This is a genomic window from Aeromonas sp. s9 (assembly GCF_040907765.1).
GTDB classification, from domain to species: Bacteria; Pseudomonadota; Gammaproteobacteria; order Enterobacterales; family Aeromonadaceae; genus Aeromonas; species Aeromonas caviae.
Genome location: NZ_JBFOCK010000017.1, coordinates 1 through 44,229, shown reverse-complemented (window position 1 = coordinate 44,229; position 44,229 = coordinate 1). Strand labels below are relative to the sequence as shown.

General features: G+C 63.1%; 39 protein-coding genes, 1 other RNA gene and 2 pseudogenes. 24 read left to right on the top strand and 18 right to left on the bottom strand.

The window, feature by feature from the left end; genetic code table 11:
- The 3 genes and pseudogenes from AB5Y54_RS03505 to AB5Y54_RS03495 form a co-directional block, all read right to left on the bottom strand.
- Positions 1 to 134, bottom strand: a pseudogene (locus tag AB5Y54_RS03505) (IS5/IS1182 family transposase); the annotation flags it as partial.
- Between the two features lie 124 nt (positions 135 to 258).
- Positions 259 to 3,864, bottom strand: coding sequence for a pyruvate:ferredoxin (flavodoxin) oxidoreductase (gene nifJ / locus AB5Y54_RS03500; RefSeq protein WP_368153251.1), 3,606 nt, complete (start codon positions 3,862 to 3,864; stop codon positions 259 to 261).
- Positions 3,861 to 5,507 (bottom strand): NAD(P)-binding protein, encoded by a 1,647-nt coding sequence (locus tag AB5Y54_RS03495; protein ID WP_368153250.1) that lies wholly within the window; start codon positions 5,505 to 5,507, stop codon positions 3,861 to 3,863. Before AB5Y54_RS03495 ends, nifJ begins: the two co-directional genes overlap by 4 nt.
- A 349-nt stretch (positions 5,508 to 5,856) precedes the next feature.
- Here AB5Y54_RS03495 and AB5Y54_RS03490 point away from each other — a divergent pair, with 349 nt between their 5' ends.
- Entirely contained in the window at positions 5,857 to 7,662 is a 1,806-nt protein-coding gene (locus AB5Y54_RS03490; RefSeq protein WP_368153249.1) for an MOSC N-terminal beta barrel domain-containing protein, read from the top strand.
- Positions 7,663 to 7,742: 80 nt separating this feature from the next.
- Here the strand turns inward: AB5Y54_RS03490 and htpX are convergent, their stop codons facing one another.
- The 5 genes from htpX to bioB form a co-directional block, all read right to left on the bottom strand.
- Positions 7,743 to 8,615, bottom strand: coding sequence for a protease HtpX (htpX, locus tag AB5Y54_RS03485; protein ID WP_010674070.1), 873 nt, complete (start codon positions 8,613 to 8,615; stop codon positions 7,743 to 7,745).
- 113 nt (positions 8,616 to 8,728) lie between these two features.
- Positions 8,729 to 9,409, bottom strand: coding sequence for a dethiobiotin synthase (bioD, locus tag AB5Y54_RS03480; protein WP_141116465.1), 681 nt, complete (start codon positions 9,407 to 9,409; stop codon positions 8,729 to 8,731).
- 108 nt (positions 9,410 to 9,517) lie between these two features.
- Positions 9,518 to 10,321: a malonyl-ACP O-methyltransferase BioC gene (bioC, locus tag AB5Y54_RS03475; protein WP_041212694.1), complete on the bottom strand. Its 804-nt coding sequence runs from the start codon at positions 10,319 to 10,321 to the stop codon at positions 9,518 to 9,520.
- Positions 10,311 to 11,507, bottom strand: a complete 1,197-nt coding sequence (gene bioF, locus AB5Y54_RS03470) for an 8-amino-7-oxononanoate synthase (protein WP_368153248.1) — start codon at positions 11,505 to 11,507, stop codon at positions 10,311 to 10,313. The genes bioC and bioF overlap by 11 nt, the downstream gene beginning before the upstream one ends.
- A complete protein-coding gene (bioB, locus tag AB5Y54_RS03465; RefSeq protein ID WP_368153247.1) occupies positions 11,504 to 12,592 on the bottom strand; it encodes a biotin synthase BioB in 1,089 nt (362 codons plus the stop codon). Before bioB ends, bioF begins: the two co-directional genes overlap by 4 nt.
- A 193-nt stretch (positions 12,593 to 12,785) precedes the next feature.
- On the opposite strand from bioB, the gene bioA reads away from it, so the two are divergent.
- Together bioA and AB5Y54_RS03455 are read left to right on the top strand one after the other, a co-directional pair.
- Positions 12,786 to 14,060, top strand: a complete 1,275-nt coding sequence (gene bioA, locus AB5Y54_RS03460) for an adenosylmethionine--8-amino-7-oxononanoate transaminase (protein ID WP_368153246.1) — start codon at positions 12,786 to 12,788, stop codon at positions 14,058 to 14,060.
- Positions 14,061 to 14,195: 135 nt separating this feature from the next.
- Positions 14,196 to 15,017 (top strand): HAMP domain-containing protein, encoded by an 822-nt coding sequence (locus tag AB5Y54_RS03455; protein WP_368153245.1) that lies wholly within the window; start codon positions 14,196 to 14,198, stop codon positions 15,015 to 15,017.
- Here the strand turns inward: AB5Y54_RS03455 and AB5Y54_RS03450 are convergent.
- A complete protein-coding gene (locus AB5Y54_RS03450; protein ID WP_223915971.1) occupies positions 15,005 to 15,379 on the bottom strand; it encodes a hypothetical protein in 375 nt (124 codons plus the stop codon). The genes AB5Y54_RS03455 and AB5Y54_RS03450 overlap by 13 nt on opposite strands.
- A 168-nt stretch (positions 15,380 to 15,547) precedes the next feature.
- Between AB5Y54_RS03450 and asnS the strand changes: the two genes are divergently transcribed.
- The 3 genes from asnS to AB5Y54_RS03435 all read left to right on the top strand — a co-directional run bounded on the left by asnS (position 15,548) and on the right by AB5Y54_RS03435 (position 19,427).
- Complete coding sequence (gene asnS, locus AB5Y54_RS03445) at positions 15,548 to 16,948, top strand: asparagine--tRNA ligase (protein ID WP_039039869.1); 1,401 nt, start codon at positions 15,548 to 15,550, stop codon at positions 16,946 to 16,948.
- 352 nt (positions 16,949 to 17,300) lie between these two features.
- The gene (locus AB5Y54_RS03440; protein WP_039039870.1) at positions 17,301 to 18,644 is read left to right on the top strand and encodes an anaerobic C4-dicarboxylate transporter; all 1,344 of its coding nucleotides are present in this window, start codon (positions 17,301 to 17,303) and stop codon (positions 18,642 to 18,644) included.
- A 126-nt stretch (positions 18,645 to 18,770) separates the two neighbouring features.
- On the top strand, positions 18,771 to 19,427 hold the full coding sequence (locus tag AB5Y54_RS03435) for a hypothetical protein (RefSeq protein WP_368153244.1): 657 nt from the start codon (positions 18,771 to 18,773) through the stop codon (positions 19,425 to 19,427).
- A gap of 70 nt (positions 19,428 to 19,497) precedes the next feature.
- Here AB5Y54_RS03435 and AB5Y54_RS03430 read toward each other — a convergent pair.
- A pseudogene (locus tag AB5Y54_RS03430) lies at positions 19,498 to 20,636 on the bottom strand (M20 family metallopeptidase).
- A gap of 137 nt (positions 20,637 to 20,773) precedes the next feature.
- Positions 20,774 to 22,150: a C4-dicarboxylate transporter DcuC gene (gene dcuC / locus AB5Y54_RS03425; protein WP_183148764.1), complete on the bottom strand. Its 1,377-nt coding sequence runs from the start codon at positions 22,148 to 22,150 to the stop codon at positions 20,774 to 20,776.
- 285 nt (positions 22,151 to 22,435) lie between these two features.
- On the opposite strand from dcuC, the gene AB5Y54_RS03420 reads away from it, so the two are divergent.
- The 7 genes from AB5Y54_RS03420 to AB5Y54_RS03390 all read left to right on the top strand — a co-directional run bounded on the left by AB5Y54_RS03420 (position 22,436) and on the right by AB5Y54_RS03390 (position 28,632).
- A complete protein-coding gene (locus AB5Y54_RS03420) occupies positions 22,436 to 22,750 on the top strand; it encodes a hypothetical protein (RefSeq protein WP_010674057.1) in 315 nt (104 codons plus the stop codon).
- A gap of 375 nt (positions 22,751 to 23,125) precedes the next feature.
- On the top strand, positions 23,126 to 23,476 hold the full coding sequence (locus AB5Y54_RS03415) for an ArsC family reductase (RefSeq protein WP_039039874.1): 351 nt from the start codon (positions 23,126 to 23,128) through the stop codon (positions 23,474 to 23,476).
- 22 nt (positions 23,477 to 23,498) lie between these two features.
- Positions 23,499 to 24,626, top strand: a complete 1,128-nt coding sequence (gene dapE / locus AB5Y54_RS03410; protein WP_368153243.1) for a succinyl-diaminopimelate desuccinylase — start codon at positions 23,499 to 23,501, stop codon at positions 24,624 to 24,626.
- 29 nt (positions 24,627 to 24,655) lie between these two features.
- Positions 24,656 to 25,342, top strand: a complete 687-nt coding sequence (locus AB5Y54_RS03405; protein WP_029314223.1) for a M15 family metallopeptidase — start codon at positions 24,656 to 24,658, stop codon at positions 25,340 to 25,342.
- Entirely contained in the window at positions 25,342 to 25,488 is a 147-nt protein-coding gene (locus AB5Y54_RS03400) for a hypothetical protein (RefSeq protein WP_010674048.1), read from the top strand. The genes AB5Y54_RS03405 and AB5Y54_RS03400 overlap by 1 nt, the downstream gene beginning before the upstream one ends.
- A 267-nt stretch (positions 25,489 to 25,755) precedes the next feature.
- Positions 25,756 to 27,483: a potassium/proton antiporter gene (locus tag AB5Y54_RS03395; RefSeq protein ID WP_041215565.1), complete on the top strand. Its 1,728-nt coding sequence runs from the start codon at positions 25,756 to 25,758 to the stop codon at positions 27,481 to 27,483.
- Between the two features lie 45 nt (positions 27,484 to 27,528).
- A complete protein-coding gene (locus tag AB5Y54_RS03390; RefSeq protein ID WP_368153240.1) occupies positions 27,529 to 28,632 on the top strand; it encodes a beta-N-acetylglucosaminidase domain-containing protein in 1,104 nt (367 codons plus the stop codon).
- A 142-nt stretch (positions 28,633 to 28,774) separates the two neighbouring features.
- Here AB5Y54_RS03390 and AB5Y54_RS03385 read toward each other — a convergent pair whose 3' ends face one another.
- Positions 28,775 to 29,407 (bottom strand): LysE family translocator, encoded by a 633-nt coding sequence (locus AB5Y54_RS03385; protein WP_039039878.1) that lies wholly within the window; start codon positions 29,405 to 29,407, stop codon positions 28,775 to 28,777.
- Positions 29,408 to 29,571: 164 nt separating this feature from the next.
- Between AB5Y54_RS03385 and AB5Y54_RS03380 the strand changes: the two genes are divergently transcribed.
- From AB5Y54_RS03380 to AB5Y54_RS03370, 3 genes are all read left to right on the top strand, one after another.
- The gene (locus AB5Y54_RS03380; RefSeq protein ID WP_368153239.1) at positions 29,572 to 31,194 is read left to right on the top strand and encodes a methyl-accepting chemotaxis protein; all 1,623 of its coding nucleotides are present in this window, start codon (positions 29,572 to 29,574) and stop codon (positions 31,192 to 31,194) included.
- Between the two features lie 178 nt (positions 31,195 to 31,372).
- Positions 31,373 to 31,903 (top strand): DUF1523 family protein, encoded by a 531-nt coding sequence (locus tag AB5Y54_RS03375; RefSeq protein WP_010674042.1) that lies wholly within the window; start codon positions 31,373 to 31,375, stop codon positions 31,901 to 31,903.
- Positions 31,900 to 32,196 (top strand): helix-turn-helix domain-containing protein, encoded by a 297-nt coding sequence (locus tag AB5Y54_RS03370; RefSeq protein ID WP_039039881.1) that lies wholly within the window; start codon positions 31,900 to 31,902, stop codon positions 32,194 to 32,196. The genes AB5Y54_RS03375 and AB5Y54_RS03370 overlap by 4 nt, the downstream gene beginning before the upstream one ends.
- A 97-nt stretch (positions 32,197 to 32,293) precedes the next feature.
- Here AB5Y54_RS03370 and AB5Y54_RS03365 read toward each other — a convergent pair whose 3' ends face one another.
- Together AB5Y54_RS03365 and rihA are read right to left on the bottom strand one after the other, a co-directional pair.
- The gene (locus AB5Y54_RS03365) at positions 32,294 to 32,770 is read right to left on the bottom strand and encodes a hypothetical protein (RefSeq protein ID WP_167824847.1); all 477 of its coding nucleotides are present in this window, start codon (positions 32,768 to 32,770) and stop codon (positions 32,294 to 32,296) included.
- A 29-nt stretch (positions 32,771 to 32,799) separates the two neighbouring features.
- Positions 32,800 to 33,735 (bottom strand): pyrimidine-specific ribonucleoside hydrolase RihA, encoded by a 936-nt coding sequence (gene rihA / locus AB5Y54_RS03360; protein WP_201889836.1) that lies wholly within the window; start codon positions 33,733 to 33,735, stop codon positions 32,800 to 32,802.
- A gap of 161 nt (positions 33,736 to 33,896) precedes the next feature.
- On the opposite strand from rihA, the gene AB5Y54_RS03355 reads away from it, so the two are divergent.
- Positions 33,897 to 34,661, top strand: a complete 765-nt coding sequence (locus AB5Y54_RS03355; RefSeq protein ID WP_368153238.1) for an RluA family pseudouridine synthase — start codon at positions 33,897 to 33,899, stop codon at positions 34,659 to 34,661.
- 121 nt (positions 34,662 to 34,782) lie between these two features.
- On the opposite strand, the gene udp is transcribed toward AB5Y54_RS03355, so the two are convergent.
- Complete coding sequence (udp, locus tag AB5Y54_RS03350; protein WP_010674037.1) at positions 34,783 to 35,538, bottom strand: uridine phosphorylase; 756 nt, start codon at positions 35,536 to 35,538, stop codon at positions 34,783 to 34,785.
- Positions 35,539 to 35,930: 392 nt separating this feature from the next.
- Between udp and yiaY the strand changes: the two genes are divergently transcribed.
- The 3 genes from yiaY (at position 35,931) to AB5Y54_RS03335 (ending at position 38,289) form a co-directional block, all read left to right on the top strand.
- Positions 35,931 to 37,082 (top strand): L-threonine dehydrogenase, encoded by a 1,152-nt coding sequence (gene yiaY, locus AB5Y54_RS03345; protein WP_368153237.1) that lies wholly within the window; start codon positions 35,931 to 35,933, stop codon positions 37,080 to 37,082.
- A 132-nt stretch (positions 37,083 to 37,214) separates the two neighbouring features.
- Positions 37,215 to 37,553 carry an outer membrane protein assembly factor BamE gene (locus tag AB5Y54_RS03340; RefSeq protein WP_029314185.1) on the top strand — a complete coding sequence of 113 codons (339 nt, stop codon included), beginning with the start codon at positions 37,215 to 37,217 and terminating at the stop codon, positions 37,551 to 37,553.
- A 100-nt stretch (positions 37,554 to 37,653) separates the two neighbouring features.
- Positions 37,654 to 38,289, top strand: a complete 636-nt coding sequence (locus AB5Y54_RS03335) for an NAD-dependent epimerase/dehydratase family protein (protein ID WP_202040885.1) — start codon at positions 37,654 to 37,656, stop codon at positions 38,287 to 38,289.
- A 67-nt stretch (positions 38,290 to 38,356) separates the two neighbouring features.
- Here AB5Y54_RS03335 and AB5Y54_RS03330 read toward each other — a convergent pair whose 3' ends face one another.
- Both AB5Y54_RS03330 and AB5Y54_RS03325 read right to left on the bottom strand, forming a co-directional pair.
- Positions 38,357 to 38,713, bottom strand: coding sequence for an RnfH family protein (locus AB5Y54_RS03330; RefSeq protein ID WP_143237303.1), 357 nt, complete (start codon positions 38,711 to 38,713; stop codon positions 38,357 to 38,359).
- Positions 38,706 to 39,140 carry an SRPBCC family protein gene (locus AB5Y54_RS03325; RefSeq protein ID WP_010673974.1) on the bottom strand — a complete coding sequence of 145 codons (435 nt, stop codon included), beginning with the start codon at positions 39,138 to 39,140 and terminating at the stop codon, positions 38,706 to 38,708. The genes AB5Y54_RS03330 and AB5Y54_RS03325 overlap by 8 nt, the downstream gene beginning before the upstream one ends.
- A gap of 248 nt (positions 39,141 to 39,388) precedes the next feature.
- Here AB5Y54_RS03325 and smpB point away from each other — a divergent pair, with 248 nt between their 5' ends.
- From smpB to AB5Y54_RS03305, 4 genes are all read left to right on the top strand, one after another.
- Positions 39,389 to 39,877, top strand: a complete 489-nt coding sequence (gene smpB, locus AB5Y54_RS03320) for an SsrA-binding protein SmpB (RefSeq protein ID WP_010673973.1) — start codon at positions 39,389 to 39,391, stop codon at positions 39,875 to 39,877.
- 122 nt (positions 39,878 to 39,999) lie between these two features.
- Positions 40,000 to 40,359: a transfer-messenger RNA gene (gene ssrA / locus AB5Y54_RS03315) on the top strand.
- 73 nt (positions 40,360 to 40,432) lie between these two features.
- On the top strand, positions 40,433 to 42,169 hold the full coding sequence (locus tag AB5Y54_RS03310) for a tyrosine-type recombinase/integrase (protein ID WP_368153235.1): 1,737 nt from the start codon (positions 40,433 to 40,435) through the stop codon (positions 42,167 to 42,169).
- A complete protein-coding gene (locus AB5Y54_RS03305; protein WP_368153233.1) occupies positions 42,166 to 42,522 on the top strand; it encodes a hypothetical protein in 357 nt (118 codons plus the stop codon). The genes AB5Y54_RS03310 and AB5Y54_RS03305 overlap by 4 nt, the downstream gene beginning before the upstream one ends.
- Before the next feature lie 553 nt (positions 42,523 to 43,075).
- Here AB5Y54_RS03305 and AB5Y54_RS03300 read toward each other — a convergent pair.
- Positions 43,076 to 44,113 carry an IS630-like element ISAeme16 family transposase gene (locus tag AB5Y54_RS03300; RefSeq protein WP_041206064.1) on the bottom strand — a complete coding sequence of 346 codons (1,038 nt, stop codon included), beginning with the start codon at positions 44,111 to 44,113 and terminating at the stop codon, positions 43,076 to 43,078.
- Positions 44,114 to 44,229 lie beyond the last annotated feature (116 nt).

Genomic DNA, 44,229 nt, shown 5'->3' with positions numbered 1-44,229 from the left:
TAAAACGGCTCGATGACTTCCACCATGTTTTGCCATGGCAGGATCTGCTCCATGCGGGACAAGAAAATCTCTTTTCTGGTCTGACGGCGCTTACTGCTGAATTCACTGTCGGCGAAGGTGAGCTGATGACTCATGATGAACCCTTTTTCATGGCTCCAGATGACAAACATGATCTCATATCAGGGACTTGTTCGCACCTTCCCTAAACAGAGAAGCGGGCCAATGGTCCGCTTCTCTGTACAGAATTAGCTCCTATCATCACACCGGCGGATGAAAATGGCTGGCTTCGCGGGTGGCCATCTCCTCGTAGGTGGCCCACTTCTGCCACGCCACTTGTTGCGCCACCTGCATCAGCCGCTGTGCCTCCTGTGGATGGCTCTGGGCCAGCACCCGATAACGGGTCTCCTGCTGCCGATATTCGGCAAGGGGGATGGAGGGGCGCAGGCTGTCGAGGCTGAAGGGGTTCTGCCCGGCGCTGCGCAGTATCGGGTTGTAGCGCATCAGCGGCCAGTGGCCCGAATCGACCGCACGCTTCTGTTGGGCCAATCCCTGCTCCATGTCGATACCGTGGGCGATGCAGTGGCTGTAGGCGATGATAAGGGACGGGCCCGGATAGGCTTCGGCCTCACGCAACGCTTGTAGCGCCTGCTGCGGGTTGGCACCAAAGGCGATGCGGGCAACATAGACGTTGCCGTAGGAGATGGCCTGCAACGCCACATCCTTCTTGGCCAGGGTCTTGCCCCCCGCCGCGAACTTGGCGACGGCCCCGAGCGGGGTCGATTTCGACATCTGACCGCCGGTGTTGGAGTAGACCTCGGTATCCATCACCAGCACGTTCACGTCGCGCCCGGAGGCGAGCACATGGTCGAGCCCCGCCGAGCCGATGTCATAGGCCCAGCCATCGCCGCCCACTATCCAGACCGAGCGCCGCACCAGCTGATCAATCAAGGAGAGCAGCTCGCGGGCCTTGCCGGATTTTACCTCCTCCAACCGCTCGCGCACTTGCGCCACCCGGGTGCGCTGGGCACGGATCTCCGACTCCAGCCGCTGCGGGGCGCTAATCAGGGTATCGACCAGCTCTGCGCCCAGCTCCCCCTTCATCGCTTCAAGGGCTGCCACCGCCTGACCGTGGTGCTGATCGGCGGTGAGACGAAAACCAAAGCCAAACTCGGCGTTGTCCTCAAACAATGAGTTCGACCAGGCCGGCCCCTTCCCTTCGCCGTTCTTGGCCCAGGGGGTAGTCGGCAGGTTGCCGCCATAGATGGAGGAGCAACCGGTGGCGTTGGCCACCAACATGCGATCCCCAAACAGCTGGGTCAGCAACTTGAGGTACGGGGTCTCGCCACAGCCGGCGCAGGCACCGGAGAACTCGAACAGGGGCTCGAGGAACTGCGCACCGCGCACGGTGGAGAAATCCACCCGCTCGCGGGCAGGCCACGGCAGGCTCTCAAACCAGCGCAGCGCCTGTTTCTGGCCAGCCAGATGCGGCGCCTTGTCCATCATGGCGATGGCGCGCTCGCCTTCATGGCTTTCTCCTTCTGCACTCTCGCCTTGATGGCGGGCATCCGCTCCGGCCCGCACCGGACAGGCCTGCACGCACTGGCCGCAGCCGGTGCAATCCTCCGGATAGAGCTGCAAGGTGTAGCGGCTGTCGGGGAAGCCCCTGGCGGTGACGGGCACCGACTGCGCTGCCTCGGGGGCGGTCGCCAGCCAGTCCTGATGGTAGAACTTGGCCCGCAGCGCCCCATGGGGGCAAACAAAGACGCAGTTGCCGCACTGGATGCAGATATCCGAATGCCAGATGGGGATCTCGCGGGCGATATCCCGCTTCTCGAAGCGGCTGGTGGCAGTGGGGTAAGTGCCATCCACCGGCAGCATGGAGACGGGGATCAGATCGCCACGCCCCGCCAGCATCGGGCCTGTGACCCGCTGGACAAACTCGCTGCCGCCGGGAGCCAACGGCAGCGGATAGTCGCTGATCTGCTCCTCACCGGCCGGGATGACCACCTGATGGAGGTGGGCCAGGGTGTCGTCCACCGCCGCGAAGTTGCGCTCGACCACTTCGGGCCCCTTGCGGGCATAGCTCTTCTCGATGCTCTCCTTGATCAGCGCAATCGCCTCATCCCGCGGCAAGATGCCAGCCAGCGCGAAGAAACAGGTCTGCATAATGGTGTTGATGCGATTGCCCATGCCGTTGCGCTCGGCCACCCGATCCCCATCGATGCAGTAGAGGCGGATATTGAGGGCGCGGATGCGGGCACGCAGCCGCTCGGGCAGCTCGGCCCAGACCCGCTCAGGCTCATAGGGAGCATTGAGCAGCAGGGTCGCCCCTTCGGCGGCGTGCTCCAGCAGATCGACCGACAGGGCGAAGCCCCACTGGTGGCAGCCGATAAAGCTCGCCTGCTCGATAAGCCAGGGGGCGTCGATGGGCTCGGGGCCAAAGCGCAGGTGGGAGACGGTACGCGAACCCGACTTCTTGGAGTCGTAGACGAAGTAGCCCTGGGCGTGGAACCCCTCCAGTTCACCGATGATCTTGATGCTGTTCTTGTTGGCGCCCACCGTGCCATCGGCACCAAGGCCGAAGAAGAGCGCCCGTACCCGACTGGCGGGCTCCAGATCGCCGATGGGGTGCCATGCCAGACTGAGGCCCGACACATCGTCCACAATCCCCACGGTAAAGCGGGGGCGCGGCGCATCGGATGCCAGCTCCTCGAATACCGCCGCGCACATGGCGGGGGTGAACTCCTTGGAAGAGAGGCCATAGCGACCGCCGCTCAGCCAGGGCAGCCGCTTGATAAGGCCGCGCTGCAAACCGTCGATCAGCGCGCTCTGCACATCCAGCAGCAGCGGCTCGCCCCCTGCCCCCGGCTCCTTGGTGCGATCCAGCACCGCCATGCGGCGCACGCTCGCGGGCAGCGCATCGAGCAGCGCCTGTACCGGGAAGGGGCGATAGAGGCGAATGACCAGCACCCCGGTCTTGCGATCCTGCCGGTTGAGCCAATCCACGGTGGTGCGGGCGGTGGCCGCCCCCGAGCCCATCAGCACGATGACGTCGGTGGCATCGGGCGCGCCGTGGTACTCCACCAGCTGGTAGTGGCGGCCGGTCAGCTCACCGAGGCTCTCCATGCACTGCTGCACCCGCGCCGGCACCGCCTCGTAGAAGGGGTTGACGCTCTCGCGGGACTGGAAATAGGTATCCGGGTTCTGGGCGGTGCCGCGCATCACCGGATGATCCGGGTTGAGCGCCCGGGCACGGTGGGCCCGTACCCAGTCGTTGTCGATAAGGGCGCGAATTTCATCCTTGTGCAGCGCGGTGATCTTGTTCACCTCGTGGGAGGTACGGAACCCGTCGAAGAAGTGGATAAAGGGCACCCGGCACTGCAGGGTGACGCTGTGAGCGACCAAGGCCAGGTCCTGCGCCTCCTGCACCGAGCCGGAGGCGAGCATGGCAAAGCCGGTGCTGCGCGCCGCCATCACATCCTGATGGTCGCCAAAGATCGACAGCCCCTGCGCCGCGAGCGAACGGGCCGCCACATGGAACACCGCCGAGGTCAATTCACCGGCGATCTTGTACATGTTGGGCAGCATCAGCATCAGTCCCTGACTGGCGGTGAAGGTGGTGGCGAGCGCCCCCGCCTGCAGGGCGCCGTGTACCGTGCCAGCCGCCCCCCCTTCACTCTGCATCTCCACCACCGTGGGGATGTTGCCCCACAGGTTGGTCTGCCCCTGTGCCGCCCAGGCATCGGCCAGTTCGGCCATGGTCGAGCTCGGGGTGATGGGATAGATGGCACACACTTCGCTCAGCTGATACGCCACCCGGGCCGCGGCTTCGTTGCCGTCGACCATGATCAGTTCATGTTTCATTGGGACTCCTCCGGTTGGCGCAGCTCGATGGCGTGACAAGGGCATTGGTCATGGCAGGCACCGCAGCCAGTGCAGCGCTCGGCATCCACCAGATACCCCAGACCCGGCCCCAGCTTGGCGATGGCCTGCTCGGGGCAGCTGCCATAGCAGCCGTCGCACTCGAAGCAGTTGCCGCAGGAGTAGCAGCGCGCCGCCTCGTAACGGGCGGCCACCTCATCCAGTCCGCCGATGATCTCGCCAAAGTCGTCCCGCGCCGAGGGCGGTTTGACCGGCTGGCTGCTGGCCGGCGCATGGGTCTGGAACCAGAGCTGCAACTGCTCGGGCCCCACCAATGAATAGGAGAGCGGCTTGTGGTAGAGGCGACCGCGCAGCCAGGCATCCATATGGCGCGCAGCCTTCTTGCCGTGGCCGGTGGCGATGGTGACAGTGCGCTCGGAGGGCACCATGTCGCCACCGGCAAAGAGGCCCGGCACATCCGTCATCAGGTTCTCGCCAACCTGTACTACTCCCTCCTTGTTGACCCGCACGCCGGGGATGCTCTCCAGCACCGAGAGGTCGACCTCCTGACCCAGCGCCAGAATGAGGGAGTCCGCTTCGAGGGTTTCAAACTTGCCGGTGGGCACCGGCTTGCCCTCGGCATCCAGCGCCATCACCTCCACCTCGATGTTGGTGCTGTCGAGCTGGCGGATGGTGCGCAGCCAGTTGATCTTGATCCCCTCCTCCTCGGCCTCATCGGCTTCAAAGGCGTGAGCCGGCATATGGTCCCGGTCGCGGCGGTAGATGATCATCGCCTCTTCCACACCGAGGCGGCGGGCGGTGCGAGCCGCGTCCATGGCGGTATTGCCACCGCCGTAGATGGCCACCCGCCGCCCCAGTTTGGGCGGTGGTAGTCCTTTCTCTTCGGCCAGACTCGCCTGTTCTAGGAAGCTCACCGCATCGAGGATCTTGCCCGCCTCCCGGGCCGGAATATCGACCCGCTTGGCCAGATGGGCGCCGATGGCCATGAAGACGGCGTCAAAGCCCCCCTCGTCGCGCTCGCACAGCACGTCCTCCACCTTGTGGTTGAGGGTCAGCGTCACCCCGGCCGCCACGATGCGGGCCACCTCCCGATCCAGCACATCGCGAGGCAGGCGGTAGGCGGGAATGCCGAAGCGCAGCATGCCGCCCGCCAGCGGCCCCGCTTCGCGGATCTCCACCTGATGGCCGAGCCGATTGAGGTGCCAGGCGCAGGAGAGGCCGGAGGGACCGGCACCGATCACCAGCACCTTCTTGCCGCTGGCGGGTGCGGGGGGCGCAGGCTGCCAGCCACGGGCCAGCGCCTCGTCGCCGAGGAAACGCTCGATGGCGTGGATGGAGACGGCATCATCCACCTGGGCACGGTTGCAGGCGCTTTCGCAGGGGTGATAACAGACCCGCCCGTGGACCGCAGGCAGGGGATTTTCTTCGATGAGGCGCTGCCAGGCCGCCTCAAAGCGGCCCGCTTCGGCCAGGGCAAGCCAGGCCTGGATGTTCTCGCCAGCCGGGCAGGCATGGTTGCAAGGTGGCAGGGCCGGCCGCCAGACGGGCAGCCGGGTACGGACCGGGCCTGTTCCCGTTTTCTGGGAGAGATCCGGCTGTGGGGTCATATCCAGTTGTTTGCTCATACATTGCTTTCTTCTTTTGTGTGACAGGCCCCATCCGAATGCGCTTGATACCGTGTTGCCTGGGCAGACGGTGGCCGGAGAGGGAAGAAGCGAAAGCGTCAGAAACTGGAAGCTGGCCCGATGATGGGCCGTTTTTTGTACGACATGGTGGATCAGGATCAATAAATGTTGCGCTTTATGGGTCGCCCCCTTCACAACCGGATCCCCGTCACACCCCGCAGCCATTCGGGCCTGTTGCCCGAGCCCCCTCGCCGCCCTCGACATGGGCAGCAGGAGAAGATTGCCGCCCGGGACAGGAATCGTTATCTTCCCCTCTTCACAGGAATCGCCACAGCACAAGGACCAGGACATGCCGACCCTCGCCAGCATACATCTCTACCCCATCAAATCGACGGCAGGCATGCCGCTGGAGCGCGCCCGGGTGACCCAGGAGGGACTTGCCGGGGATCGCCGCTACATGGTGGTCAAACCGGATGGCACCTTTATCACCGCCCGCACCCATCCCCAGTTGCAGCAGGTGGTGGCCACCCCCGTCGAGGGGGGGCTGCAACTGCGCTATCCGGGTCTGCCCCCCCTTGCCCTCATGGAGGCGGCGTTCAGTCGCGCCCCTCAGCACACCGGTGTCTGGGGGGATCGCTTTACCGCCCTGCACACCGGGCCCGACGCCGATGAGTGGCTGAGCCGGGTGGCGAGGGAGCCGGTGCGCCTGCTCTGGCTCGGGGAGGCATCCGATCGTTTTCGGGAGAAGACCGGCACCCGGGTGAGCTTTGCGGACGGCTACCCCTTGCTGCTCATCAGCCAGGCTTCCCTTGAGGATCTCAACCTGAGATCCGATGCCTTGCACCAGATGAGCCAGTTTCGTACCAACCTGGTGGCGAGCGGCACCCGCCCCTTCGAAGAGGATGGCTGGAAGCGGATCCGCATCGGCGAGGTGGAGTTTCGGGTGGACAAGCCGTGCAGCCGCTGCATCATGACCACGGTGGAGGCAGGCACGGAGCGCTTCAATGCCCTGAAAGAGCCGCTGGCCACCCTCACCCGCTACCGGCGTGGCGAAGATGGTGAGGTCTATTTCGGCCAGAATCTGGTGGCCCTGAACGAGGGGTGGATTGAGGCGGGCAGCGAGATCGAGGTGCTGGAGCGGGCCCGGGCGCCGGTCTACCCCAACGCGGCCCCGAAAAAGCGGGAGCTGGTGTGCGTCGCCCGGGAACCCCTGGCCCGGGATCTGGAAACCTTCTGGTTCGAGGCCGCCGACGGCGAGCCCCTGCCCGACTACCTGCCTGGCCAGCACCTGCCCATCAGCCTCGATATCAAAAACACACGGGTTCAACGCCGCTACACCCTCAGCTCCACGCCGGAGCGGCCCGAGCGTTACAGCATCAGCGTCAAGAAGCTGGCCGATGGCCGCCTCTCCCCCTGGCTGCACCATGAGCTGAAAGTGGGCGATCACCTGCTGGCCGCCCCCCCGGCCGGCGAGTTTCACTTAGGGTCCGAGCGCAGGCTGCTGCTGCTGCTCTCGGCGGGATCCGGTGTCACCCCCATGCTCTCCATTGCCCGCACTCTGGCACTACGGGGGGAGCTCGGTGACGTCCACTTCATGCACCTGTGTCGCAGCGAGGCAGACATCCCTGCCGCCAGCGAGCTGCACGCCATGGCGCAGCAGGGAATGACCCTCACCCTGATCCTGAGCCAGCCTGACAAACACTGGCAGGGACTCAGCGGCCGTCTGAATGACGATCACCTGGGCCGGATCCGGGGTTTGCAGGAGCGGGAGGTGTTCATCTGCGGCCCCCACGGCTTCATGGCCGATGCAGCCAACCGGCTGACCGCCCTCGGCGTACCGGCCGGGCGCATCCGCCAGGAGAGCTTTGGCGGGGCCCTGCTCTCGGTGGCCCGCCCCCATCAGGCGGTGCAACTGCGTATCGGCGAGCGGGAGTTTGCGGGCAACAACCAGGGCACCGTGCTGGATCAGGCCAACAAGCAGGGGGTAGAGCTGCCCTGGAGCTGCCGTGCCGGCATCTGCGGCAGTTGCAAGCAGACCCTGGTCTCGGGCGAGGTGGATCACCCCGATGCCCCCGCCATCAGCGCCGCCGAGCGTGCCGAGGGCAAGATCCTCGCCTGCTGCGCCGTGCCCCTGACGGATCTGGTGATCAAATAGGGTGATCGGGGGGCAAAACCCCGTCCCCGGAATGCAAAACGGCTGCCCGAGGGCAGCCGTTTTCTTTAGATGACTGGCTATCAGCCACGCAGGGCGGCGATGCGCTGCTCGATGGGCGGGTGGCTCATGAACAGCTCGCTCATGGAGCGCTTGCCGTTGATGCCGAACGCCATCATGGAACCCTCCATCTGCGGCTCGGCACCGCGGGCGAGACGCTGAAGCGCGGCGATCATCTTGTCGCGGCCGGCCAGCTTGGCGGCACCGGCGTCGGCACGGAACTCGCGCTGACGGCTGAACCACATGACGATGATGGAGGCGAGCACGCCGAACACCATCTCCAGCACGAACACGGTGATCATGTAGGCGAAACCGCCGGTGCTGCTGCTCTCTTCCTCGTTGTTGGAGCTGAAGAAGTTGCTGATGACGCCGGCCACGATGCGGGCGAAGAACATCACGAAGGTGTTCACCACCCCCTGGATCAGGGTCAGGGTCACCATGTCGCCGTTGGCCACGTGGCTCACCTCGTGGGCCAGCACGGCTTCCGCCTCGTCGCGGCTCATGCTGTAGAGCAGACCGGAGGAGACGGCGACGAGGGAGTCGTCACGGCGGGCGCCGGTGGCAAAGGCGTTCATCTCGGGGGAGTCGTAGATCCCCACTTCCGGCATCTTGATGCCAGCCTCACGGGCTTGACGGGCAACAGTGCTCACCAGCCAGTGCTCGGTCTCGTTGCGGGGCTGCTCGATGACCTGGACGCCATAGCTGCGCTTGGCCATCCACTTGGACATCAGCAAGGAGATAAAGGAACCCCCAAAACCGAACACGGCGCAGAACACCAACAGACCGGAAATGCTGGACTTGTTGATCCCCAGAACCGAGAACAGGATATTGAGTACCACCCCCAGCACCAGCATGACGGCCAGGTTGGTCACCAGGAATAGCATAATTCGCTTCATATTGACTCCTTGTGAGATATGGATGCATGGTTCGGGGCGCCCCAAGGGCGACCGATGCCACACTTGCCCCAGATAATAGACAGACTCGATGAATGTTTGCTGAATGTCTGGCCTCAGAGCAAGGGCGACACATCGAGACAGTGGTGCAAATCCACCTCATTCACCGCGTCCACGAAGGGGAGCTCCCCCAGAAATGGGGCCGGCAACATAGCTTTCAAGGTGTCCAGGTTCTCCTCGTAGCGGCTCATGTGCGGATCCACCCGGTTGATGACCCAGCCCGCCAGGGTCAACCCCTGCTGGCGAATGGCGCTGACGGTGAGCAGGGCATGGTTGAGGCAGCCCAGCCTGGCCCCCACCACCAGGATCACCGGCAGCCGCTCCTGAGCGACCCACTCCGAGAGCAGACGCTGATGATCCAGCGGCAGGAACCAGCCCCCCGCCCCTTCGACAATGACGAGATCGGCCCCAGCTCCCTCAATCTCCCGCAAGCCGGCGGACAGCCCCTCGAAGGGGATGCTCGCCCCCCGCTCACGGGCGGCGATATGGGGGGCGATGGGCGGCTCGAAGGCATAGGGATTGACCTGCTCGTAGGGCAGCGCAACCGTGGCCGCCTGCTGCAACAGCAAGGCATCCAGATTGCGAAGCCCCTCCGGGGTGTGGGTGCAGCCCGCCGACACCGGTTTGTACCCGGCGCAGCGAATGCCTCTGGCGGCAAGCGCCAGCAACAGGGTGCGGGCCACCAGGGTCTTGCCCACGTCGGTGTCCGTGCCCGTGATGAAATAGGATGTCCCCATGATCTTTCCTCGATGCAGTGCAGGGGCGCAGAGGCGCCCCGATATCCATGGTGAAAGGCAGGCGCACGTCCTGCCGCTGAAGGGGTGGGTGCGCCGGGTCTTTTTGTGTCAGCGCCGCACCAGGCGCCCGAGGCAGACCTCGTAGCTGGCGGCCAGCAGGCCGTCCGGTTGACGGTGGCGCTCGTAGGCCTCCCCCAGTCGCACCAGGCGCTGGCGATGACCCAGGCCCGCAGACCGCTCGTCGTTGACCTGGCTCGCGCCTATCCCCTTGAGGTCGCGCAGCAGTCCGCTGAGCGCCGGGTAGGCGAGGGACCAGGTCAGCGGGCAGAGCGCCGGGGCCTCGAAGCCCCCGTCACGGGCCGCCTGCTGCAACTGGGGCAACGTCAGGAAGCGATTGACATGGTCACGACCATCCACGGCCCGCCAGGCCTCCCGCAGTTGCCACAGTGACCCCGAAAGCAGGGTCGAGAAGAAGACCTGGCCACCGGGTTTGAGCACCCGGTTGAGCTCGGCAAAGGCCTGGGCCGGCCGCTCGCACCACTGCAGGGCCAGGCTGGAGAAGACCCAGTCCAGGCTCTGGTCGGCAAAGGGCAGCCCCTCCGCATCGCCGCACACCAGGCGGGCTCCGCTGCCGCGAAGGGCCGCCTGGGCCAGCATGCCGGGAGCGAGATCCAGCCCGGTCAGCGTCTCGCAGCGCGGCGCCAGGGCAGGCAGGAAGAAACCGGTGCCGCAACCCAGATCCAGCCCGGCCCCTGAGCGCACCTCTTTCACGCCCCCCTCATCCATGCGCGCCAGCAGCGACTGCCCCACCTCCTGCTGGAAGCGGGCGTGGGCGTCGTAGTGGCGAGCCGCCGCCCCGAAGCGGCGGGCGAGCTGCGCCTTGTCCACCGACTGGAAACGCTCATGCACCATGGGCGCCCCCTCTCTCGTCGGTGGATGGGCGGGGCCCCAGGGCCTCGAGCAGGCGATCCACGTCATCTTCGCCATGGGCGGCGCACAGGGTGATGCGAAGGCGCGCCGTGCCGACCGGCACCGTGGGTGGGCGGATGGCGCCAGCCCAGACACCGCGCTCCCGCAGCCGCTCGGCCAGTTGCAGGGCAGCGACGCTCTCCCCCACCAGCAGCGGCTGGATGGGGGTATCGCTTGCCCCAAGCCGCCAGCCGAGCGCCTGCGCCCCCTGCCGGAACCGGGCGACAAGGCGAGCCAGGTGGGCACGAGCCTCGTCGGCTACGCGTACCAACTCAATGCTCTGGCGCACGGCGCACGCCTGGGCGGGGGGCATATGGGTGCTGTAGACATAGTGGCGGGCAAAATTGACCAGGTACTCCACCAGCTCGCGACTGCCACCCACAAAGGCGCCGGCCACCCCGAGCGCCTTGCCGAAGGTCCCCATCTGGATGTGCACGCTGACCGGGTTCACCCCCTGGGCCGCCAGGGTGCCGCGCCCTTCGGCACCCAGCACGCCGAGGCCGTGGGCATCGTCAATCATCAGCCAGTTGCCGCTTCGGGATGCGAGTGTGGCCAGCTCAGCCCAGGGGGCCTGATCCCCGTCCATGCTGAAGACCCCTTCCGAGACGATCAGGCCCCGGTTTGGCTCAAGCAGCCGCTCAAGGGCCGCCATGTCGTTGTGGCAAAAGCGCTTCATCTTGCAGGGGAGCTGGCTCCCCATCTCCTGCAAGGAGGCGTGGTTGAGCCTGTCCTGCCACAGCAGATGATCCTTGCCGAGCAGGGCCTTGAGCACCGCCTGATTGGCGGAGAAGCCGCAGTTGAACAGCAGCACCGCCTCCACCCCGAGCCACTCGGCAAGCGTCTCTTCCAGCTGCTGGTGAGCGCGGCTGTAACCGGTCACCAGGGGCGAGGCACCTGCCCCCGCGCCATATTGCGCCACCCCCGCCGTGAAGGCGGCCTTGATGGCGGGGTGACCCGCAAGGCCCAGGTAGTCGTTGCCAGAGACGTTGAGGTAATCGCGCCCCCCGACCCGGATCCGCCCGCCGCTCGCCACATCCACCGGGGTACGTCGGCGCAGCAGGGTGGCCTGTTCACGCTCGGCCAGCGCCTCCCCCAGGGCAAAGGGGCCGGTAACAACGGGCGTCATCATGGACGGAGGACATCTGCGCGGGAACGGGTGGCATCGTAGAAGAGTTCGCTCGGCTCGCTCTGGCGGTTCACCTCGGCCAGCAGCTCCTCCTCTTGAACCTGATCCGGCTTCTGGACCCGCTGGGCGGGGCGAATGCCAAGGCGCTTGAAGAGCTGCATGTCGCTGCTTTCGTCCGGATTGGGGGTGGTCAGCAGCTTGCAGCCATAGAAGATGGAGTTGGCCCCGGCCATAAAGCACATGGCCTGCATCTGCTCGTTCATCTTCTCCCGCCCGGCGGAGAGGCGCACGTGGGAGGCCGGCATCATGATGCGCGCCACGGCGATGGTGCGGATAAATTCGAACGGGTCCAGGTTCTCCTGGTTCTCCAGGGGCGTCCCCTTCACCTTGACCAGCATGTTGATGGGCACGCTCTCCGGGTGGCGCGGCAGATTGGCGAGCGCCATCAGGAGGCCCGCCCGATCTTTCGCCTGCTCCCCCATGCCGACGATGCCGCCGGAGCAGACCTTCATGCCGGCGCCGCGCACATGCTCCAGGGTGTCGAGCCTGTCCTGATAGGTGCGGGTGGTGATGATGTCGCCGTAGAACTCCGGCGAGGTGTCGAGGTTGTGGTTGTAGTAATCGAGCCCAGCAGCCCCGAGCCGCGCCGCCTGATCGGCGGTCAGCATCCCGAGCGTCATGCAGGTCTCCATGCCGAGCCCGCGCACCTCTTCAATCATGCGCAGGATGTAGGGCATGTCCTTCTCTTTCGGGTTGCGCCAGGCCGCCCCCATGCAGAAACGGGACGAACCATTGGCCTTGGCCTCCCGGGCCCGCTCCAGCACTTTTTCCACCTCCATCAGCCGCTCGGTCTCGAGCCCGGTGTGGTAGCGAGCGCTCTGGGGACAATATTTGCAATCTTCCGGGCAGGCCCCGGTCTTGATGGAGAGCAGGGTGCTTACCTGCACCTCGTTCGGGTCGAAATGGGCGCGGTGCACTGTCTGGGCCTGGAACAGCAGATCGTTGAATGGCAGGGCAAAGAGATCCTGAACCTCGGACAGGGTCCAGTCGTGACGAAGGGCGTGGGCGCCCGCGGTGAGAGCATTCATACATGGCTTCCGGTTGTTATTGGTGGGATCCTGCGCCGCGCTCAAGAGAGCGTTCGCCGCAAGACCCGCCAGCTGGACAGCGCGATGCCAGGGCGTTCGCGAAGCCAAGTGGCTGAAATTGTTGGCTAGTGTAGAGAGCATGCGTAGACTGTCAACACCGACCAGATCAAATCAATTGACAATAGAACACAAAATGACCAATCAAGAATTCGACCTGCACCACGTCTGGCACCCCTATACCTCCCTCACCCATCCCCTGCCCTGCTATGAAGTGGCCAGCGCCAAAGGGGTGACCCTCACCCTGACGGACGGGCGCGAGCTGGTGGATGGCATGAGCTCCTGGTGGGCCTGCGTTCACGGCTATCAGGTGCCGGAACTGGACGCGGCCGCCACCGCCCAGCTCGGCAAGATGTCCCACGTGATGTTTGGCGGCCTGACCCATGCCCCGGCGGTCGAGCTCTGCCGCAAACTGGTGGAGATCACCCCGAAGGGGCTGGATCGGGTCTTTCTGGCGGATTCCGGCTCGGTGGCGGTGGAGGTGGCCCTCAAGATGGCCCAGCAGTACTGGCATGCCAAAGGGACGCCCCGCGCCAAATTCGTTGCCCTTCGGGGCGGCTATCACGGCGACACCTTCGGCGCCATGAGCGTGTGCGACCCGGATGGCGGCATGCACGAGCTCTACCAGGGCTTCCTGCCCGAACACCATTTCGTCGAAGCGCCCAGCTGCCGCTTCCACGCCCAGTGGGACGAGCAGAGCGTGGTGGAGCTGGCCACCCTGGTGGCGGATCATCACGAGGAAATTGCCGCCATCGTGCTCGAACCCATCGTCCAGGGGGCGGGCGGCATGCGCTTCTATCACCCCCGCTACCTGCAGTGGGTGCGCGCCCTGTGCGACGAGTTCGGCGTGCTGCTCATAGCAGATGAAATCGCCACCGGCTTTGGCCGCACCGGCCAGATCTTTGCCTGCGACTGGGCGGGGATCAGCCCCGACATCATGTGCCTGGGCAAGGCGCTCACCGGCGGCTACCTGACGCTGTCGGCCACGCTCACTACCGAGCATGTGGCTCGCACCGTGTGTGACGGCAAGGCGGGCGTCTTCATGCACGGTCCCACCTTCATGGGCAACCCGCTTGCCTGCGCGGTGGCCAACGCCTCCATCGATCTGCTGCTCGCCTCCCCGTGGCAGGCGCGGGTGCAAGCCATCGAACACCAACTCAAAACCGAACTGGTGGAGCTGACCCTGCACCCGGCGGTGGCGGATGTGCGGGTGCTCGGCGCCATCGGGGTGGTGGAGATGAAGGAGCGGGTGGACGTGGCGCGCATCCAGCGCAAGTTCGTGGAGCTGGGCGCCTGGATCCGTCCCTTTGGCAAGCTCATCTACCTGATGCCTCCCTTCGTCATCACCCCTGAAGAGCTGCGGGTATTGACCGGCGCCATCCACGAGGCCATCACCATCGGCGAATATTGAGTCCGGATGAACGGGCCCTGCATGAGAACGCAGGGCCTTTCGGCGCTTTTTCATCAGAATGTGAGCAAGACACCAAAACCCGTCCGGCGAGGAGAGTAGACTGCGCGGGTTTTACCCAACAGATGTACCAGTCCCATGCGCCTCTCCATTGCTGCCAAGATCAACTTCTTCCTGCTCTTCATCTTCTCCATGGTGTTGGTGTTTTCTGCGGCCTATCAGGCGGTACGCGAGCGTGACCTCATCCTGACCCTCATCAAGGAGCAGAGCCGCGAGCAGACCGAGGCCTACTTCGACGGCCTCAACATGCTGATGCTGACCGGCAAGATGGACGCCCGCGACACCCTGCGCGCCAAGTTTCTCGATCACGCCCACGTGGAAGATGCCCGCATCGTGCGCGGGGCGGCGGTCAACAAGCAGTACGGGCCGGGCCGTGACGACGAAGCCCCGAAGGACAGGTTTGATGCCCTGGCGCTGGCGGGCAAGGGGAGCCTGGAGGTAGAGCATGACGGCATGCACAGCCGGCTGGTGGTGACCCGCCCGCTGCTGGCCAGAAAGGGTTTTCGCGGTACCGACTGCACCAGCTGCCACCAGGTGCCGGAAAACACCGTGCTGGGGGCGGTGCGTTTTGACTACTCCCTCGACACCCTGTTTACCCGGGTGGAGCAGAACATCCTCACCTCGGCCCTGAGCCTCACCCTCATCTTCGGGCTGGGACTCCTGCTCACCCTCTGGGTCATCCGCACCTGGATAGTCCGCCCCCTCAACCAGCTGACCCGCTCCATGGAGGAGGCCACCGATCGCAACGACTTCGGCCACAGGCTGGAGGGGGATGAAGGGGACGAGATTGGCCGGGTGGCGCTCGCCTACAACCAGATGCTCGACAGCGTGGAGCGCCAGATAGGCAAGCGCCCCGCCTCTCAGGGGCTGGATGACGGCGACCGCCCTCAGCCCCGGTAGTAAAGCAGCAGGCAGGCCACCAGGATCAGCAGCAGGATGAAGAGATTGACGTGGCGGGCATCTTCCTGCCGACGGCTGCGGCCACGGGCCAGCACCAGCACCACCAGGGTCAGCAGGCAGCAACCCCAGAGCCCACGCTCCAGCCAGGGGGTAAGCAGGGGGTCCCAGCTCTGGCGCACCTTGACGCCCCCATAGACCAGAAAGCCGTAAGCCACCTCTGGCCGGGCGAAGTGATAGAGGGAGAGCAGGGCGACAAAGCCGCCCCAGCAGAGGATCACCAGCCCCTGCAACACCCGTATCCAGCCATCCGGCCCCCGCCTGCGCTCCTTCACCTTCACCCCCGTCCAGCCGCCATGATCCATGCACGATGCATGGGGAAATCCCCGCAAGGGTCCGACATTTTTGCTTGTTTATCAAACCTGCGCGGGTAAGATGAACGGCTTAGTCTGCCATGGTGGGCCAACTGCGCCCGGGCCAGACCCCTAGTGTTGCAAATAGCGCTGCAAGAACAAGCTGGAGACAATATTTCGATGACGCACGCATCCGTAGTTGATGTGCTGGCCGGTAAGTATTCGGTCGGCACCACCCTGACTGTGAAAGGGTGGATCCGGACCCGCCGCGATTCCAAGGCGGGGATCTCATTTTTGGCCGTTTCCGATGGCTCCTGCTTCCATCCGGTGCAGGCCGTCGCCCCCAATACCCTGGCCAATTACGAGAATGAAGTGCAACGTCTGACCACAGCTTGCTCCGTCGAAGTGACCGGCACCGTGGTCGAGTCCCAGGGCAGCGGCCAGGCGTTCGAACTGCAGGCCACCGAGGTCAAGGTGGTGGGCTGGGTCGAAGATCCGGACACCTACCCCATGTCTGCCAAGCGCCACAGCATCGAGTACCTGCGCGAGCAGGGCCACCTGCGTGCCCGCACCAACATCGTCGGTGCCGTGACCCGGGTGCGCAACTGCCTCTCCCAGGCCATTCACCGCTTCTTCCACGAACAGGGCTACCTCTGGATCGCGGCGCCCCTCATCACCGCCTCCGACACCGAAGGGGCCGGCGAGATGTTCCGCGTCTCCACCCTGGACATGGAAAACCTGCCGCGCACCCCCGAAGGCAAGGTGGACTACGACAAGGACTTCTTCGGCAAGGAGACCTTCCTGACCGTGTCCGGCCAGCTGAACGTCGAAACCTACGCCTGCGCCCTGTCCAAGGTCTACACCTTCGGCCCGACCTTCCGCGCCGAAAACTCCAACACCAGCCGCCACCTGGCCGAGTTCTGGATGGTGGAGCCGGAAGTGGCCTTCGCCGATCTGGAAGACAACGCCGCCCTGGCCGAAGCCATGCTGAAGTACGTCTTCAACGCCGTGCTGACCGAGCGCCGCGACGATCTGGAGTTCTTCGCCCAGCACGTGGACAAGGACGCCATCGGCCGTCTGGAGCGCTTCGTCGCCTCCGACTTCGCCCAGATTGACTACACCGACGCCATCGACGTGCTGCAAAACTGTGGCAAGAGCTTCGAGTTCCCGGTCTCCTGGGGCATCGATCTCTCCTCCGAGCACGAGCGCTACCTGGCCGAGGAGCACTTCAAGTCCCCGGTGGTGGTGAAGAACTACCCGAAGGACATCAAGGCCTTCTACATGCGCCTCAACGACGACGGCAAGACCGTTGCCGCCATGGACGTGCTGGCCCCGGGGATCGGCGAGATCATCGGCGGCTCCCAGCGTGAAGAGCGTCTCGAGGTGCTGGATGCCCGTCTGGCCGAGATGGGTCTGAACAAGGAAGACTACTGGTGGTACCGCGATCTGCGTCGCTACGGCACCGTGCCCCACTCCGGCTTCGGTCTGGGCTTCGAACGCCTGGTGGTCTACGTGACCGGCATGGGCAACGTGCGCGACGTGATCCCCTTCCCCCGTACTCCCCGCACCGCCGAGTTCTAAGGCGACCCGCCCACTCGCACCGTGCAAAAGCCGACCCCCGGGGTCGGCTTTTTTTATGCCCGCCTCGCTCTTCCCGCCCCCGTTATTCCCGCCTTTTGCATGCCCAACCCTGTGCGCTCCCTCACCTTTCCCGTCATTTATCTGGTGTGCGCCAGGAAGCGGTCCCCTGTTCAAGGGCTGAACCGTAGTTTTTATGCACTTAAATCGGAAAAAAGCCGGTTGTTGAAGCAACTCAATTTTTTACCCCTTTAGGGGTGACAAAATATCCATTAACCCTTCAGGGGTAATTAATGACAGCGGATCCCGGGCAGCTGGCCGATGGGGACATGGATAAAACACACGAGGTAATGGAATGATCTTGATGGAATTTTTGGTGGTACTCGGTTGCTTGCTGCTGGGTACCCGCTTCGGGGGCATGGGGCTGGGTCTTATCAGCGGCATTGGTCTGTTCCTGCTGACCTTCGTCTTCGGCCTGGTGCCGGGCGAGCCGCCGGTACAGGTGATGCTGACCATACTGGCGGTCATTGGCTGCGCCGCCACCCTGCAGACCGCCGGCGGTCTCAACCTGATGATGCAGGTGGCCGAGCGTCTGCTGCGCCGCCACCCCCAGTACATCACCCTGCTGGCGCCGCTCACGACCTGGACCCTCACCTTCCTGTGCGGCACCGGCCACGTGGTCTACACCATGTTCCCCATCATCGCCGACATCGCGCTGCAGAAGAACATCCGCCCGGAGCGCCCCATGGCAGTGGCGTCCGTTGCCTCCCAGATGGCCATCTGCGCCTCGCCGGTCTCGGTGGCCGTGGTTTCCATGGTCTCCATCCTGGCGGCGGCTCACGGCGTGGGTCAGGCCTACGGTCTGCTCGACATCCTGATGGTCGCCATCCCCTCCTCTCTCACGGGGGTCATGATGGCGGCCCTGTGGAGCCTGCGCCGCGGCAAGGATCTGGACAAGGACGAGGAGTTCCAGGCCAAGATCAAGGACCCTGCCCAGCGGGACTTCATCTACGGCGGTGGTGAAACCCTGCTCAACACCAAGTTCCCGAAAGAGGCCTACTGGTCCACCTGGATCTTCTTCGCCGCCATCGCTGCCGTGGTGCTGCTGGGGGCCGATGAGGCGCTGCGCCCCGTCTTCACCATCAAGGAGAAGACGGGCCCCCTCTCCATGAACCTGGTGATCCAGATGATGATGCTGATCGCCGGCGCCATCATCCTGATGCGCTGCAAGGTCAAGCCGGGGGAGATCGCCAACGGCGCCGTCTTCAAGGCGGGCATGGTCGCCATCTTCTCCGTGTTCGGGGTCGCCTGGATGAGCGAAACCTTCTTCCAGGCCCACATGCCGCTGCTCAAGGAGACCCTGGCCCACGTGGTACAGGCCCAGCCCTGGACCTACGCCCTGGTGCTCTTCCTCATCTCCAAGCTGGTGAACAGCCAGGCCGCGGCGCTCACCGCCATCGCCCCCATGGGGCTGGCGCTGGGGGTCGAACCCAAACTGCTCATCGCCTTCCTGCCGGCGAGCTACGGCTACTTCGTGCTGCCGACCTACCCGAGCGATCTCGCCTGCATCGGTTTCGACCGCTCCGGCACCACCCGCATCGGCAAGTTCATCATCAACCACAGCTTCATCATTCCGGGCCTCATCGGGGTGGTGACCTCCTGTACCCTGGGCTTCATCCTGACCAGCATCCTGCTGTAACAGGCATCCAGTGCGAACGGCTCCCCCGTGGGAGCCGCTTTTTTATCCCCGCATCTCCGACCCGCGCTTTGCCATCGCCCCCCACTCTGGGTAGCATGACCCCTCTTTTCTTTGCGGAAATCCCCCATGTCTCGCGTCATCCTGCTCTGGAGCGGCGGCAAAGATGCTATGCAGGCCCTCTGCCACGCCCGGGAGTCGGGCCATCAGGTGGTGGCCCTGGTCACCTTTGCCCCGCCAGCGCCCCGCTTTCTCGCCCATCCTCTGTCACAGGTTCGCCGTCAGGCGGCGGCCCTCGCGCTGCCCCATCGGCTGGTCACCATCGAGGCGCCCTTCGATCTCGGTTATGAGCGGGCCCTGGCGGCATTGAAAGAGGAGTGGCAACTCGATGGGGTCGTCACCGGCGACATCGACAGCGTGGGGGGCGCGCCGAACTGGATCCGCGAGCGCTGTCGCCCCCTGAGGCTCACCGTTCACACCCCGCTCTGGCAGCAACCCCGCGAGGCGTTGCTGGCGGACCTGCTGGCCCGCGGCATCGTCGCCCACCTCTCCTGCGTCGATACCCGGGTACTGGCCCCCGAGTGGGTGGGGCGCAGGCTCGATGCTGGCACCCTCAGCGATCTGCAGCAACTGGCGGATCGGGATGGCTTCGATGCCTGCGGCGAGCAGGGGGAGTACCACACCATGGTGACCGACGGCCCCGGGTTTGCGGCGCCGCTGACGCTCGGCCACTGGCAGGTGGCGCGCCAGGAGCACCTCGCCTATCTGCTGGAGGACGAGGAATGACGTCTCACGAGGGCGACACATAAAAAACGGGAGGCGCTGGCCTCCCGTTTTGCTTGTCCTTAACGTTGACCTATTTGGCCAGCTTGCCCAGCACCCGCTTAAGCAGGCGGATGCGCGGCTCGATGCTCTCCAACAGCAGGAACTCCGCCTCCGAGTGGAAGCCGCCCCCATGGGGCCGAAGCCATCGAGGGACGGCACGCCTGCGGCCGCGGTGAAGTTGGCATCGGAGCCGCCACCGGCCTCCAGCCAGGTGAAGGGGACGCCCTCCTCCCTGCCTGCCGCCTCCACCAGTGCCATCAGGGCCTCGGTGTCGCCGCTCGGGCGCATCGCGGGCTTGAAGCTCTGGCGCGCCACCTCGACCCGGCAACCGGCGAGGAAGGGGTTGTTGGCCATGAAGGTGAGCCGGTCGTGCACCGCCTGCGCCTCTTCGTTGCGCCAGAAGCGCAAATCCACGATCGCCTCGGCAAAGTCGGGCACCACGTTGACGCCGGTGCCCCCCTGCACCACCCCCACGTTCATGGTGGTGCCGGTCTCCATGTTGACCTGTTCGTTGATGGCGAGCACCCAGTGGGCCAGCTCCGTGATGGCGGAAATCCCTTGTGCCAGGGCCGAGCCTGCATGGGAGGCCTTGCCGTGGAAGGTGATGCGGTACTTGGCATTGCCCTTGCGGGCGCTGATGAGATCCCCGCTCGGGCGGGCCGCCTCGGCCACCAGCACGCAGCCGCTCTGTTTGGCTTTTTTCACCAGCCATTCTTTGGACCAGGGGGAACCAATCTCCTCGTCGCAGTTGCAGCAGACCAGCACCTTGAGCCTGGCCAGCACGGCCGGGTCCAGCTCTTTCAAGGCATACCAGGTGGAGAGCAGGCCGCTCTTCATGTCCGAGACGCCGGGGCCAAACGCCTGATTGTCTTCGATTTTCAGCGGGCGTTTGGCCGCCGTCCCCTCGGGGAAGACGGTGTCCATGTGGCCCACCAGCATGACGTCGTAGTGATCCGCCCCCGGGGCATTGGTTGCCTCGAGGCAGGGGCCGCACTCGGCGGCGAACTGGTGGCGGGTCACCTGCCAGCCGATGGCCTCATATTTCTCGGTCATGATATCGGCGACCCGGGCCACCCCGGCCGGGGTGCGGGTGCCGCAGTCGAGGTTGATGAGCGGGGCCAGATCCGCCAGATAGGTATCGAGTGAAAACGGGCGCGTGAGGTCGTTCATTGTCTTCTCCATGGAACAATCTGCGTAAAACACAGACTGTTTTTGCAACGATAAGAGTGGGCGGGCACTCGGCGCCGCCTCGTCAACGGCGGTCGGCCAGCGTGGATCAACTGGCCGCCGCCTCTACACCAGAGCCTTTACATGAACAGCAGATAGTTGAGGAGCAGCGCCGTCACCAGGGCCCCCGCCATGGGCACGCTGGTGCGCTTGACCACCACGAAGGGAGAGACCTTGGCGATGCCCGCACAGGCGATGAGCACCGCCGCGATGGGGGAGACGGTGCGACCAATGCTGGAGGCGAGCTGCATCGGCAGCAGCATGGTCACCGCCGGCACGCCAAACTTGGCCGCCACGGCGGGGGCCAGGGAGGAGAAACTGAGGAAGGCCGCGTTGCCCGAGCCCATGATGACCGCCGCCACCATGATGAGCCCCACCATCACCAGGGTCATCAGACCGCTGCCGATGCCGGCATTGCTGGCCGAATGGAGCAGGGTGTCGATGGCGCCGATGGCCTTGAGGGATTCGGCGAAGAGCTCGGCACAGACGATGAGCGCCACCACGGGGCCGAACACCTTGCCCATGCCGTCGAGGAAGCTCGACAGCCCCGCGAAGGCGGTGCGCACCGAGCGGGTGCGCAGCAGCTCGCACAGCATGCCGATAAAGACCGACAGCAGCATGGCCACCTCCACGCTGACGCTGATGGTGGTCACCAGGAGCTTGGAGAAGGTCATCATCAGCACGAAGGGGATGATGGGCAGCAGGCCGTACCAGGTCGGCGCGGCCACCTCGTCTGCCCCTTTTTCGTCAAGCTCCGCGTGTTCGCCGCGATGCAGGGCCGGATCCCAGCCCTCCTGGCGGTCACAGTGCCGCTGCCAGAAGAAATGCAGCACCATGGTCACCAGCAACATGGGAGCCACCAGCCAGATCTGGTAGTCGACGAAATAACTGGTCGGATCCATGCCGGACTGGCCGGCGGAGAAGATGGCGTTGGTCTGGGTCGGGCCGATTTCGAACGCCTGGGAGGTGGCGATGACGCCGCAGGCGGAAGCCGGGCTGATGCCGAGGTTGCGCATCACCGGGTACATGGTGACCATCAACAGCAGGCCTAGGCCGGTGGCGGAGGTGACGAACAGGGAGACGAAGACCGCCACCAGGTAGCAGATGGCCAGCATCAGGTAGCTGGACTGGATGCCCGCCACCGGTTTGACCGCCACCCGCACCAGGGCCTGGGAGGCGCCGATATGGGACATGTAGGTGGCAAAGCCCGCCACCGCCATGATGGTGAGGCCAAGGCCCGCCGCACGGTAGGAGAAGATCCCCTTGAACACCTCAAACAGATCGAACAGGGCAAACCCGGTGCTCTTGTCGGCGGGCAGTATGGGGTGCAATCCCAGCCAGTAGGCGACGGTGAAGAGGGCCATGCCCGCCAGCGCCAGCACCGCCTGCGGGTTGTAATCCTTGATGATGCCGTAGACCACGGCGATCAGCACGAGCAAGACGAAGACGAGTTCCAAGGTGCACTCCTGACAAGATTATCGAGAAGCGCAATCTAGTGGGGGATCTCCCCTTTCCTCTTGATCACCATCAATAAAGATGGAAAAAGCAAACGGTTGTAGATTTTTACTCCAAAAATAAAACTAAAAACGACATTTAACATCACGAAACTGGATCTAGAATGCACCCCAGGGTATCCCTGACCGACAACCGCCACTTTGTTTGCGTTGGATCAACATCCCGCCGGGGTGAACTGGCCAAGATGCCCGTCGACACAGAGCGACCATTTCGCACCGGAGAGAGTTATGACAAACCAAGCCACCGCAGGCACCCCGACCTGCGACTGCAAGCTGTGGGACATCCTCGTCGAGTCTGCAAAGGAACGCACCACCATTCGTTACTCCAAACTGGCCAGGCAGGCCGGGCTGGAGCAGTGCCAGGATGAACTGCGCACCCTGCTGCAACGCATCCGCATGTATTGCACCGAAAATCACCTGCCCATTCTCTCCGCCATCGTGATGGATGACGTGGGCAAATACGCCGGCCTCTCCTCCAGCCTGCCGGATGCCCCCTGGGAGCGGGCACGGGTCTTCGATCACGAGTGGACCACCCTGCACTGAGTGCCGCCCCCTGAATCCGGAACGCGCCCATACCAGCAGGCGCGTTCTGGTTTTTGGCCCCCACCGTCTCTTCCCCGGCCCCAGCGGCCCCATCCAGCCAGGCCTGCTTCCCTGTGAGGCGCCCTGCCCCCTGTCGTCCTATCCGGCCAGGCGTGCAGCATAAGAGCCTCCTTCCCTCGGTCTCCCCCTTTGATGCCGCAGCGCATCCCGTCCCAGACCAGCGTGTGCTGGCGCGCGGCCCCCTCCCTTCTCCACTCGGCCTGACTGGTAAAACCAGCCCATCCGGCCATGAGCGTTGCCATGGGGGGGCCACAATGCCAGAATCGGGCCCTTGCACGATTTCAGGGCCGCCGGCCCGCAGACAAAGGATCCCCCATGGCCACCACCCTCTATGGCATCAAGAACTGCGACACCATCAAGAAGGCCCGCAAGTGGCTGGAGGAGGCGGGTATCGATTACCGCTTTCACGATCACCGCGCCGACGGTCTGAGCCCGGAACAGCTCGATCTCTGGCTCGCCAAGCTGGGCTGGGAAGCCCTGCTCAACACCCGTGGCACCACCTTCCGCGCCCTGCCGGAAGCAGAAAAACAGGGGCTCGACACCGCCAAGGCCCGTGACCTGCTGCTGGCCCACCCGGCCATGATCAAGCGCCCGCTGCTGGACCAGGACGGTACCCTGACCCTGGGCTTCAAGGCAGACCTCTATCAATCCCTCTTCTCCCGTTAACTTTTTCTGTTAAGGAACACCGATGTCGGACATCATCACACTGGCCAAGGATTTGATCAGCCGCCCCTCCGTGACCCCCCTGGATGAAGGGTGCCAGACCCTGATGGCGGAGCGCCTCGCGCGCCTGGGGTTCGTCATCGAACCCATGGTCTTTGAGGACACCACCAACCTCTGGGCACGCCGTGGCAGCGAGGGTCCCCTCTTCTGCTTCGCCGGCCACACCGACGTGGTACCCGCCGGCCCCCTGGAGAAGTGGGACACCCCGCCATTCGAGCCGACCATCAAGGACGGCATGCTCCATGGCCGGGGCGCCGCCGACATGAAGGGGTCCCTGGCCGCCATGGTGGTGGCGACCGAGCGCTTTGTGGCCGAGCACCCGGACCACAAGGGCTCCATCGCGTTTCTCATCACCTCGGATGAAGAGGGGCCCTTCATCAACGGCACGGTACGCGTCATCGACACCCTGGAGGCACGCAACGAGAAGATCCGCTGGTGCATCGTCGGCGAACCCTCCTCCACCGCCCAGGTCGGGGACGTGGTGAAGAACGGCCGTCGCGGCTCCATCACCGGCGATCTGCTGGTGCGCGGGGTGCAGGGCCACGTCGCCTACCCCCATCTGGCGGACAACCCTATCCACAAGGCGGCACCGGCGCTGGCGGAGCTCGCCGCCATCGAGTGGGACAAGGGCAACGTCTACTTCCCCCCCACCAGCTTCCAGATCGCCAACATCCAGGGCGGCACCGGCGCCTCCAACGTCATTCCGGGGGAGTTGCAGGTCCAGTTCAACTTCCGCTTCAGCACCGAGCTCACCGATGCGGCTATCCGCGAGCGGGTCGAGGCGCTGCTGACCCGTCACGGCCTGGACTTCGAGCTGAAGTGGACCCTCTCCGGCCAGCCCTTCCTGACGGACACCGGCGCCCTGCTGGAAGCCACCGTCGCCGCCGTGGCGGCAGTGAACGGCCAGCAGCCGGCCCTGCTCACCACGGGGGGCACGTCCGATGGGCGCTTCATCGCTCCCACCGGGGCGGAAGTCATCGAGCTCGGCCCGGTCAACGCCACCATCCACAAGGTGAACGAGTGCGTGAAGGCGGACGATCTGGATCTGCTGGCGGACATGTACCAAGGGGTGCTGGCACGACTGCTGGCATGAGCGGTGCTCCGGACAAGAGAGACCAGACCATGAATCAGGATCAACTGCTTGGGCTGGATGAGAGCCACCTCATCCTGGTGGGGCGCGGCCCCCATCGTCTGACCGCCGCCACCGCGGCGGCCTTCAACGACATGCAGGTGGCTGCCGCCCATGCCGGTTTCAACCTGCAGGCGGCCTCCAGCTGGCGCGGCTTCGAGCGCCAGCTCGCCATCTGGAACGGCAAATGGCGCGGGGAGCGCCCTCTGCTGGATGCGCACAACCAGCCCCTCGATGCCCTGCAACTGGGCGAGACCGAGCGACTGCACGCCATCCTGCACTGGAGCGCCCTGCCCGGCACCAGCCGCCATCACTGGGGCACGGATCTCGACATCTACGATCCGGACTGCCTGCCCGCCGGCACCCGGCTCGCGCTGGAACCCTGGGAGTACGAGGCGGGCGGCTGGTTTGCCGATTTGCGCGAATGGCTGGACGATCACATGAACGACTTCGGCTTCTTCCTGCCCTATGCAAAAGGGGAGCAACCGGATCAGGGGGTGGCCTACGAGCCCTGGCACCTGAGCTTCGCGCCCGAATCCGACGGGCTGGCCCTGGATCCGGCGGCGCTGGCGCTTTGTCTGGAACGGGCGGATATTGAAGGCAAGGAGTGCATCCTGGCTCATCTCGACGAGATCCTGGCCCGCTATGTCACCCCGGCACACCACGAAAGGAGATTCTGATGAGCTTGTGGTTATGGATAGGCTTGCCGCTGCTGTTTTTGCTCGGCCTGTTTCTCAACGCCATCAAGGACATGAAGCAGCTCGAGAAACAGCTGCCCAAGTACAAGGACAAGATCCGGGAGGTCAAGGACGACGAGGACGACTGACCCCCTCGCAGGAGCCCGTCGGCGCTCCTGCACCCTTCCCGTCCACGGTATTTTTTCGCCCTCTGCCGCCCCCTGAGCCGGCACTGAAAGCTCCATCCATTGCCCCCTTTCCCTTCGCTTTCCCGCGCGGGCACGCCGCCCTCGCCCTGCTTGAAAACTGCGCAACAAACGTAAAAAACTGCAAAACAATGCACAATTAAGCCACACAAAGGGGGTCAATCTGCATATAATGTGCCTGTTTTGCAGCCCGCCATAAGGAGTTCGCCATTGGATGCCACCACCGTCAACAGTTTCTTCTTCATCGGTGCCCTGTTGGTGGGCGCCAGTGTCCTGTTGAGCGCGCTCTCCTCCAGAGTCGGCATCCCCATCCTGGTCATCTTCCTCGCCGTCGGCATGCTGGCGGGTGAGGATGGTCCCGGCGGCATCCACTTCGCCGACTACTCGGTCGCCTACCTGGTTGGCAACCTGGCACTGGCCATCATTCTGCTGGACGGCGGCATGCGCACCCGGGTCTCCTCCTTTCGGGTCGCGCTCTGGCCCGCGCTCTCGCTGGCCACGGTCGGGGTGGCCATCACCACCGGCCTCACGGGCCTCGCCGCCGCCTGGCTGTTCGACCTCAACCTGATGCAGGGGATGCTCATCGGTGCCATCGTCGGCTCCACCGATGCGGCGGCAGTCTTCTCCCTACTCGGCGGGCGCAGCCTTAACGAGCGGGTCAGCGCCACCCTGGAGATAGAGTCGGGCAGCAACGACCCCATGGCGGTCTTTCTCACCGTCACCCTGATCGAGGTGCTGGCCACCGCCCAGCAGGGGCTGGATGCCGGCTTCCTGCTGTTGCAACTCGTCAAGCAGTTTGGTCTGGGCGCTGGCATCGGCCTTGCGGGGGGCTGGCTGCTGTGGAAACTCATCAACACCGCTCGCCTCGCCCCCGGTCTCTATCCCCTGCTCACGGTGAGCGGCGGCCTGCTCATCTTCGCCCTCACCACGGCGGTGGGGGGCAGCGGCATCCTCGCCATCTACCTCACCGGCCTGCTGCTTGGCAACCTCTCCCTGCGCAGCCGCAGTACCACCCTCTCCGTGCTGGACGGCCTGACCTGGCTCAGCCAGATCGGCATGTTCCTGGTGCTGGGGCTGCTCGCCTCTCCCCACAAGTTGCTGCCCATCGCCCTGCCGGCGCTGGCTCTGGCCATGTGGATGATCCTGTTTGCCCGTCCGGTGTCGGTCTGGATTGGACTGCTACCGTTCAAGAACTTCGCGCCGCGCGAGCGCTGGTTCATCTCCTGGGTGGGGCTGCGCGGCGCCGTGCCCATCATCCTGGCGGTCTTCCCCATGATGGCGGGGCTGCCCAATGCCCAGCTCTACTTCAATGTCGCCTTCTTCGTGGTGCTGGTTTCGCTCATCCTGCAGGGCAGCTCGCTGCCGCTGGCATCAAAGCTGGCGCGAGTGGAGGTGCCCGCACCGCCCTCTCCCATCAACCGCTCTGGGCTGGAAATCGATCTCGACAGCCAGTGGGAAACCTTCGTCTATCGCCTGAGCGCCGAGAAGTGGTGCATCGGTTCGCCCTTGCGGGAGCTGCGCATGCCCCAAGGCACCCGCATCTGCGCCCTGTTCCGCGGCCAGGAGCTGCTCCACCCCTCGGGCAGTACCTGCCTGCAATCCGATGACATCCTCTGCGTCATCGGCCACGAGCACGACCTGCCCGCCCTCGGTCAGCTCTTCAGCCAGGCGCCGGAGCAGGATCTGGGCCCGCGCTTCTTCGGTGACTTCCTGCTGGAGGCCAACGCCAGGCTGGTGGATCTCGCCCCGCTCTACGGGCTGGATGTGAGCGAGGTGGCGGATCAGAGCCTCGGCGATTTTATTGCCCATCAGTTGGGCGATAATCTGGTGGTCGGTGACCATGTCGCCTGGCAGGGACTGCTCTGGACGGTGGCGGAAATGGAAGAGGGTGAACCCCGCAAGATAGGGGTACGCTTCCTGGAAGAAGACCCCGTCTAGGCGCCGGCCATCGTAGCCCGCATTTGTGTGAGAAGGGAGTGAACCATGCCTTATCAAACCCTGTTGTCCGGTCTGTATCCTCCCTCGCCCAAGCTGGGCCTCATCGAGGGTTTCTTTGGCAAGGGCTGGAGCTGGGAAGCCCGTGCCCGCTACGCCCAGTGGCTGCCCCGCCACGGCTATGGCTTCTACCTCTACGCCCCCAAGGAAGACGGCTACCTGCGCAAGCACTGGGCCACACCCTGGCCCGCCGACCAGCTTGAAGCCCTGTGCCAGCTCGCCCGCCAGTGCCGGGAGAACGGTCTGGCCTTCGGGGTGGGCCTGAGCCCCATGGGGGCCCATCACGACTATGCCCGCCAGCGACCCGCCCTGCTGGAGAAGGTGAGGCTCATCGAGGAGGCGCTCAAGCCCGATATCCTGGCGATCCTGTTTGACGACATGAAGGGGGACACCCCGGATCTCGCCCACTGGCAGCTCACCATCGCCCACGACATCGCGGCCCACACCGACGCAGGCCGCCTGCTGTTCTGCCCCAGCTACTACAGCACGGATCCGGTGCTGGAGAAGGTGTTCGGTGCCATGCCCCCCCACTATCTGCAGGATCTGGGTCAGGGGCTCGACAGGCGCATCGATGTCTTCTGGACCGGCCCCAAAGTCTGCTCCACCGAGTATCCGGCTGCCCACCTCAAACAGGCCGCCGACTGGCTCCATCGCAAGCCCTTCCTGTGGGACAACTATCCGGTCAATGACGGCAGCAAGGCGAGCAGCTTCCTGCACCTGCGCGCCTTCGAAAACCGTCCGGCAGAGCTGGCGGATCTCGTGAGCGGCCATGCGGTCAATCCCATGAAGCAGGCGGCCCTCTCGGCACTGCCGCTCGCCACCCTGCCCATGAGCTACAAGCTCGGCAAGCAGTACGATCCTGACAAGACGCTGCACGCCTCCCTCAACGCCACCTGCGGGCCGCAGATCTCCGCCATGATCCAGGCAGACCTGCCGCTCTTCCAGGACATCGGTCTGGCCCAGCTCACCCCCGAGCAGATCATCCATCTCAAGAGCCGCTACCTGCCGTTCCAGGATCAGGCCTGCGTGAACGAGATCCTGCGCTGGCTGGCCGGGGAGTACGTGTTCGATCCGGACTGCCTGACCGACTGACCTCATGAGTCCATGAAAAGTGGGTTCATAAAAAAACGGGCCCATGTAAAAGGCCACCTCCCGGGCAGGGAGGTGGCCTTTTTGCATCATCTCTCTTCAGGTGCCCCATGGCGTCACATAGGGCGGCAGATTGAGCGGGTGTTTAACCGAAGGCCAGCCAGACCCCGACAAACAGCATGAGAGAGCCCGCGATCCGGTTCATCAGAGTGACATTGCCGCTCTTGGCGAGGAAATGGCGCAAGGTGCGGCCACCGCTGGCATAGAGCATCAGGCAGGAGAACTCGATGACCAGGATGAGCGCGACCAGGGCCCCTATCTGGGGTGCCATCGGCTTGGCCGCATTGATGAAGGGGGGCAGCAGGGAGACCATGAAGGCCCACCCCTTGGGGTTGGCGATGGCGGTCACGAAACCCTGCACGGCCAGTCCCATGGGGCTGGTCTGCTGGCCCGCCGAGAGATCCGCCGGGATGGCCATCTTGCCCTTGGCCTGCCACATCTGGATGCCAAGCCAGACCAGGTAGGCGCCACCTACATATTTGAATGCAGAGAACAGGGCCGGGTAGTTGAGCATGACTGCCGCCACCCCGACCACCGACAGCACGGAGACCAGGCCGACGCCGACAAGCTCCCCCCACATCATGTGCAGGGTACGGCGCACCCCCAGACTCATGCCCAAGGTCATCGCCAGGGTCATGCACATACCGGGGGTTACTGAGACAAAAAAGAACGTGGGAATAAAGAGCGCCAAGATGGCGGGATCAATCCAGTCGGACACACTACACCTCCAGGGTAACAAGCAGACGATCTTGCCTATCACACTCTTTTAACACAAGAAAAACCTTTTCATTCAGCAAGAATTCAGCATTAAAAAACCTGTGACAAGGATTGTCGCGCCTGTGTAAGATGCCGCCTCACTCCTCTTTCGGGTTAGGATCTTTCATGTCATTGAATAATCTGTCCATTCGTCTTCAAGTGCTTATCCCTCTCCTGCTCGCCAGCCTGTTGATGCTGCTGATGGCCGTGATCAGCAAACAGGAAATCGACGGTGCCATTCAGGACATGAATGAAACCACCGCCAGCGTCACCCGCCACAAGGACGACATCGCGGCCCTGATCCACGCCACCTACCGGCTGCGCACCAACGCCATCTACGGCCTGTACGATGAGGCCCTCTTCTCCCAGTTGCCGGCCCAGCTCTCCGCCGCCGAACAGGAGATTGGCGCCATCCTGACCAGACTGGTTGTCACCGGTGCCGAGCAGGACAACCGTCAGGTCGCGGCCGCCCTGCAGGCCTACCTCGGCCATACCCGCAGCAGCATGCTGCCCCTGCTGACCGCCAAGTACCAAGGCAGTGGCGATCCCGCCGCCTATGAGCAGGCCCGCCTGCACTTTCGCGATCTGGGGGAGGCGCTCATCAAGCAGATCGATGCCATGTCCGTCCACATCAATCAGCTGACCCAGACTGAGATTGCCGAGGAGCAGGCCCACTACCGCACGACCCTGCTGCGCACCCTGCTGCTGATGGGGGGCACCCTGATCGCGGCCCTGCTGGGTGGCTGGTGGATCTCCGGGCGCATCGTGCAGCCCATCGGCCAGTTGCAGGAGGTGATGCACGCCGTCGCCCTCGGCCGCTTCAACGTGCGTGCCAATGCCGAAGGCAACAACGAGCTGGGCCAGCTCGCCAGGGATATCAACCGGACCCTGAGCCAGCTTGCCAACACCATCCAGACCCTGACCGGCATCAGCGGCAATGTGGCCTCCGCCGCCACCGAGCTTGCCGCTGTGATGACCCAGGCAGAGGTCAACGCCCAGCAGCAGCGCGGTGAGACCGAACAGGTGGCCTCCGCCGTCACCGAGCTGGCCAGCACCGCCGACAACGTCAACCACAACGCCGCCCTGGCCGACGAGCTGGCCCGGGATGCCAACAGTCGGGTCGAGCAGGGGCTGGCCCTGTTTGCCGAAAGCATCGAGGCCAACGGCCGCATGGCGGGCAGTCTGGAGAACGCCGCGACTGTGGTGGCCAGGCTCAAGTCCCAGTCCGAGCAGATCGGCAAGGTGATCGAAGTCATTCAGAGCATTTCGGAGCAGACCAACCTGCTGGCCCTCAACGCCGCCATCGAGGCGGCCCGCGCCGGTGAAAGCGGCCGCGGCTTTGCGGTGGTGGCCGACGAAGTGCGCCTGCTGGCCGCCCGTACCCAGGACTCCACCAAGGAGATCCAGGCCATCATCGAACAGTTGCAGAGCCAGTCCCTCTCCGCCAACAGCGGCGTGCAGCAGACCCTGGAGATCCTCGGCCACAACCAGCAGCTCTCCGCCGAGGTACAGGCCTTGCTGGGGGGCATCACGGACGCGGTCAACCAGATCAACGGTGCCAACGCCCAGGTGGCGACCGCGGCAGAACAACAATCCTGCGTCACCGCCGACATCAGCCGCAACCTCACCAACATCCACGAGATCGTGAACCAGAACGCTGCCGGCATCAGCCAAAGTGCCGCCGCTAGTCACGAACTGTCACAGCTCGCCGAGCAGCAGCGCAGGCAGCTCGCCCAGTTCCAGCTCTGATCCCGAGAGGGTCTCTTCGATACCGCGGGGCCCGGCGCTGGCCCCGCACTTGCCCCTCCCCCTTCACGCCTCCTGTTTAAAACGGGTTTTTGCCATCAAGGTGTCATTGGGGGCTGGGCTGCATTCGCAAATGTGGGTATGGTAGAGGCACGTCACTCCCCCTCATCGAGAGATCATCATGAGCCTGAAGTTCAAGAAACCCGCTTTTATCATGCTCGGCCTCATCGCCCTGCTCTCCGCACTCTGGCTCGATTTCTATCTGCCGGAGCACACCATCGCCACCATCACCGGGGTGGAGGTGAAGCGCACCGACAAGGATGGCCCCATCAGCCAGAAGAACCCGGCTGACGGCCCCACCACCGACGTCTATTACATCTACACCGAGCGCCCCGGCGAGAAGATCCGGGTGTTTCGCAATGAAGACACCGAATGGGGCTGGCCCTTCTACTTCAAGTTCAACGCCGCCGACGTCCAGGCCAAGGCCAAGTCCATGGAGTTCGAAAAACGCCTGGCCATCATCACCTCCTACGGCTGGCGCGTGAACATGTTCTCCATGTTCCCCAACGTCACCAAGATCGCGAGCACCGAGCCGGATGCCTCCACCTGGAGCTTCTTCCGCTGGTTCTGGTTCGGTGTCTGGGCCCTGGTGATGGGCAAGGCGGCCATCGCCACCTGGCGCTACTTCGATCGCCTCGAGGACGAGATATGAGCGAGCCGAGCAAGACCCGCACCAGCTTCTATCGCCGGCTCTACGTGGCTCACCTCATCAGTCAGGGCACGGACACCGTGCCCGCCATCATGGAGGCGACCGGCATGCCGCGCCGCACCGCCCAGGACACCCTCAGCGCCCTGGCTGAGCTCGACATCCAGTGCGCCTTCGAGCAGACCGAGGGGGCTCGCCATCTGCAGGGGCACTACCGCATCAGTGACTGGGGGCCCATCAATCCGGCCTGGATTGCCGCGCAGCTTCCCGTTATCAGGCAGACCCTGGGGTATCCCTGACACCCCGGGCCCTGCTCTGCCTCCCATAGAGAAGGGGCCAGCCTTGCGGCTGTCCCCTTTCTTGTCTGGCCTGATATCCCGTTGCCCTCCCCCGGGCTCACTCCCCTTCGTCGAAAGACGCTTCCGGCAGCGGCTCCGCCGACTCACCCCGGGTACAGTCGATGATGGAGCGCTTGGGATTGTTGGGGTCGCGCAGCAACAGGGGGGCCATCCCCTCGTCATGCAGCCTCTCGTCGGAAAATTCGCTGCCATAGGCGTTGTGGGTCAGCCTGCGAGCATTGGCGATGGGGGTATCCACGAAGAGGGCATGTACCTCGAAGGTGGAGGCCGGCACCAGGAAACCGACGATGGGCAGGCCATGCAACTCCTGATGGACCTTGTACCAGGCAAAGCCCTCGCTCACCTTGTCAGGGGTATACATGGCGAGCTGCGGATTGGCCGGGCGCCCGGTCTCGATGTCGAGATGAAGGGTATCCAGCTCGCAGGTCGCCAGCCCCTGCCACATCTTCTCGAACGGGGTCGCGCAACCCGTCAGTTGCATGCATGTCAGCAGCGCCAACGTCCCTTTCCACATTCCCAACCCCTTATCCGATGTCCAGGATGTCAACCAAATGAGCGCAGTCGCTGCACCAGCAACTCGATGAAACCGACCCTGTCGAGCCCCAGCAGCACCAGGGCATTGGCCGGTTTGCCGGTCAGGTCGTAGCGATCCACCACCGTCCTGCCCAGGGTATGGGTCCCGCCGGTTTCGATATCGACCCGGCACTCCACCCCGTGAAACAGGGAGGGCGCCAGCAGCCAGGCGATGGTACAGGGGTCATGGAGCGGCGCGCCAGCAAATCCCCACTTGGGATCCCGATGATAGATCATGAAAAAGTCGAGCAGCTGTGCCACGCACTGCGCCACCGGGTTGGGAATGGCGCGTACCCGCTCGATATCCTCGTCCATCACCTGGGCCTCGTGGGTCACGTCCAGCCCGCACATGGTGATGGGCAGCCCCGACTTGAAGACCATATCGGCCGCTTCGGGATCCACATAAATATTGAATTCCGCCGCGGGGGTCCAGTTGCCCGCACCGGCGGCGCCCCCCATCAGTACGATGCGGGCGATCTTCTGCTTGAGCTCGGGGTGGGCCGCCAGCAAGAGGGCAATGTTGGTGAGCGGCCCGGTCGGCACCAGGGTGACCGGCTCCGGGCTCTCGCGCAGACATCTTGCCATCAGTTCAAGGGCGCTCATCGCCCAGGGAGCAAAGGCGGGATCCGGCAGCTCTGGGCCGTCCAGCCCCGATTCGCCGTGGACGTTGTCGGCGATGATGAGCTCACGGGCCAGCGGCTTGGCTGCCCCCGCCGCCACCGGGATGTCGTCGCGGCCGAGCAGGGTCAGGATGCGCAGGGCATTGTTGAGGGTCTTGTCCGGGGTCTGGTTGCCCGCGCTGGTGGTGACCGCCAGCACCTTCAGCTCGGGGCTCGCCAGCGCCAGAATAAGGGCGATGGCATCATCGTGGCCGGGATCGCAATCGAGAATAACGGGCAACGCCATGGACAGACTCCTTACAACATGACAGGGAGCCATACCTTAGCAAGAGATGGCCAGATGAACTCAGGAGGGAGTCACAAAACGCCTCAACCAACGAGATCAAGTACTTGGCGACAGGCCTTGGGAGCGGACACCCAGATTCGCCGCGCCGCCATCGTTCGGGTATGATCCCTCCCCCTTCATCGTCCGGTTGCCCCATGTCCGCCATCATCGACACCTTTGTTGCTCCGCCCTGCGCCGCCACCATCGAGATCCTGTTTGAGGATGCGCATCTGCTGCTCATCAACAAGCCGAGCGGCCTGCTGAGCCTCTCGGGCAAGAACCCGCAGAACCTCGATTCGGTCCATTACCGGCTGGTACAGGATTACCCCGGCTGCACCCTGGTGCACCGCCTCGACTTTGGCACCTCGGGCGTCATGGTGGTGGCCAGAAACAAGAGCATCAACGCCCTGCTCTGCCACCAGTTCAGCCAGCGCACCGTGAGCAAGGCTTACGAGGCACTGCTCTGCGGCCATCTGGCGGCGGATGAGGGCGTCATCGACGCATCCATTGCCAAGGATCCGGCGCTGTTCCCGCTGATGAGCATCTGCGCCGCCAGCGGCAAGCCCGCCCGCTCACGCTATCGGGTAATGGAGCGGCTCACCCTGGAGGGGGCAGGCCAGCCGGTGCCATTGACCCGGGTCAGGCTGGTACCGGAAACCGGGCGCACCCACCAGCTGCGCATCCACAGCCAGTGGCTGGGCCATCCCATCCTGGGATGCGATCTCTATGGCGGCCTGCTCCCGCCCGGCTGCGAACGAGCCCCCAGACTGATGCTGCACGCCAGTGAACTCGGTTTTGTGCACCCGGTGAGCGGCGAAGCGGTACAGATCCGCTGTGAGGCACCCTTTGCGCAGGCACTGGCGGCCATGACGGTGCAACAGGAGTAACGAAGAAGGGGGAAAGCAGGGCCAGGAAGGCAAAAGGGGCAAACGGCGGATAAAGATAGGGGCCGCGCTTTCGCAACGGCCCCCATCCCCCACTCGGTACTCTTTGTTACAAAGAGGGCTATCAGATCAGCTTGCGGGCGGCGCCCAGCACGATCTTGATGGCATCAGATTCGGTTTTCGCCATGGTTTCGGCGTTCGGGATTTCCTGCTGGGTACGGTTCACGATGACACCAGCCACCATGCCCGCACGCAGGCCCTGGCTGGTACACATGGTCAGCAGGGTCGCGGACTCCATCTCGTAGTTCAGCACGCCCATGGCTTGCCACTCTTTCATGGAACCCTGGAAACGTTGTACCACGCGGCCGGATACGGTGTCGTAACGCTCCTGACCCGGGTAGAAGGTATCGGAAGAAGCAGTGACGCCCACATGCAGCTTGGAGCCCAGCTCTTTGGCGGTGTTGACCAGCGCAGTGGTGCAGTCGAAGTCGGCCACTGCCGGGAACTCCATCGGCGCGAAGTGCAGGCTGGCACCGTCGAGGCGCACGGAGCCGGTGGTGACGATCACGTCGCCCACGTTCAGGTGCGGCTGGATGGCGCCGGTGGTGCCGATGCGCAGGAAGGTACGAATACCCAGCTGGGCCAGCTCTTCCACCGCGATGGAGGTGGACGGGCCACCAATACCGGTGGAGCAGATGATCACGGCCTTGCCGTCCATCTCGCCGCGCCAGGTGGTGAATTCACGATGGCTGGCCAGGTGCACCGGGTTGTCCAACAGCTCTGCGATGCGCTTCACGCGCTCGGGGTCACCGGGGACGATCGCCAGGGTGGCGCCTTGCAGATCCGCTTTTTTCAAACCCAAGTGAAATACATCAGACATAGTGGACTCCTGGTTGCGCCCCGCCGCATGGCAGCCGAGTGCAGTTAAGGTGATTCTTTACGGTACTTTCAAGCCGGTGTCCCCTCATCCGGGGAGGCGCCAACTATGGTCGAAAGCGCTTTCCAATTCCTTGATGCGCCTCACACTTCTGCGCTTCAAAGCTGACAAAAATGGCGCGAAACGTTTGCTAAGATGATGAATTTCTTGAAAAACGTTTTTACGTTCCTTTTGCACTCCCATCCCTTGTCAAGCCTTGAGCGACCGTCCATTTAAAGAGCGCGATCGAGTCCACAAAGTTGCAAACGAGATACCATTGACCCCTTCTCTTCCCCTCCGACGCTGTTATGTTGGCGCCCGAATACCACTTAATGGCTAATCATACGGAGTCCATCATGGCGACATTCAAGTTCTACATTCCCGCAATCAACCTGATGGGGGCGGGCTGTCTGCAGGAGGCGGCAGCAGATATCCAGGGACATGGCTATCGCAAGGCGCTCATCGTCACCGACAAGATCCTGGGCCAGATTGGCGTGGTGGGCCGGCTCGCCGCCCTCCTGGCCGAGCACGGCATCGATGCCGTGGTGTTCGACGAGACCAGACCCAATCCCACCGTGGCCAACGTCGAGGCGGGTCTTGCGATGATCCGGGCCCACGGCTGTGACTGCGTCATTTCGCTCGGCGGCGGCTCACCCCACGACTGCGCCAAGGGCATCGCCCTGGTAGCCGCCAATGGGGGCAGCATCAAGGATTACGAGGGGGTGGATCGCTCCGCCAAGCCGCAGTTGCCGCTCATCGCCATCAATACCACCGCCGGCACCGCCTCCGAGATGACCCGTTTTTGCATCATTACCGACGAATCCCGTCAGGTGAAAATGGCCATCATCGACAAGCACGTCACGCCGCTGATGTCGGTCAACGACCCGGAACTGATGCTGGCCAAGCCCGCCGGCCTCACCGCCGCCACCGGCATGGATGCCCTGACCCACGCCATCGAGGCCTATGTCTCCACCGCCGCCACCCCGGTCACCGATGCCAGCGCCGTGATGGCCATCGCACTGATTGCCGAACACCTTCGCACCGCCGTGCATCAGGGGGAGGATCTCCATGCCCGTGAGCAGATAGCCTATGCACAGTTCCTGGCCGGCATGGCCTTCAACAACGCAAGCCTGGGCTATGTGCACGCCATGGCTCACCAGCTCGGCGGCTTCTACGACCTGCCCCACGGGGTGTGCAATGCGGTGCTGCTGCCCCATGTCCAGGCCTACAACGCCCGGGTGTGCGCCGGTCGGCTCAAGGATGTGGCCCGTCATATGGGGGTGGATGTGAGCGCCATGAGCGATGGGCAGGGTGCGGCGGCAGCCATTGACGCCATCCGGCAACTGGCTCGCGACGTCAAGATCCCCGCCGGTCTGGAGCAGCTCGGGGTCAGGGCCGACGACCTCGACGTGCTGGCCAACAATGCGCTCAAGGATGCCTGTGGTCTCACCAACCCCAGGCAGGCGACTCACGCGGAGATCGTCGCCATCTTCCGCGCCGCCATGTAAGGGGGCAAGATCTGCCAGGGCCGCCACGCGGCCCTTTTTATTGGCTGATGGATCAATGGCTTTTTACTTCCGCACGGGGAGTGGGTATGATTTGCCGAGCTAAAAAGACTGTATGGATGATCTGAACCCGATATGCGGATGAAACACCTGATTGCCGCGGCCCTGACCGCCCTCACCCTGTCCGGTTGCAGCCTGGTCTATCGCATCGATATTCCCCAGGGCAACTATGTGGAACAAAAGCAGGTCGACAAGCTGCGCCAGGGCATGACCCGCGAACAGGTCGAGTTCGTGCTGGGTTCTCCCATGTTGCGCGACAGCTTTGACCCCAACACCTGGTACTACCTCTATGAGTTCCAGCCCGGTCGGGGCGACAAGGAGCGCAAGGAGCTGACCCTCAACTTCGTGGGTGACAGACTGGCCACCGTGACCGGTGATTTCCCTCTCCCTGCCGCCTTCACCACACCGCTCTAGATGACATTACAAAACCGGCTTCTGCCGGTTTTGTTCTCTCTGGCCCCGGTGATGTCGCCGGGCCACACTCTGGATGCCTCATTGCCCCGAGGAGATCATCATGAGTCGATTCCTGATTGCCGGCGCCACCGGTCTGATTGGCAAAGCCTTGCTGCGCGAGCTGGGGACGGAGCACGACCTCCTCCTGCTCTGCCGCAAACCGGGCGATCCCGCTCCGGGACGCACCTGGCTGCCCACCTCGTTCGACGCGCTGGACAGATTGACGCTGCCCTCCCCTGTAGACATTGCCTTCTGCTGCCTTGGCACCACCCGCAAGGATGCCGGCTCGGCCGAGGCATTTCGCCGGGTCGATCTCGGCTATGTGCTGGCCTTTGCCGCGCTCGCCCGTCGCCACGGCTGCCGCCGCCTGCTGGTGGTCTCCAGTCTGGGCGCCAACCCGGGTTCCCCTGCCCTCTATCCCCGCACCAAGGGCGAGATGGAGCAGGCCCTGCTGGCCCAGGAGTGGCAGCGGCTCGTCATCCTGCGCCCGGCCATGCTGCTCGGCCATCGCGAACCTGCGCGCCGTTCGGAGCAGATCATCCAGGCCATCTATCCGCTGGTAAAGCCCCTGCTGCGCGGTTCGCTGCGCCGCTGGCGTGCCATCGAGGCCAGTCAGGTGGCGCACGCCATGGCGCGCCTTGCCATCCAGGAGAGCGGGATAGAGACAGTGGAAAACGAGCGCCTGCTCACCCTGTGATGCCCTGTGCCGGGCGAGACGATCACAAAGGGGCGCCACGGCGCCCCTTGTCACAGCCCATCACCCGTCAGGTGCCGGCATCGTCTCGCTTGCGGTGCACATCGGGCCGCCCGCCGGTGACCACATCGGCACGCCCCTCTTCCTTGGCTTTTTCCGCACGCTTCTTGCGCATCTCCTTGGGATCGGCGATGAGAGGGCGGTAGATTTCGATGCGATCCCCCTCCTGCACCGACTCTGTGCCCTTCACCGGACGGCTGTAGATACCGAACTTGTTGACCGACAGGTCGATCTCCGGGTGCTTTTGCAGGATGCCGGACTGTTCGATGGCCGCCAGCACGCTGGTCTCGGGCGCGACCCGGATGCACAGCACCGTCTGCCGCTCGGGCAGGGCATAGGCCACTTCGATATTGAGGAGATCAGACACCGTAAACCACCTTGGCACGATTGGAGAAGGCAAGCACCATGGAGCTCACCAGCTCGCGGAAGATCTGGCCAAAGGCCAGCTCAATGAGCTTGGAGGTGAACTCGAAGTCGAGATCGAACTCCACCTTGCAGGCATCCACGTCCAGGGGTGTGAAGGTCCACCATCCCGCCAGCTTGCTGAAAGGCCCCTCCACCAGCTCCATCTTGATGGTGCGATTGGCATCAAGCTGGTTGCGCGTGGTAAAGGTCTTGGCGATACCTGCCTTGGCCACATCGACCGAGGCCATCATGTAGTCTTCACCTGACTCGTGAACACGGCTGCCGACACAGCCAGGCAGGAACTCAGGATAGGCATCAACATCATTGACCAGCCGGAACATCTGTTCCGCGCTGAACATCACCAGGGCACTGCGAGTAATACGGGGCATGGGTTTTCCTCATCCAATCGGCCCGATTTTATCACCTTGTCAGCCAAAATCACCGCCGAAACTGTTCGCGGGTCACCAAGCAGGGCAATCGCACACTTTCCGGCCAGTGTGGTCCGCTCTCGCCCCGCCCTTCCCTCAAAATCGTCATCGAACTGCTCACAAAGCCGCCACTCGGAGCGCTGTGCGTTTTACAGCCGCCGCCACCCACGTATAATGCGCCTTCCTAAACATTGCCTAAGGCCCCCGTCATGAGCAAAAAGAACAGTAAAAACAAAGCCGGGTCCAGCACCATTGCACTCAACAGAACCGCCCGTCACGAGTACTTCATCGAAGAGCGCGTGGAAGCCGGCCTGTCCCTGCAAGGGTGGGAAGTGAAGTCCCTGCGGGCGGGCAAGGCCAACATCAGCGAAGCCTATGTCATCTTCATGCAGGGAGAAGCCTTCCTGTTCGGCTCCAGCTTCCTGCCGCTGAACGCCGCCTCCAGCCACGTGGTATGCGATCCGACCCGCACCCGCAAATTGCTGCTCAGTCGCCGTGAACTCGACAAGCTCGAGAGCCTGACCGCTCGTCAGGGCTACACCATAGTGCCGCTGGCCCTCTACTGGAAAGCGTGCTGGGTCAAGGTCGAGATCGGCCTGGTGAAAGGCAAGAAAGAGCACGACAAGCGGGAAGACACCAAGGCACGGGAATGGGACCGTGAGAAGGCCCGCATCATGAAGAACAAGCACCGCGGTTGATTGTGCGCCGCCGGCCCCCATGCGGCGACCAATAAACCAGCAATCGACCGGCCAAGGCCGGTCGATTGCCATCAACGCCTTGCCATGACAGGATTTTTGCGTACAATCCCTTTTGACAACTTGGGGCTGATTCTGGATTCGACAAGATTCACGAAACCCAAGGTGCATGCCGAGGTGCGGTAGGCCTCGTTAATAAACCGCAAAAAAATAGTCGCAAACGACGAAAACTACGCACTCGCAGCTTAATAACCTGCGCTGAGCCCTTCTCCCCTAGCTTGCCTGTGTCCTAGGGAAATGGAAGGTCATCCTTCACAGGATCGTGTGGAAGTCCTGCTCGGGGCGGAAGCATTAAAACCAATCGAGCTAGTCAATGCGTGGCGTGTCTCTCCGCAGCGTGTTGGCGAATGTAAAGAGTGACTAAGCATGTAGTACCGAGGATGTAGTAATTTTGGACGGGGGTTCAAATCCCCCCAGCTCCACCACCTTCTAAAGCCCTGATTCGTCAGGGCTTTTTCTTTATGGCTGGTCAGGGGGTGACACACTGAGGTGTCACATATGCTCTATCCCGGTCTCATCAAAAACCGCTGTGGTGTCTACTGCTACCGCCTGATCTTCCCCCCATCCCTCCGCCAGTACGGCGCTCCTCGTGAGACTCGCTTCTCACTTGGCACAAAAAATCGCGCTAAAACGGGAGAATTGTGGATCCATGCTTTCCAACTTGGCAGGCTCCTGCTCGACGAATTATTGGCATTAGTTCAGGAAGTCGATCAGGAAGTAGGCATGGCTGAAATCTCAGAAATCATGAAGGCGAAGATCGCCGCGAAAAGAGAACAAATCCGGCTCGGTGAACAATTGGCCGCACTGCAAGACCAGATTAACGAGCAGCGTCTTGAAGCACTGCGCTCTCGTAAGGAGCTGGCGACAGCTCAGGCTGTGACTCAGAAGGCGAAGGAGCTGGCCCGTACAGCGGTTGGGATTGCCCAACGGACACAAGGCCAACTCATTGAATCCCGGAGGACGGCGGACGCTCTCGCCACGTTGCCAACAACGATCAACGCCAAGCCGGTGGTGCCCGTTGGTGGTGTCTTGGTTGCCCCTTCTGTGTGCGGCCAATCGTTGGAATGGCTGGTGGCCCGATTCAACGAGTACAGCGAACACGTAAAGAAGAACGAATCCAGTTCCATGAGCCAACGCAAAAGCAATCTTGCACGTTTTCTCGACATTCTCGGCCCGCTGGACAGCGCGGCGCTTGTTGCTGCCGATATTACCCACTATCGAGAGGTTATCCGCACGATCCCTAAGAATCTCGCGAAACAGCCAATTTGGAAGGAGCGCCCCGAAGATCCCGTGCTGCGGCGTAACTGGTATCTGGGCTTAGGCAAGCAGGGCCTGCCATCCCTGTCCGAGCAGGGACAAATGACCCACTTCCATGACGTTAAGCCCTTTCTTAAATGGCTTAAGGCCGAGCGGCACATTGCCGAGGATTTCAGCGACATGCTGATCCCCATCAAGAACGATGCCGACTATGAAGAAGGCGGACAACCCTTCACTCAGGAACAATTGGGGAAACTCGTGAATGAGCTGTGGCTTGCTAACGCCAAACACCCCTACGAACGACCAAAAGACTGGCATTTCTGGGCTCCCCTACTTGCCCTGACAACGGGGATGCGTGGCGATGAGATAGGACGACTCACCGCAACTCACGTAGTAAACGTAGGCGGAGTCGCCATGCTCAACGTCCCCGGCACTAAAAATCCCAACGCCGACCGACTGATCCCACTCCCGAGTGTGGTCTTGAATGCGGGTTTTATGCAGTTAGTGGAATGGGCGCGGAGGTCTGGTGACGACGCGCGACTGTTTCCGGACTGGGTCCATGGTGGCGGTAAGAGTGCGAAAAAGTACTCAGCCTCATTGGGCAAGTGGTTCAACTACGAACAGGGGGCGGGGCTCCTGGCGAAGCTCGACATTTGGAAAGCCGATCAACAGGTCAGCTTTCACAGCCTGCGGCATACCTTCATCACAGCCGCTCATCATACTGACATCAAGCTTGAGCTAATGCAGATGATCGTCGGCCACGGACCAGACCTGCGCAAGACCTACGGCCTGCCAACTACTAAAGATAAGGGGTCATCCGCCCCCTACATCAAACCGGGTGTCAAATATAGCCCACGGATGCAGGAGGCTTGTGCAAAGCTGCGCAACGTCATAGACAGTGTCGATTTCGGCTGTGACCTGACCGAGGTTAATTGGTTGAACTGGCGAAGAGCCAAGAAAATGGGGAATTTGAAATGAGATCCGACATCAGCTTCGAGGACGTCCTGCTGTCCATACAGGCTAGGGTATTGAGCGTGTCGCTGCCCTGTGGGTGCCGCCTGTCTAACGGTCGCCATATCCATCATTGCGAAGGCGTGTGCGAGTGGTTTCAATGGAGCGAGCGCGAATTATCACAGGCAGGGAAAAGGGCGCTCTGGACGCTACTGATCCAGAGTGGCTTCGATTACATCCAGCACGTTTCACCCGCTGATGTGCTGGATTATCTCGACGATAGCGACAACGGAACGCTCCCGGTGTCTGCTGCCGATTTCAATCTGAGCCTGATGCTGGGGCGTGATGTTCTGGGGGTTACTCGTCAGGTGGTGGCATAGCTGCGAAAGGTTTGATTCTGGGGGCCTGGAACGCCCCCTGTGCGTTTTTGTCGCTATGCCATTGGGTACGGTGCCGGATGCTCGCTGGAGTGCTCTAAAGTGGTTTTTGTAAATCGTCCCGGTACTGTCTCACACGTTTACGATCCCCCTTACACCTGACACACCCCGTACATCTACTTTTACTACCGGGTCATTAACCGTCCGTTACCGGGTCAGCTCTCCTTGCATCTCTTCCCTTCCGAAGTGAGTGGCTGCCCACTTGTCCAACTCTACGAGCATGGCATCAAGGGCTCTGTCTTCAGGTAGCTGGGGCTGGTGGACTGGTTGGCCCTCTATGTCGCCAAAGCTCACAGAATCGCTTTTAACCGCTTTGCTGGTGCTTGTGCCATCTTGGGGTGATTTTGGGTTTGAAATTGATTCTGGCGCGTCCTGTGGGCCTTCATGAGCGTGTCCGGGTGTACCTGTGTGGTCTTCGGCCTCGATTTTCAAAATTGCATTACTGACTTTCTCACTGGGGGATGAGTAGGGAGCTGGTTTTTCTAAATAGCTGATCCTAATTTCGCTCCAGTTGCATAAGCCCATGTCCATTACCGGGGAACGGGGCGGCATGATCCAGGAAGTAGAACACGCGACGTAATAACTCACCCAATGTGCGGCATTGGTGGTTCCGGGTGATCGTTTCATGGAGGGCATGCCACAGCCGCTCAATCTGGTTCACCCATGGCGAATACACCGGCTGAAAAAGCACGATGAACTTCGGATTTTTTGCCAGCCATCGCTGTGCTTTTTTGCTCTTGTGGATGATGTAGTTATCCAGGATCAGCGTGATGCTCTTGGCGCGCCGATAAGTCCGCTTTAGTGTTTGGAGCAGTGACAAGAACAAGTCCGTGTCTTTGCTATCGCTCGCCACATAGGTCACGTTACCTGTTCCGGCATGCAGGGCGCCAGCGAGGTAATGTTTGCGATTCTGGCCCGGAGTTGCCACTTTCTTCTGCTTCCCTCGCATCATCCAGTCCGCCCCCAGCTTGGGATTTAGGTGGATATCCACCTCATCTTCATAGAACACGGGATGGTCCGCACTGCAGCGTCCCAAGGCCTCATTGATAGCGGCCATTTTCCGCTCTTTATGGGGATCGCGGATGTGCAAAGTGGGCGCGGCCCGGCGCCAGACAATCCCTAGCCTGGGCAGCCATCGCCGTATTGTTGAAGCATGCAATGTCAGGCGCCAACTCCGTTTGAGTTCAAGCGCCATCAGTTCGGTACTCCAACGCGAGCGCTGATATCCGAGCTCCTGTGGAGACAACTGGATCAACAGCTGTAATAGACCCGAGATGTGAGCAAATGGCAGCACCGGCTTGCGCCCCCGAGGCTCGCTTTCAAGCCCCTCCAGACCGTACAAGGTGTACCAGTTCACCCAGCGATTGATCGATGACCGGGCGGCGGCTGTGAGCCGAGAAACAGCCGAGACACTGTGCCCGTCAGCAAGGAGCAAGATGGCGTTGAGCCTCCGGCAGAGATCTTTATCTTTGGTCCGGTGCATCTTGTTGATGATCCGGCGTCGCTCATCATGGTCGGGGAGTGTTAGTATCATTTCGGGCTCGGCTCGTTTGTCGTTTGATTGGTTTGGCGATTAATCAGATCGCACAAACGACGCCGAGTTCCCTTCTTTCCCGGATAAGTGATCTACATTTCGGAACGGTTATTTAG

Coding starts and splice junctions, on each gene's coding strand:
- AB5Y54_RS03495 (WP_368153250.1), bottom strand. CDS start 5,507: ATGAGCAAACAACTGGATATGACCCCACAGCCGGATCTCTCCCAGAAA.
- AB5Y54_RS03335 (WP_202040885.1), top strand. CDS start 37,654: ATGAGTCGATTCCTGATTGCCGGCGCCACCGGTCTGATTGGCAAAGCC.
- AB5Y54_RS03380 (WP_368153239.1), top strand. CDS start 29,572: ATGTCATTGAATAATCTGTCCATTCGTCTTCAAGTGCTTATCCCTCTC.
- rihA (WP_201889836.1), bottom strand. CDS start 33,735: ATGGCGTTGCCCGTTATTCTCGATTGCGATCCCGGCCACGATGATGCC.
- bioB (WP_368153247.1), bottom strand. CDS start 12,592: ATGAATGCTCTCACCGCGGGCGCCCACGCCCTTCGTCACGACTGGACC.
- AB5Y54_RS03355 (WP_368153238.1), top strand. CDS start 33,897: ATGATCCCTCCCCCTTCATCGTCCGGTTGCCCCATGTCCGCCATCATC.
- bioA (WP_368153246.1), top strand. CDS start 12,786: ATGACCAATCAAGAATTCGACCTGCACCACGTCTGGCACCCCTATACC.
- AB5Y54_RS03375 (WP_010674042.1), top strand. CDS start 31,373: ATGAGCCTGAAGTTCAAGAAACCCGCTTTTATCATGCTCGGCCTCATC.
- AB5Y54_RS03405 (WP_029314223.1), top strand. CDS start 24,656: ATGAATCAGGATCAACTGCTTGGGCTGGATGAGAGCCACCTCATCCTG.
- AB5Y54_RS03300 (WP_041206064.1), bottom strand. CDS start 44,113: ATGATACTAACACTCCCCGACCATGATGAGCGACGCCGGATCATCAAC.
- AB5Y54_RS03370 (WP_039039881.1), top strand. CDS start 31,900: ATGAGCGAGCCGAGCAAGACCCGCACCAGCTTCTATCGCCGGCTCTAC.
- bioC (WP_041212694.1), bottom strand. CDS start 10,321: ATGGTGCATGAGCGTTTCCAGTCGGTGGACAAGGCGCAGCTCGCCCGC.
- AB5Y54_RS03365 (WP_167824847.1), bottom strand. CDS start 32,770: ATGTGGAAAGGGACGTTGGCGCTGCTGACATGCATGCAACTGACGGGT.
- yiaY (WP_368153237.1), top strand. CDS start 35,931: ATGGCGACATTCAAGTTCTACATTCCCGCAATCAACCTGATGGGGGCG.
- AB5Y54_RS03400 (WP_010674048.1), top strand. CDS start 25,342: ATGAGCTTGTGGTTATGGATAGGCTTGCCGCTGCTGTTTTTGCTCGGC.
- bioD (WP_141116465.1), bottom strand. CDS start 9,409: ATGGGGACATCCTATTTCATCACGGGCACGGACACCGACGTGGGCAAG.
- AB5Y54_RS03435 (WP_368153244.1), top strand. CDS start 18,771: ATGTCTCGCGTCATCCTGCTCTGGAGCGGCGGCAAAGATGCTATGCAG.
- udp (WP_010674037.1), bottom strand. CDS start 35,538: ATGTCTGATGTATTTCACTTGGGTTTGAAAAAAGCGGATCTGCAAGGC.
- nifJ (WP_368153251.1), bottom strand. CDS start 3,864: ATGAAACATGAACTGATCATGGTCGACGGCAACGAAGCCGCGGCCCGG.
- AB5Y54_RS03340 (WP_029314185.1), top strand. CDS start 37,215: ATGCGGATGAAACACCTGATTGCCGCGGCCCTGACCGCCCTCACCCTG.
- asnS (WP_039039869.1), top strand. CDS start 15,548: ATGACGCACGCATCCGTAGTTGATGTGCTGGCCGGTAAGTATTCGGTC.
- htpX (WP_010674070.1), bottom strand. CDS start 8,615: ATGAAGCGAATTATGCTATTCCTGGTGACCAACCTGGCCGTCATGCTG.
- bioF (WP_368153248.1), bottom strand. CDS start 11,507: ATGATGACGCCCGTTGTTACCGGCCCCTTTGCCCTGGGGGAGGCGCTG.
- AB5Y54_RS03305 (WP_368153233.1), top strand. CDS start 42,166: ATGAGATCCGACATCAGCTTCGAGGACGTCCTGCTGTCCATACAGGCT.
- smpB (WP_010673973.1), top strand. CDS start 39,389: ATGAGCAAAAAGAACAGTAAAAACAAAGCCGGGTCCAGCACCATTGCA.
- dapE (WP_368153243.1), top strand. CDS start 23,499: ATGTCGGACATCATCACACTGGCCAAGGATTTGATCAGCCGCCCCTCC.
- AB5Y54_RS03440 (WP_039039870.1), top strand. CDS start 17,301: ATGATCTTGATGGAATTTTTGGTGGTACTCGGTTGCTTGCTGCTGGGT.
- AB5Y54_RS03325 (WP_010673974.1), bottom strand. CDS start 39,140: ATGCCCCGTATTACTCGCAGTGCCCTGGTGATGTTCAGCGCGGAACAG.
- AB5Y54_RS03390 (WP_368153240.1), top strand. CDS start 27,529: ATGCCTTATCAAACCCTGTTGTCCGGTCTGTATCCTCCCTCGCCCAAG.
- AB5Y54_RS03310 (WP_368153235.1), top strand. CDS start 40,433: ATGCTCTATCCCGGTCTCATCAAAAACCGCTGTGGTGTCTACTGCTAC.
- AB5Y54_RS03450 (WP_223915971.1), bottom strand. CDS start 15,379: ATGGATCATGGCGGCTGGACGGGGGTGAAGGTGAAGGAGCGCAGGCGG.
- AB5Y54_RS03420 (WP_010674057.1), top strand. CDS start 22,436: ATGACAAACCAAGCCACCGCAGGCACCCCGACCTGCGACTGCAAGCTG.
- AB5Y54_RS03455 (WP_368153245.1), top strand. CDS start 14,196: ATGCGCCTCTCCATTGCTGCCAAGATCAACTTCTTCCTGCTCTTCATC.
- AB5Y54_RS03415 (WP_039039874.1), top strand. CDS start 23,126: ATGGCCACCACCCTCTATGGCATCAAGAACTGCGACACCATCAAGAAG.
- AB5Y54_RS03490 (WP_368153249.1), top strand. CDS start 5,857: ATGCCGACCCTCGCCAGCATACATCTCTACCCCATCAAATCGACGGCA.